Annotated in this window: 38 protein-coding genes (1 of these 38 only partly in view); 14 read left to right on the top strand and 24 right to left on the bottom strand. The window is 61.9% G+C overall.

The window, feature by feature from the left end; translation table 11 throughout:
* Positions 1–343 (top strand): metallophosphoesterase family protein (locus tag BLP99_RS24305; RefSeq protein ID WP_092181982.1); only part of this gene is annotated, 343 nt, incomplete at its 5' end.
* Positions 344–413: 70 nt separating this feature from the next.
* Here the strand turns inward: BLP99_RS24305 and BLP99_RS24300 are convergent.
* The 6 genes from BLP99_RS24300 to BLP99_RS26470 all read right to left on the bottom strand — a co-directional run bounded on the left by BLP99_RS24300 (position 414) and on the right by BLP99_RS26470 (position 7829).
* On the bottom strand, positions 414–1358 hold the full coding sequence (locus BLP99_RS24300; protein ID WP_092181979.1) for a GNAT family N-acetyltransferase: 945 nt from the start codon (positions 1356–1358) through the stop codon (positions 414–416).
* Entirely contained in the window at positions 1355–2623 is a 1269-nt protein-coding gene (locus tag BLP99_RS24295) for a phenylacetate--CoA ligase family protein (protein ID WP_092181976.1), read from the bottom strand. The genes BLP99_RS24300 and BLP99_RS24295 overlap by 4 nt, the downstream gene beginning before the upstream one ends.
* 48 nt (positions 2624–2671) lie before the next feature.
* Positions 2672–5083 carry an acyl-CoA reductase gene (locus BLP99_RS24290; RefSeq protein WP_092181973.1) on the bottom strand — a complete coding sequence of 804 codons (2412 nt, stop codon included), beginning with the start codon at positions 5081–5083 and terminating at the stop codon, positions 2672–2674.
* Between the two features lies 1 nt (position 5084).
* A complete protein-coding gene (locus tag BLP99_RS24285) occupies positions 5085–6212 on the bottom strand; it encodes a LuxE/PaaK family acyltransferase (protein ID WP_072431130.1) in 1128 nt (375 codons plus the stop codon).
* A 22-nt stretch (positions 6213–6234) separates the two neighbouring features.
* Positions 6235–7461: an MdfA family multidrug efflux MFS transporter gene (locus tag BLP99_RS24280; protein ID WP_072390991.1), complete on the bottom strand. Its 1227-nt coding sequence runs from the start codon at positions 7459–7461 to the stop codon at positions 6235–6237.
* 230 nt (positions 7462–7691) lie between these two features.
* Entirely contained in the window at positions 7692–7829 is a 138-nt protein-coding gene (locus tag BLP99_RS26470) for a hypothetical protein (RefSeq protein WP_176776526.1), read from the bottom strand.
* A gap of 150 nt (positions 7830–7979) precedes the next feature.
* Here BLP99_RS26470 and BLP99_RS24275 point away from each other — a divergent pair, with 150 nt between their 5' ends.
* On the top strand, positions 7980–8168 hold the full coding sequence (locus BLP99_RS24275) for a hypothetical protein (protein WP_092181970.1): 189 nt from the start codon (positions 7980–7982) through the stop codon (positions 8166–8168).
* A 23-nt stretch (positions 8169–8191) separates the two neighbouring features.
* Here the strand turns inward: BLP99_RS24275 and BLP99_RS24270 are convergent, their stop codons facing one another.
* A complete protein-coding gene (locus BLP99_RS24270; RefSeq protein WP_072459230.1) occupies positions 8192–8572 on the bottom strand; it encodes a fe2+ zn2+ uptake regulation protein in 381 nt (126 codons plus the stop codon).
* Between the two features lie 297 nt (positions 8573–8869).
* Here BLP99_RS24270 and pvdQ point away from each other — a divergent pair, with 297 nt between their 5' ends.
* Positions 8870–11224 (top strand): bifunctional acylase PvdQ, encoded by a 2355-nt coding sequence (gene pvdQ / locus BLP99_RS24265; RefSeq protein WP_334223617.1) that lies wholly within the window; start codon positions 8870–8872, stop codon positions 11222–11224.
* Between the two features lie 66 nt (positions 11225–11290).
* On the opposite strand, the gene BLP99_RS24260 is transcribed toward pvdQ, so the two are convergent.
* Both BLP99_RS24260 and BLP99_RS24255 read right to left on the bottom strand, forming a co-directional pair.
* Positions 11291–12319 (bottom strand): FecR family protein, encoded by a 1029-nt coding sequence (locus BLP99_RS24260; RefSeq protein ID WP_072459229.1) that lies wholly within the window; start codon positions 12317–12319, stop codon positions 11291–11293.
* Between the two features lie 191 nt (positions 12320–12510).
* Positions 12511–17340, bottom strand: a complete 4830-nt coding sequence (locus BLP99_RS24255; RefSeq protein WP_092181967.1) for a dermonecrotic toxin domain-containing protein — start codon at positions 17338–17340, stop codon at positions 12511–12513.
* A 229-nt stretch (positions 17341–17569) separates the two neighbouring features.
* On the opposite strand from BLP99_RS24255, the gene BLP99_RS24250 reads away from it, so the two are divergent.
* A complete protein-coding gene (locus BLP99_RS24250) occupies positions 17570–18601 on the top strand; it encodes an Ldh family oxidoreductase (protein ID WP_072391003.1) in 1032 nt (343 codons plus the stop codon).
* A 63-nt stretch (positions 18602–18664) separates the two neighbouring features.
* Here the strand turns inward: BLP99_RS24250 and BLP99_RS24245 are convergent, their stop codons facing one another.
* Positions 18665–18982 (bottom strand): ElaB/YgaM/YqjD family protein, encoded by a 318-nt coding sequence (locus BLP99_RS24245; protein ID WP_072391006.1) that lies wholly within the window; start codon positions 18980–18982, stop codon positions 18665–18667.
* A gap of 145 nt (positions 18983–19127) precedes the next feature.
* Here BLP99_RS24245 and BLP99_RS24240 point away from each other — a divergent pair, with 145 nt between their 5' ends.
* A complete protein-coding gene (locus tag BLP99_RS24240; protein WP_072391008.1) occupies positions 19128–19382 on the top strand; it encodes a hypothetical protein in 255 nt (84 codons plus the stop codon).
* A 3-nt stretch (positions 19383–19385) separates the two neighbouring features.
* On the opposite strand, the gene BLP99_RS24235 is transcribed toward BLP99_RS24240, so the two are convergent.
* Positions 19386–20294, bottom strand: a complete 909-nt coding sequence (locus BLP99_RS24235) for a LysR family transcriptional regulator (protein ID WP_072391011.1) — start codon at positions 20292–20294, stop codon at positions 19386–19388.
* Between the two features lie 87 nt (positions 20295–20381).
* Here BLP99_RS24235 and BLP99_RS24230 point away from each other — a divergent pair, with 87 nt between their 5' ends.
* Positions 20382–21305 carry a carbon-nitrogen hydrolase family protein gene (locus BLP99_RS24230; RefSeq protein ID WP_072391016.1) on the top strand — a complete coding sequence of 308 codons (924 nt, stop codon included), beginning with the start codon at positions 20382–20384 and terminating at the stop codon, positions 21303–21305.
* Position 21306: 1 nt separating this feature from the next.
* Here the strand turns inward: BLP99_RS24230 and BLP99_RS24225 are convergent, their stop codons facing one another.
* The gene (locus BLP99_RS24225) at positions 21307–21777 is read right to left on the bottom strand and encodes an LEA/WHy family protein (RefSeq protein WP_072391019.1); all 471 of its coding nucleotides are present in this window, start codon (positions 21775–21777) and stop codon (positions 21307–21309) included.
* A gap of 146 nt (positions 21778–21923) precedes the next feature.
* Here BLP99_RS24225 and BLP99_RS24220 point away from each other — a divergent pair, with 146 nt between their 5' ends.
* The 4 genes from BLP99_RS24220 (at position 21924) to BLP99_RS24205 (ending at position 24814) form a co-directional block, all read left to right on the top strand.
* Positions 21924–22640, top strand: a complete 717-nt coding sequence (locus BLP99_RS24220) for a helix-turn-helix transcriptional regulator (RefSeq protein WP_072391974.1) — start codon at positions 21924–21926, stop codon at positions 22638–22640.
* Between the two features lie 51 nt (positions 22641–22691).
* On the top strand, positions 22692–23033 hold the full coding sequence (locus BLP99_RS24215) for a nuclear transport factor 2 family protein (protein WP_072391022.1): 342 nt from the start codon (positions 22692–22694) through the stop codon (positions 23031–23033).
* Between the two features lie 111 nt (positions 23034–23144).
* On the top strand, positions 23145–24266 hold the full coding sequence (gene zapE / locus BLP99_RS24210; RefSeq protein WP_072459225.1) for a cell division protein ZapE: 1122 nt from the start codon (positions 23145–23147) through the stop codon (positions 24264–24266).
* Between the two features lie 53 nt (positions 24267–24319).
* Complete coding sequence (locus BLP99_RS24205) at positions 24320–24814, top strand: GNAT family N-acetyltransferase (protein ID WP_076407107.1); 495 nt, start codon at positions 24320–24322, stop codon at positions 24812–24814.
* 26 nt (positions 24815–24840) lie between these two features.
* Here the strand turns inward: BLP99_RS24205 and BLP99_RS24200 are convergent, their stop codons facing one another.
* Both BLP99_RS24200 and BLP99_RS26465 read right to left on the bottom strand, forming a co-directional pair.
* A complete protein-coding gene (locus BLP99_RS24200; protein ID WP_076407106.1) occupies positions 24841–26580 on the bottom strand; it encodes a phosphoethanolamine transferase CptA in 1740 nt (579 codons plus the stop codon).
* Between the two features lie 277 nt (positions 26581–26857).
* Positions 26858–27031 (bottom strand): DUF6026 family protein, encoded by a 174-nt coding sequence (locus BLP99_RS26465; protein ID WP_165887561.1) that lies wholly within the window; start codon positions 27029–27031, stop codon positions 26858–26860.
* Positions 27032–27280: 249 nt separating this feature from the next.
* On the opposite strand from BLP99_RS26465, the gene gnd reads away from it, so the two are divergent.
* Genes gnd through BLP99_RS24185 form a run of 3 tightly spaced genes read left to right on the top strand, consistent with a single transcriptional unit; the run spans position 27281 to position 30620 of the window.
* Positions 27281–28285: a phosphogluconate dehydrogenase (NAD(+)-dependent, decarboxylating) gene (gene gnd, locus BLP99_RS24195; RefSeq protein WP_256327894.1), complete on the top strand. Its 1005-nt coding sequence runs from the start codon at positions 27281–27283 to the stop codon at positions 28283–28285.
* The gene (gene zwf / locus BLP99_RS24190; protein WP_092181964.1) at positions 28282–29802 is read left to right on the top strand and encodes a glucose-6-phosphate dehydrogenase; all 1521 of its coding nucleotides are present in this window, start codon (positions 28282–28284) and stop codon (positions 29800–29802) included. The genes gnd and zwf overlap by 4 nt, the downstream gene beginning before the upstream one ends.
* Positions 29799–30620, top strand: coding sequence for a Cof-type HAD-IIB family hydrolase (locus tag BLP99_RS24185; RefSeq protein ID WP_072391042.1), 822 nt, complete (start codon positions 29799–29801; stop codon positions 30618–30620). Before zwf ends, BLP99_RS24185 begins: the two co-directional genes overlap by 4 nt.
* A 178-nt stretch (positions 30621–30798) precedes the next feature.
* Here the strand turns inward: BLP99_RS24185 and nhaB are convergent, their stop codons facing one another.
* The 3 genes from nhaB to BLP99_RS24170 form a co-directional block, all read right to left on the bottom strand.
* Entirely contained in the window at positions 30799–32301 is a 1503-nt protein-coding gene (nhaB, locus tag BLP99_RS24180; RefSeq protein WP_072391045.1) for a sodium/proton antiporter NhaB, read from the bottom strand.
* 82 nt (positions 32302–32383) lie between these two features.
* Positions 32384–33673 carry a delta-60 repeat domain-containing protein gene (locus BLP99_RS24175; protein ID WP_092181961.1) on the bottom strand — a complete coding sequence of 430 codons (1290 nt, stop codon included), beginning with the start codon at positions 33671–33673 and terminating at the stop codon, positions 32384–32386.
* Positions 33674–33949: 276 nt separating this feature from the next.
* Entirely contained in the window at positions 33950–34216 is a 267-nt protein-coding gene (locus BLP99_RS24170; protein ID WP_072391050.1) for a hypothetical protein, read from the bottom strand.
* 341 nt (positions 34217–34557) lie between these two features.
* On the opposite strand from BLP99_RS24170, the gene BLP99_RS24165 reads away from it, so the two are divergent.
* The gene (locus BLP99_RS24165) at positions 34558–35883 is read left to right on the top strand and encodes a sigma-54 dependent transcriptional regulator (protein ID WP_072391053.1); all 1326 of its coding nucleotides are present in this window, start codon (positions 34558–34560) and stop codon (positions 35881–35883) included.
* Positions 35884–36004: 121 nt separating this feature from the next.
* On the opposite strand, the gene BLP99_RS24160 is transcribed toward BLP99_RS24165, so the two are convergent.
* The 7 genes from BLP99_RS24160 to BLP99_RS24130 form a co-directional block, all read right to left on the bottom strand.
* On the bottom strand, positions 36005–37288 hold the full coding sequence (locus BLP99_RS24160; protein WP_072391056.1) for a hypothetical protein: 1284 nt from the start codon (positions 37286–37288) through the stop codon (positions 36005–36007).
* Between the two features lie 45 nt (positions 37289–37333).
* The gene (locus tag BLP99_RS24155; RefSeq protein WP_072391976.1) at positions 37334–38080 is read right to left on the bottom strand and encodes a hypothetical protein; all 747 of its coding nucleotides are present in this window, start codon (positions 38078–38080) and stop codon (positions 37334–37336) included.
* 59 nt (positions 38081–38139) lie between these two features.
* Positions 38140–38820: a C39 family peptidase gene (locus BLP99_RS24150; protein ID WP_072431120.1), complete on the bottom strand. Its 681-nt coding sequence runs from the start codon at positions 38818–38820 to the stop codon at positions 38140–38142.
* Between the two features lie 66 nt (positions 38821–38886).
* Entirely contained in the window at positions 38887–39873 is a 987-nt protein-coding gene (locus tag BLP99_RS24145) for a heme utilization protein (RefSeq protein ID WP_092181958.1), read from the bottom strand.
* A gap of 63 nt (positions 39874–39936) precedes the next feature.
* Entirely contained in the window at positions 39937–40515 is a 579-nt protein-coding gene (locus BLP99_RS24140) for an adhesin (protein WP_072431118.1), read from the bottom strand.
* Between the two features lies 1 nt (position 40516).
* On the bottom strand, positions 40517–40963 hold the full coding sequence (locus BLP99_RS24135) for a hypothetical protein (protein WP_072391069.1): 447 nt from the start codon (positions 40961–40963) through the stop codon (positions 40517–40519).
* Positions 40964–41329: 366 nt separating this feature from the next.
* Positions 41330–41828 carry the 3' portion of an AAA family ATPase gene (locus BLP99_RS24130; protein ID WP_072391072.1) on the bottom strand. Its footprint extends 26 nt past the window's final position, so 499 of the gene's 525 nt are visible here — the last part of the coding sequence; the start codon falls outside the window, past its right edge; its stop codon occupies positions 41330–41332.

Here is a 41828-nt window from a genome sequence, read left to right as displayed (position 1 = left end):
CCCTTTGCAGGTAGTGCGCGGTAACAACGATCTGGGGGCCGACTGGGCTGGCCGGCTGGCCGATCGCCTGCAGTTCGACCTCTGCGGGTGGCAGGTCTTGTTGGTGCACGACATCGCCGATGTCCCGGCCTCACTCGACCCGCGCGTGAAACTGGTGATCACCGGCCATTCCCATAAGCCCGGCATCGACTGGCGCGGCGAGCGCCTGTACCTCAATCCGGGCAGTGCAGGGCGTCGGCGTTTCAAGTTGCCGGTGACCCTGGCCTTGCTGGAGGTGGATGCAAACGCCATTGAACCCAGCATCGTCACTTTGCTGGAGGACCCGCCGCCTCCCGGCCCATGACCGGGAGGCGGCGGCGATCAAGGCTTCTTCGATCCTTGCCCCTGGTACGGGTGCGCGCTGGTCGCTGGTATCATGCCGCCGAGCTTGTTATCGATCCTCTCCAGTTCTCGGTATGGGCCTGTAGTTGCTCATGCAAACGTTGCATCGGTGCTGAGATCAGGTCGAGCCGGCGGGCCAGCGCCCCTCGGTGGAACAGCGCCTGCCAGCTGATATCTGCCTCGCCGGGCATCAGCCCGGTGAAGATGAATCCGGCCGCCATCAGTCGCCGGTAATCGTCGTTGAACTGCCGGCGAAGGCTGAGCCTCACCGAGATGGACCAGTGGGCAGGCAATTGTTGCAGTTGCCTGGCCAGGTGACGGCCGATGTGTCCAGCCACGACGTCGACCCGCCCCGGCAACTGCCTGAGTTGCAGAGGTTGCACCGAGCACGGGGCGTCATCGAGCGTGACACCAAACCGCGATGCCATTGGGGCCATGAACCATTGGCATGTCGCAGGCCATCGGATCGAGGGCAATGGCCGGCGATGGCCCTGGATCATCTGGCAGCCGACCACCACGGTTTCGGCCAGGGCAACGTCGAACGGCGAAGGCACATGGTCGGGCATCAGCCCGGTGTCATGGAAACCCAGTCGTTGTGCCAGCCGTTGGCTGTAGGGATGGCTGGTGACTTGCTTGATCGACAGCCTGGCGAGTCCGAGGTCCTGGCACCGCTCCAGTAACTGCCGACCCAGGCGGGTTGCAATCTGACTGCCTTGAAGGGTGGGATCCACCGCCATCAGCGCCAGTTCCGCATCTTCATGACGGGGGACAGCCTGGCACAGCGCAGCGTGGCCGACGACACGTTCATCCAGCACCGCCACCATGGAATGCCACCGTTGGTGCAGGTTATGTTGGCAGATCATGTGGGGCAGGTAGACGTCCGGCGAAACGTAGTGGTACCCGTACACCCGGCGGAACAGTTCGCTTGTGCCGACGGCATCCGCAGGCCTGAACGGCCTGATGACCAGGGCGCTCATTGGGGGCGGCCCGTCGGGCCGTAGGATCGCCGATCGATGACCGGCAGGTGCTTGCCGGAGCGGGGATGGCGCTCAAGGTCCCGTGCATGGCAGGCCCGGACCTCCAGGCCAACCCGCTCGATGCCCGGATACAGCCTGGTGAGAGCGGCCTCCAGCGCCAGTGACAATGATTCATATGCTTGAAGGGGAACGCCGGGGGTCCATTTGAGCACCACGCGATCGTTGCCTGCCACCTGCTCGATGATCAGTTGCCATTGAGCGTCACCGGCCATGCCCTGGATGATTTCATTGATCTGCGGCGCAGACAGCGAAAGCACGCCTACCCGTACCCGTTGACTGTGGCTGCTGCGTCCCTGAAGCGCGAACTTGCGGCGCGGCGTACCGACCGGTTCACGCCAGCAGGCACGGTCGCCTACCGGGTAGCGTAGGATCGGCATCAAGGTACGGGTGAAGTTGGTCACCACCAGGTTACCGGGTCGGTCGCACGCCTCGATGACATCCCCGCTCAGTTCATCGATGATTTCCACCTGAGTCTGTTCGTCGAAGACCCGGTGTTCCCCTGGATTGCAGTCCGGGGTACTGGCCCCCACCAGCCCGGCGTCCACGCTGGCATAACCGATCGATGTGAAGCGTGCCTTCGGAAGGGCGCTTCTCAACGATGGCAGCTGACCTTCGAACAGGTGCTCTCCACCGAACAGCACCGTGGTGACCTGGGGCAACGTCCGTCCCTGCTGATTCAGGTGGCTGGCGAATGCCAGCAAGTGCGCCGGAACCCCGGCCAGCACATTGATATGGTGCGCGGTAATGGCGTCCGCCAGGATGTCGGGTTCGACCGAGCCGGTGAAGGGGAACTCGGTGATGGCTGCTTCAACGCGAGACAGGGCGCCGTGAATGAACAGGAAGCTGGCATACAGGTCCCCGGAAAAGAACAGATTGGCGACTCGATCCCCTGCCTTGAGTTGCGTGGACAGGCTGCGACCGAAACAGTCGAGCATCCATTGCCACTCTTGATGGGTATAGACCGACAGTTTCCCCTGGCCGGTGGTGCCCCCGGTCTTGAAGACCAGTGCGTCCTGTACCCGATCGGTCAGTACCTCCCAGGTGTCCAGGTCCTGGCTGTCGGACCAGTAATCGTTGACGTCCGCAACAGGTATGTCCTGCAAGGCGCAGCCCTGGGACGGTAGATGTCCCAGGTGTCTCTGGTAATACCTTGAATGCTGGCGGACATGGGCCAGCCAGGGTTCAAACGTGAAGGAAATGCTCATCGGGATTCTCTGGAAAAATTCACGGGGTGACGGACAGGCAAAAGGCAATCAGCCGTGTTTTCTGACGTCGATCACCAGCGGGACCTTGCCGCTGTGCCTGTTATGTTCGAAGCACTCGACCGGACAGGATTGGACTTCCAGTACCAGCAGGGCGGCATTGACCGAGGTGGACAATGGCCGCAGGCCCAGGACCCTGTGGCGGACCGCCCGGGCATCACCGTCGGCGCGAATCAGCAAGCGTTCACAGCCACTTGCGTCGTGATCGAGAACCACCTGGATGGCCACTTGCGCCCGTTCGGTGAGTTCCTGGGTATTGATGAACTCCGTGGCGATGCGAACCAGGCGGCCGTGACGCTGGCGCAATTCGAACCGGGGCGATTCCAGGCCACACGGGCAAGGGGTGGTCAACCAGCGTCCACAATCGCCGACTTCATAGCGGCGAAGGGGTTGTGCCTGGCGCAGGCGGGAAGTGAACAGCAGCCGTCCGGTGTCCCCACGCCTTAGCGGGATGTCCTGGTCCAGGGCGACGATTTCCAGGTGCTGGATGTCGGCCATCAGATGGAAGACACCCTCGTCGCTGGCGAGGCAGGCATGGCCCAGTGGGCCGGCATCCACGGTGCCATAGATGGCTGAGCGGATGCTCGTGACGCCGCAGTCCTGAAGCAGTTGCCGACTGCCTTGGCCCAGGTGCTCGCCACCGAGCAGTACCTTGCGTACGCCACCGTAACCCTGGAGCGCGGGCCGCTGGCTGGAGAACAAGCGGTGCAGGGTGCTCGGCATGCCCACCACGGTGTTGACGTCATGGGCGACGATCAACCGGGCGATTTCATCGAAATCGTTGTCCGAGGGAGCGCCCATGGGGTAGTGCACGACGTTCATCTGTTCAAGAATTTTCGAAAAGCTGAAAAAACCGCCATAGAGGCCGCCCCCGTAGAACAGGTTCATGACACGGTCCCGTGCGGGATCGAGTCCGGCGGCGCGCAACCCGTCGGCTGCCGCGCGCATGTGGCGATCGAAATCGCGATGACTGTAGGACGCCAGCACAGGCGCACCGCTGCTGCCGCCGGAGCGGAAGAACAGCTGTGCCTGGGCACTGACGGGTAATGCGGCGAAAGCCGCCTTGTCCATGATGGGGGTCGAGGCGTCGACCGACAGAGCGGGGGGCGGCCGGTCCAGGGTGACCCGATGAGATGCGATATCCGCCTCGAGACTGACCGACACCCGACGGCTCAACCGTTGCAGCGCATAGACGCCGTCATGGGGCTCGCCGTCATAGCCTTGCTGGACGGCCGCGGTCGCTGAAACACGGGTTACGCCAGCGGCTAGCAGGCCGCGGGTCAGTTCCGCGGCCTGGTCCGCTTCACACATGAGCGCGCAGCTTTGCAGTACATTGCGCCAGGGCAGCAGGGTTTCGATCAATGCCGCCCGAGGCACGGGGCGCAGCAATAGCGTGCGGAACAGCGGCGATGGCGACAACTGGCGATGATGTTCCCACAGAATGCGCCAGCCGCTGCCGTCCCAGACCTGGCCGGTGACTTGCGCGAAGCTCTGGTCCAGTCGGGCAAGAGCCGTCCGGGTAGTGATCTCGCAGGCCTCCGCGGTGCTGACCGCCAGCGCCGGCCAGCGCCCGGACCGTCGTTCGAACGCAGCGGCGAGCGCATTGCCCAATGCCTGCAACGCAGCAGGTTCATCGCTGTCCACCAGCAGCCATTGCGGGCTGGAGCAGGCTTGCTGATCCAGGCGGCAGATTTCGTCCACCAGGCAGTCCAGTGCCTGTGGGCTGGCGGCGCGGAGCGTGACATAGGCGAAGCTGATGCGATGGCCCCAGTCGATCCAGCGGCACCCGCCGGGGATCTGCTCGCGCATGGCCCTGAGGGCCGTTTCTCCACCCCACGCGCTGACGCCTTGCGCCAGGGCGAAGAGACGTTTGTTCTCGTGGTACGGCAGCGGCAATACCGCCAGGTATTCGCGCAGGCGGCCGCTTGGATCGCAATCGAGGAAGGCCTTGAGCGCCCGCGCCGTCAGGCCCTCGTCACGGGTGCTTGGACGTATCCAGTTGATGTTGCCCGCCAGCAGGCTTTCCAGGGCGGCGCAGAACGCCAGCAGCGGTGCGTTGCCCGGCGTGACGTGTACCACCAGGCCCAGGGGCTGCCAGCTTTCGAAGGGGCCATCGCTGTAGTCGATGCGCCTGATCGAGCGAGGGGACGGTCCCAGTTCACGCGTCAGCTTCACGCCCAGGTGATCGCGACTGCAGAAGGCGATCAGCGCCTGGCACTGATCCTCGGTCAGGAATGGGGCTCGACCGGCAGAGCTCAGCTTTTCTACGAACGTCTCGGCGCATTCGAGCACGCTGTCGCTCGAGGGTGGCGAGGCCAGGAGGTCGGGCAGCCGTGCCTGCAACCGCTGCAGCGTCTCGTCCAGGGGCAGCTCCCCATGCAGTTGGCCGTTGATGAGGTACATGTCAGTTCTCCTTGATCATTTCGGCGGCCGCCATGGCACAGCTTCGGCTGGCGCTGGTGCCGGCACGGCCATGCAGCTCGAACCACTGGGTAGCCGAGCCGCATTCGCAATCGGCGGGGTGCAGGGTCGCGAGGTCGCTCATCACCACGGCATGGGCCGGGCTGGAAGAGATGTAGGGCGATACGAAAGACAGCAGACCCGGTGCGCCGAATGGCTGGACGCTGAAATCCGAGGGGTGGCGGACGAAGACTCTGGAGTACACCGGTACATGGAAGCGGTGGTGCGCACATTCGATGTACGGCACGGCATGTTCGACCGCGCCATAGCCGTCCCGGCAACGCTGGGTGTCGATACCCAACTGCCGGCGGATGTGCTCATAGACCTGCTGGCGGGGAATCTCCTGGGCGGCCTGTTTTTTCCAGCCGCCTCCCAGGAACACCAGGGAATCGGGCGCAAGCTTCAGGTCCGGGACGGCGGTTTCGCGCATGCGCTCAAGTACATGGCAAAGCAGCGCCGGGAAGCCGAATATCCTGACCGGCAGGCCCTGCTCGGCGAATTCCTGCAATGCGCGGATGACGCCAAAGACATCGAACTCATGGCCTTTTCCGGTGCGCCGCAACGCATACGCAACGCGATTGACCGGGGCAAAGCGACACAGGAACTGATCGGTATAGGCAGTGCCCAGGCGATTGTCAGGTTCGGGTTCGTGGCCGAGCAACAGATAATTGCAAGGCGAATCCGGCGTGAACCAGCCGTAGTGCTCGAAGATCCGCGCCACCATCCCCTGGGCGGCCGCCATGCTGCGTTCGTCGTAGCGCATGCGGCTTTTCTGCCCACTGGTGCCGGAGGAGGTCAGTTCCAGGGCATCCCCGGCGGTGGGGCTGAGCAGCAGTCGCTGCTTGAAGTAATTGGCGTAGATGGGCGGCAGGCGCGACCAGTCGGTCAAATGTTCCAGGTCTGCGGCGCCAAGGCCGTTGGCGTTGAGCCAGTCTTCATAACCCGGCGTGTGGTGGCTATGGAACAGGCTGATCTCTGCCATGGCACGATCGAACAGTCCGGTGGGCATCGATTCGGGGCTATAGGGATGGCGCGATGCGCATAGCGCATCGGCATGGGGGAAATGGATCATTGGATTTCCTCAGGACGGCAAATCAGGCTTGAGTGACCGGACGGGTCATGAACAGGCGCAACACCACAAGACAGCTGAGCCCGGCGACGCCGGTCTTCAGCGCAAAGGATTCCAGGCTTGATCCGGCGCCCAACAGTGCCAGCAGCGAACCGGCCGAGCTCATCACCGCGATGGAAATCATCCCGACCATGGCCGAGACCAGGCCTTTGCTATCGTCGCTGGCGTAAAGGGCCAGTCGATACAGTGCTGCGTTGCCCATGCCCAGCCCGAGGGCATAGAGCGACAGGGCGCCGACCAGAACCGGCAGGGAAAGCGGCAAGCGGCTGGCGAGCACCAATGCGATCAGGCCTGCACACAGGGGCCAGAGGCTGTAGCGCAGCACACCGCGCACGCCAGCCCGCTCCACCAGGCCATTGAGCAGGAGATTGCCGAGGATCACCGCGGTGAAGACCGGAACCTGCCACAGCCCGTACAGCAGCGGAGAAAGGCCCTGGCCCTCGATCAACAGCAACGGCGACAGGCCTATCCAGGCAATCAGGGGCAGGCTCATCAGGCCCAGCGCCACGCTGGCAGAGAGGAAACCGACATGGCCCAGCAAGGCGCCATAACGCTTGAGCAGCCTGGGTAGCTCGAAGGGCTCGGACGCCGACTGGCGATAAGCCGGTCCGGGTTTGTGCGGCATGAACCCCCACAAGGCCAGCCAGCTCATCGCCCCCAGGCCGGCCAGCAGCAGGAACAGCTCGCGCCAGGACAGCCATTGCAGCATCAGCCCCCCCAGCAAAGGGCCCAGCAAGGGAGAGAGAAGGGCGAGGTTGCCCAGTAGCGCCATGACCTTCACGGCGTCCGATTCGCTGAACATTTCCTGTATGGCGGGATAGCTGACGGCAATCACGAAGCCCAGGCCCATGCCCTGGATCAGGCGAAGGCCATTGAACCCCGGCATGTGGGTGACCTGGGTAATTGCCGCGCACGCCAGCACGAAGCCGGCACAGCCGGCGAGCATGAAGGGGCGCCGCCCATGGCGATCCGACAGGGGGCCGATCAGCCAGGGCAGCATGACGCCGCCCAGCAGGTAGAGGTTGAAGGCATAGGGTATCTGGTCCGCAGTTGCACCGAGCTCTTCGGTGACTGCAGGCATGGCGGGCATGACCAGGTCACTGGCCATGTAGGTGAGGAGTTCGAAAAGCGCGATAGCCAGGCAAAAACCTGTCAATCGATTGGGTGAGGAAGTTGTCAGCAAGTTTTGCATGGTTTCCAACGTTATTTTCAATAAGGAGGTAAGTGCCTCTTATTCGAGAATACGTGGGCGGGTTTCAGGGCCGAAATAAGCGTTGCCCTTAGTTTGCGGAGGAAACCTGACTTAAAGTTGTACGAACAAATGCCCTGCCGTGTGGGCATTTGTTCCTGCTTTGGGTAATCAGTCTGATGCCGCTGGCCTGGCAGGCGGCCCGTCGGTTTCTGACGATTCAGCCACGTCAGTCAACGGTGTGGGTCGAAGCCTGGACCGCCGTGGCGCCCTGGCCCATCGCCATGACCCCGGTCGTGAGGAAAGAACAGGCAGCCGCCCAGCATCAGGGTGGACGACGGTGCGAGCAGCAGGGTTATACGACGAAACATAAATAAATCCTCATGATGAACAGCACCGGGTTGCGTGCAAACGCGCCTTCGGCTGTACCATGGGACCCCGTGTGCTGCCCCTTGTCCCTGGAATCGGGTAGGCACCTGGCAAGCAGACGGATACAGAACGGATACATTCAGGAACTGGCAATGACTCATTCGCAACGCTTGAAATACTCGATCCTGATCGTCCTCGCGGTCCTGGCAATCATGCTCGGGCTGTCCTGGATGCAGAACAAAGGCATGATCAGCGAACAGCTGTTCCAATACATCGCCATTGCCGTGGCGGTCATCGTCGTCGTGATCAACGGGGTGATGCGACGCAAGGTCAAGCCCTAGCGCCTCGCAGGGAGCGCCTGGCGTCAGTCGCCAGCCTCGAGCGCAGCCATTGCCCTGTGGTGCAGGCTATAGCTCTTGTCGGGGTTGAGTGTCAGTACCCCCTCGCTGCACAAGCGCTTCAAGACCTCGCGTACGCTGAGGAAGGACAACGGAATGTCCAGCCCCACCAACTGGCTGTGTACCCCTCGTACACCCAGGCTGCGGTTTTCCTCTGCCGCCGTCAGCAGCGCATCGATGACCTTGAGGCGAATCAGGCTGGTTCTGAGCCCGAAGCTCTTGAGCAGGCGCCTGATGTGCTCATTGCTGCCGCGTTCCGTTGGCCTGGCGAACACGTTGTCGGGGGTCTTTATCGCGATGCCGGTTGACCCCGGCTTACCCTCCCTGGGCAGTTGCGCGTTATGCATGCAGAAACTCCTTACCAGCCTGAACAGAAGAAAAGATTGCAAATACTCTCCTGATAGGACGAACGAGAGCGGCCAATCATGAAGGCGCGGTTGTAAAAAAATGCGGCAATGTCGTGCAAGCCCCGTGATCAGGCCTCTGGCTGGTCATTAATTTTTTTTTATCCGGTTCGTTTCCAAGGAAGGCGCGTTCCCGGCTTCATGCCCGAGGGATGTGATTTCCAGGCCGGATATGACGTTTTTCCTGCTGTCCTTTCAGTAGCCGTCCCGGTTTTTCAAGGTTTTCGATCAGGAGTGAACGTGAAGATATCCGGGCAGTTATCGAGGTTTTGCCTCACAGGCGCGGTTCTGGGCATGGGGCTGGGGCTTGCCGCCGTTGCCAGCGCCCAGGGCGATGCGCAACAGGCCAGCGCCGAGATCCGTCGTACCCAGTTTGGCGTGCCGCATATCCGTGCCGAGAATGAGCGTGGCCTGGGTTATGGCATTGGTTATGCCTACGCCCAGGACAATCTCTGCCTGCTCGCCAATGAAATCGTCACGGTCAATGGCCAGCGCTCGCGGTATTTCGGGCCCGACCAGGTCACGGTCGAACAGCGGAAAAACACCGCCAGCGACCTGTTTTTCAGCTGGCTCAACACCCCCCAGGCGGTCTCCGGTTTCTGGCAGGCACAGACGCCCGAGGTGAAACAGCTGGTCGAGGGGTATGCGGTGGGCTACAACCGTGCCTTGTCCGAGCGCCGGGCCAAAGGGCTGCCTGAGCAATGCGCGAGCGAATGGGTACGACCGATCACCGCGCTGGACCTGGTCAAGTTGACCCGTCGTCTGCTGGTGGAAGGCGGCGTTGGCCAGTTCGCCGAAGCCCTGGCCGGTGCGCAGCCGCCCAGGGCTTCGGCGGACGCCGGCGTGCCGGTGGCGGATTTCGTGGTCGCCGCCGACCGACAGCAGCGCTTCGCCCTGGAGCGCGGCAGCAACGGGCTGGCCATCGGCAGTGAACGTTCCTTCAACGGACGCGGCATGCTGCTGGCCAATCCGCATTTTCCCTGGCTGGGGGGCATGCGCTTCTATCAGATGCACCTGACCATCCCGGGCAAGCTGGATGTCATGGGCGCCGCGTTGCCGGGGCTGCCGGTGATCAACATCGGTTTCAGCCAGCATCTGGCCTGGACCCACACTGTCGACACTTCCAAGCATTTCACCCTGTACCGCCTGCAGCTCGATCCCAAGGACCCGACCCGTTACCTGATCGATGGTGAGTCCGTACCGATGAGCCAGCAGACGGTCACGGTGGAAATCAGGCAGCCCGACGGCCAGGTGAAGTCGATTTCGCGGGTGGTCTACGGCTCCCGGTTCGGGCCGGTGGTGCAGTGGCCCGGACGGTTGGACTGGGACGGCCAGTTTGCCTACAGCCTGCGGGATGCCAACCTGGAAAACGATCGGGTGCTGGCCCAGTGGTACGCCATGAACCGGGCTGTCACCCTCGAGGATTTCCAGAATACCGTGCATGAGATCCAGGGCATTCCGTGGGTCAACACCCTGGCGGTGGATGACCAGGGGCAGAGCCTGTACATGAACCTGTCGGTGGTGCCGAACGTGGGGGCCGATAAACTGGCCCGCTGCAGCGACCCGCGGGCCGGGCAGAAGTTGATCGTCCTGGACGGCTCGCGTAGCGAATGCGCCTGGGATGTGGACCCGAAAGCTGCGCAGAAAGGCATCTACGCCGCCGAAAAACTTCCGCAACTGTTGCGCCGCGACTTTGTGCAGAATTCCAACGATTCGGCCTGGATGGTCAACCCGTCACAACCATTGTCCGGCTATTCGCCCTTGATCAGCCAGCAAGGCCAGCCCTTGGGCCAGCGGTCGCGTTTTGCCCTGGACCGGCTCGGCAGGCTGGCCCAGCAAGGACCGGTGAAGGTGGAGGACTTGCAGCGCATGGTAATGGACGACCAGGTCTACCTGGCCGACCAGGTGATGCCAGACCTGCTGGCGTTCTGTTCGGCCGAATCGGGCGCCGCTGCAGCGGTACTGGCTCAGGCGTGTGCCAGCCTGAAGGCGTGGGACCGTACTGCTGGCCTGGACAGCGGATTGGGGTTCGTTCATTTCCAGCGCATCATGGAGCGGCTGCAGGCCGTGCCTGATGCCTGGCGCGTGGCCTTCGACCCAAAGGACCCACAACATACGCCACGAGGCCTGGCTGTCGAGAAGCCGGCAGTCAGCGAGGCAGTGCGCCAGGCCATGGTCGCCTCGGTGGAGGCGGTGAAGGCCGCCGGGCTGCCATCCTCCAGCCGCTGGCAGGATCTTCAGGTCGCCAGCAGCGGTGGCCGGCAGACACCGATCCACGGCGGGCCTGGGGAGCTGGGGATCTACAATGCGATTCAGAGTGTGCCGGGGGCAAACGGCAAGCGCGAAGTGGTCAGCGGCACCAGTTACCTGCAAGTGGTGACATTCGACAGCAAGGGGCCCCAGGCACAAGGGCTGTTGGCATTCTCCATTTCCAGCGACCCGGCATCCCCTCATTCGGCGGACCAGACCGAGGCGTTCTCGAAGAAACGCTGGAGCGTGCTGCCATTCACCGAACAGCAGATCAAGGCCGATCCCCACTACCAGGCGCTGATCATTCGTGAGCGCGATGAGGCCGGCAGGGTGGCCACGCAATAAGCCTGGAGCCGCAAGACAGCCTGCGATAGCGTCAACGCCGACGCCGACGCCATCGCAGGCCCTTTGTCATTGACGGGGAGCAGTTTTCTGAGTGCTGGTCGGCCTCTGGCCGACGGCATTGAGCACCGGGTTGCCGTCCTTGTTCTGCGTCAGGTAGACCGGCAGTACTTTTGGCAACGACGGCACCAGGTTCTTCACTTCACTGACGTTGTAGATACCGCCGATGCGCAGGGCGCCGGTGTTGTTGTCGGCCAGCATGACGGGACGGTCGAGGTAGCGGTTGATCAGCGGCAGCGCATCGGTGAGGGTCAGGTTATCCAGCACCAGCTTGCCGCTGCGCCATGCCAGTGAGCTGTCATCGGCAGGCGTTTCGCGGACCTGCGGCTGGAAATCGCCGGCCTTGTAGCTCGCCTGCATGCCGGGTGTCAGGCGCGAGCCGTTTTGCGTCAGTGCATGGTTGCTGGCGACCAGTACCGAGCCTTCCACCAGCGTGACGCGCACCTGGTCCTGATACATCCAGACGTTGAAGCGGGTCCCGGTCACCCGTACCTGGCCCTGGCCGGCCCGAACGATGAACGGGTGCCGGGTATCGTGGCTGACTTCGAAAAACGCCTCGCCCTTTTTCAGGGTCGCGCGACGCTCATTCTTGTAATTGGCGAATACCAGCTCGCTGCCCAGGTTGAGTTCTACCTGGCTGCCATCGCCCAGGATGATGCGCCGTACGCTTGCGTCGGCTTCGAAGCGCTCGTAGGAATTGGCCAGCCAGCCCAGGTTCCAGCCCGTATAGGCCGCCAGTGGCAGCCCCAGCACCAGCACCGCGGCGGCAGCGGCCAGGGGACGCCAGCGCGCCCGCGGCCGGGGACGAGACACCGGGACCGGCGGCGCGGGTTCGACGCGCGGCAAGTGATCGGCGACGTCCCAGATCTCCAGCATGGCGGCGTATTCGAACGCATGCAGGGGATCGGCATCGTGCCACTGCTTGAAGGCCAGCCGTTCGGCATCGCTACAGTCGGCAGCATGCATACGCATGCACCAGTGCGCGGCCGCATCGGTAATGGCGTCGTATTCGGCTTCCGAGAGTGTATGTTCGGTCATTGACTCTTCCTGGTTTGCCGCATTCTAACCTTCGGCATGAGCTGTCGAGAACTGCCGTCATGGCGATAACATGTCAAATAGGCCGGTTTTTTTCCGCCAAAGGTGCTTGCACCCGTATGGCTGCGCCCTAGCATCCCATGGGCCGGGTGAAAAAAAGATCAACGGGTCGCGCATGGCAGAAGAATAGCCACTCAAGAGCCAGCGGCGGGCAGCACGGCGTCGAGCTGGCGTCCCAGCATGCAAATCAGCAAGGTCATGGAGTCGGCGTTTCGAAGGATCAGGTCGATGCGTTTATCGGCCGAAGCGGGGTCGAGGAAAATATCCCGTGCTTCGCTGATGCTGGTAGCCCCCGTGATTTTCAGTATTTCCCTGGTCATGTCCTTGAATTGACGTATCTGTTCCAGGCTCTTGAGCATCCTGGCCCGATGGTCCCAGGCCATGAACAGTTTCGATCGCGGCGTACCCAGCGAAAACCCTTTGAGTTGTTGCTCTTTCAACTCCCCCGACTTGCGTCGTCCGAATTCGGTGTCTTGGGAAATGAGGTCGAAGAAGGGCAATGAAGCATCCAGGTAAACGATGTCGTACGTGTCGAACAACTGGTGGGTCAATTCATGGATAAGTGTCGCCCCCTGGGCATGGGCGTCGACATTGAATGATTGCGGCACAAGCTCCTGGTATCGGTCCAGGCCTATTTCAAAGAACAGCTGCGTGAGGTAAATCCGTCCCTTGGCGTTGGGTTCCACGACAAATGCTGTGGCGATATCGTTTATATCCTTGAGATTGCCGATGACGATGCGCTTGGCGTTCTGCGCTTCCCATGAAGGATCGGCCAGTGCCCGGCAGATCGGCGCAATCGCCGTGTGGACCTTCTCGATCAGGCCGGCATCGACGTGTTCCACGCCCAGGAACGTCTGGAGAAACGTTTCCAGTCGAGAGGCCGGCGCACGTTGCTGCCTGGCGTGCTCCAGGTTATGGAGGGCGTTGATCGAGTAGAACCTGGCTGTCTCCAGGGCCTGGACGATGGCATTGGCATGGTGGGGGTATTTCCTGCGTATTTCAGCCATGCCCCGGGCTTCGATGTTCAACGAGGCGCCGGCCTGGTAGTCACTGTAGGAATTGGCGAGCGTGGACATGACCTTGCCGTAGCGAATGGTGTGTCGCTGCGGATCGATCGCCCACTGCTGGTCGTCGGACGATCGAGCCAGTATCGGTCCTTCGCCATGGGCATGGACGACACGCCATACCTGGTTCGCTTTGGCGACCTGGAAGACCCTGCCGGCCACGCTCGCATAGAGCTTGCCGGATCCCGCTGCGCCGTAGGTGCCGTCGGCCAGGTTTGCGTGCAGGTCGAAAAGGCTGGCATCCGTGGCTTCGAAGGCGTGCAGGTTGGTACGGGTCGGTGCCGTGGACGCGATATCTTTCCAGCTCATTTCGGTCGTCGTCCGGGACACCTGCGTTGCTGGGCTGGCGGGGGCGAGCAGGCCGAACGTATCGTCGCGATTGAGCATGCCCAGCGAGACCATTTCCGCGGCGCCGGCGATGAAGTCATGCAAGCCGGTTTTCCAGTCATGCTGTCGCAGCGCTTCGGCAGAGGCCTTGAAGTCCTGGTAGCTTTCCCAAAGGGTCTCGAAAAACGTCAATTTGCCCGGTAGCTGGCGTCCCGCAAACCTGACCCCGGTGCTGAACAGATGCAGGACCGTTTGCCAGTCGAACTGGCGTTTGCGGTCGGTCTGGGTGCTCAACAGGTCCGATAGCAGGTCCAGGTTATCGTTGAACAGCGTGTCGAGCAGGTTCGTCTGAATCGGGTTCGAGGCCAGGGTGATGTCCGACAGTTTTCCAAGGGTGGACACGAACAGGTTCCGGAACAGCCCCTGATGGGTCGTGGGGAGCCGGCTGATCAGCAGATCCTGAAGCGCCCCGGGCAGGTTGAGCGCAGCGATGAGGCTGGCCTCGTCCTTGAATTCGATGAGGTTCGGCCCCGCGCGGTAGGGCGCATACAGCACATGAGGAGCCGTCGCGTCGGTGCTCGATCCGATCAGGTAGAGTCCCAGTGTCTTGACCGCCGCGGCGCCGCCGGTCGTTATCAGTTCCAGTGGACGGATCAGGGCGCTGGCACCTTTCACTGCCTGGCGCGCGATGCCGTCCGGCATATCCAGGACCTGGCGAATCAAGTCGAATGCCGTGGCCGACAGGTACTGTTGCAGGTGCCGTGCGTGGGCATGCTGCAACAGTTGCCAGGGCAACTGGCGGCGAAAACGCTGCTTTCTCGCTTCTGCGTCCGCTCCCGTGCCGGAGAGCTTGTCCCTGACGTGTTTTTTATACGAAGTGGAGATATCCAGGGACAGCAGCATCTGCTTCACAGTGGCTTCGTTCAGACTGTCCGGCAGTTTTTTTCCGGACGTGGAGGAGACATGCAAGCCGGTCTTCTGGGTGAACTCGACATGGTTCAAGGCGAAATCGATCAAGGAAGCGGGAGGACCGGCCAATGCGAGGTTCGGCGTGATCAGGATGCTGGCCGGGTCGAGATCCTTTTCGCCAAGGCGTGCATCCAGTAATGCCTTGAGCTTTTTACCGACATAGGTGCGAAGCGGCTCGATACCGTCCAGGTAGTCCTTGCCGTCGGCCACGCTGCTCTTGTATTGGTCGAGCAGATCGATATGCAAGCGTTGATCTTCCAGGGCGGCCGTGCCGAGCCAGGCGGGCAGTTTCTGCCGCCACCGGTTCGCCTGGGCGATGCGCATCGCACGCGGCAGATTGGTCGGGGCGCCTTTGTTCTGCAGCGCCTCGAGGCTTTTCGCCAAGGCCATCCCGCTCAGTTTCCATGGGCCGATTTTCAGACTGCTCAGGTACCGGTGTTCGGCTTCGAAAAGATCGATGAAGGAACTCATCCGGTTCGACAGGACGTTGTCTTCGATCAGCTCGAATGCCTCGAGCCGGTAATGCCCGTGGGGCTTGCGTTGGGCAGCGGGCAGGTTTTCCAGCAGGCTGAAACGTCTTCGAGGGTCGAGCAGGTAGCGGTTCAATTGCCCGGCGGCCATCTCCACGGAAGAAAAGACCTGCAGGCCGTCCGAAGGCGTCCACAGAATACCCAGGCCTGAATAGGGCGTATCCAGCCCGCCGCGCTCGGTGAGGAAAAAACAGTTGGCGAGGCAAAGGTGGACCGTTCGGGTTTCGTCGGTACAGGTGAGCCTCAGCGAATAGACGTCCGGCCGGAAGCCCTTGACCCCCATGCGTTGGGTGCGGTCGGGAAAATCGGGGTCGTAGGCGAACACGGTCCTGATGAGGTCGTGGGCGGCTGGCGGCAGGGTTCCGTCCAGCTCCCTGAGTTCGGCTTCGGCACGTATTCCCAGGGAAAAAACGTTGGTGAGCTTTGGCAGCAGCGCTCTCAGGTCCTTGGAAAACTCGTGGGGACTGGACATCGGCACTCGGGCGAACAGCGTGGTGAACGCCTCTTCGACGCTGGCATAGCTCTTGATCTTCCTTTCCAGTTGGTCGGCCATGAAGTTGGAAGGGCGCAAGTCTCCGTAAAACACCGGTTGGGCACCCCAATGGCCCTGGATCCCCTGCTTCAACAGGCTTTTGTCGATCAAGGTGCGTATGTCCAGCGCCTTGTCGACGAGGGCGTGAAGGTCGACCTTGCCCTGGCGAGACATCTCCAAGGCGTAATGAAGGTTGCTGGTCTGCTTGCCGATGATGGTGTTGGCCAGGGACTCGAACACCGGCAAGGCCACGGGGTGCCCCGACACCTTTGGCTCGTCGAGGCGTAGGAAGCGGTTGCGCTCTTCCAGGCTCAGAAGGCCGTAGAGGGCTTCTTTTCGCGTGGCCCGGGTCGGAGTGCCGAGCAATGTCTGCTTGAAGCTCAGATAGTCGTCGACTTTCTGGAGGCCGTGGCTGGGCGTGTAGAGGTAGTGCCCCTTGCCGCTGATCATCAACGAGCCGGCGAGCTCCACGTAGAGCGGTTCGTATTCCCAGAGTCGCACCGTTTCGATGAACAGAAGCGTTTCATCCCGACCGGACGGCCCGAGGACTCGGAACAGCTCCCGGCTCTGTGCATGCGTCAGTTGCCTCTGTTCCCGCTGGATCAGGATGTTCGCCCGCAACGTGTCGCTGAGCACCTGCGAGAGAAGCTTGCGGCGTGAAATATGAAAGGGGCCGGTGGCGTCCCAGTAACCCTCGATGCACTGGATGAGCCGTGGGATCAGGTGTCCAGCGGCGACCTTCAGCAGGTTTTCCCACTGCCGGGCGTTCCCGGATGATGGGGTGATCCCCGGATGGATGAATTCCACGTCATGTCCGCTGGGTCGTCCCTGGTGGTGGAAATAGACCAGGACCGCGTCAGCCAGGGACATGGTGTTGATGACCCGGCCGGCTGTCGGGCTCCCGGCGCCGGCATAGGTGCTGATCGCCACGCGTCCCTGCCTGTGGTCGAAGTTCGACGCCGCTTCGTTCAATACCTGGTCGAGCATCGCCTGCAACGAAGGCAGTTTCATCAGTTCGTCCACCATTGTCCGGGCATTGAGGCTCTGTGCATGCTCGATGCTTGCGACCAGGGCTTCGAAGACATCGCCCTCGATGAGCGAGCGGGTCTGTCGGATGCCGGGGGAGCCGTTCAGTTCGGCCCGTTGTGAAATCGAGAGCAGTTGAAACAGATCGTCACGTTCGACGGGGCTCGCCAGCATGTGCTCGATCTTTGTTTCGAGGGCTCGGCGGCTGGCGAACTTTCTGATGCCACCTTGTGGTGTATAGAGAAACGCAGGCCAAGCCTGCGAAGCGCCGGTTGCTGGCGAGGCCGTCAGGCTAAGGCAGCCGGCCAGGGGAATCGGGGTTCGGCCGGTCGCTTCGAACAGGATGGTTTCGACAGACATCGGCGGTGTCTGCGCTGCACGTAGCGAGTGGTTGGGCAGTGCAGCGTGATGCAACCAGTCGAGGTCCGCTTGCGTCAATCCGTGGGGTGCGCTCAGTTCGTCCAGGCGCCTGGCATCCAGCACGTGGGAAAACAGCAGTGGGGTGGTCTCGGTCATCGTCGCTTCTCGATCAAGGCGCCGCGAGGCAGCCGTGGATGAAGCGCTCAGGCTAGGACGCCATGGAAGGGCGAAGGTGGTAGATAGTTACCGCACGCCAGGCCCCCGGTGCCTGTCAGGCTCAGGCGCCGGCGCAAAGGTTGACAGCGCGCTCATGAAGCGGTGTTTAATCGGCGCGCTGGTTTGTCTTACGCTGTTGCTACCTCCAACAATCATTCTGGAGCTTCAGATGTCTGCGCTATCCGAACACGCCGGTTCCGGCGCCTTGTCCTTCGATGCCCTGGCGGGTTTGCTGGAGAAGATTTTCCTGCGACACGGCACCTCGGCCGACGTTGCCCGGATCCTGGCTGAAAACTGCGCCGGCGCCGAGCGCGACGGAGCTCACAGCCATGGGGTGTTTCGCATCCCCGGTTACGTCTCGACCCTCGATAGCGGTTGGGTCGACGGCCAGGCCGTGCCGGTGGTCGAAGATGTTGCCTCGGGGTTCGTGCGGGTGGACGCCGGCAACGGATTCGCCCAGCCGGCCCTGGCTGCCGCGCGTGCGCTACTGGTGCAGAAGGCCCGCAGCGCCGGCATTGCGGTGCTGGCTATCCGTAACTCTCACCACTTCGCCGCCCTCTGGCCGGATGTCGAGCCGTTCGCCTATGAAGGGCTGGTGGCCTTGAGTGTGGTCAACAGCATGACGTGTGTCGTGCCCCATGGCGCACAGCGCCCGCTGTTCGGCACCAACCCCATCGCTTTTGCCGCGCCACGGGCTGACGGGGAGCCGATTGTCTTCGACCTGGCGACCAGCGCCATCGCCCATGGCGATGTGCAGATTGCCGCGCGCAAGGGCGAACTGTTGCCCCCGGGCATGGGGGTGGACAGTCTGGGTCAGCCGACCTGCGATCCCAAGGCAATCCTGGATGGCGGGGCACTCCTGCCGTTTGGCGGGCACAAGGGGTCGGCCTTGTCGATGATGGTGGAGTTGCTGGCGGCGGCCCTGACGGGGGGGCATTTTTCCTTCGAGTTCGACTGGAGCAATCATCCCGGTGCCAAGACGCCATGGACCGGCCAGTTGCTGATCGTGATCGACCCGAGCAAGGCCGCCGGGCAGGATTTCGCCGAGCGCAGCCAGGAACTGGTCAGGCAAATGCAGGGGGTGGGGTTGCAACGGTTGCCGGGGGATCGCCGGCATCGCGAGCGCCGTCAATCCAGCGAGCGAGGGATTGTGCTGGAGGAACAGACACTGGCGCAGTTGCGGGAATTGGCCGGCGTGTAAGGCCCGTCTGGGCGGGTGTCGGACTCAGCGCGGCAAGGGGGAAGCCCCTTGCCACGGGCAGGCTTAGCGTCGTCCCAGCAGCAAGCCCACCACCAGCCCGAAACCGGCGGAAATCGCCACGGTTTGCCAGGGGTGGCCACCAATGTAGGTCTCGGTGGCGTCCACCATGGGGCGGGTGCGATCCCGTGCGCTGGCGAGGGAGTCCAGGGCCTGTTGCAGTTTATGGGCGATCTGCCCCCGCAGGTTTTCGGCATCTTCGCCCACCAGTGAAGCGCTGCTCTTGAGCAGTTTTTCCGATTCTTCAATCAAGGCCTTCAATTCGCTGAAGGCCTGGTCCTTGATTTGCTCTCCGTTCGCTTGCTCTGGGCTTTTACGGGGCATTGAATGACTCCTTGCAGATGATGGCAGTGAACAGTGGAGTGCCGCGCCTGGGGGAAAGTTGCAAGCGCCGCACAGCCAAAATGGGTGTTAAGACGTTTCCTTGCAAGGTGTAAGATGTCGCCTATTTACGCAACAGGTAATTTCCATGAGCTTCAATCTCGCTGACAAGCCCCTGGCCGAGCGCGCTGCGCTGGAAGACGAAAAATCCCGACTGTTCGAACTGTGGCAGAACAACCTGGGCAAGGCCAAGGGCGAAGCGGCCCGCCTGTTCGGCGAGCGCTCCAAGCGCAAGGGCAAGTGGGCCGAGTGGGTGCGGGCGGAGCTGGATGGCATGTCGCCCCCTGAGTACGCCAACATGGTGCGCAGTGAAGTCAATCGCCTGATGGCGGCCAATAAATGAACCTCATTTGAAGGTCGCCAGGATGGCCTCGCGAACCTTGATCACGGCCGGATCCATCTGCGCGTGGGTTCGCCAGCCCAGTTCGATAGGGTAGCGCGGCAAGGCAAGGGGGCAGGGTAACAGCGCCAGGCCGCTGAGGGACGCAATGGCCCGGGCCGCATGTGTCGGAATGGTCGCCACGGCCTGGCTGCCCCTGAGCAGGAATGGCAGGGCGGCAAAATGCGTGGTGGAGGCGCAGACCCTCCGGCTCAGGCCGAGCCCGGCCAGCCCCTCGTCGGTGATGCCGATGAACCCACCGGAAGATACCAGCAGATGTTCCCGCGCCACGAAGCTTTCCAGCGCAAGGTGCGCCTGGCCTTCCTTCAGGCTGGCCTGATCGACGAGGCACGCGTAGTCCCCTTCACCCAGGACCCGTCGACTGAGCAGCCGCTGCGCGAAACCTCCGGCGGTGATCGCCAGGTCAAAATGGCGCTCCATCAGATCACGGCCGACGATCTGGCTATGGGTCTGGCGGAAGATCAACCTCAACCCTGGTGCACGTTGCGCCACTTCCTCGATCAAGCGCCGTCCATAGGCGATCTCGAAGTCGTCGGACAGGCCGACGATGACCGAGCGCCCCTGGTAATGGCTGGCATCCGGATCGATCATCGCCAGGCTCTGGCGGCATTTGTTCAATGCGTCGCTGATCACCGGCTTCAATTGATCGGCCCGCAGTGTCGGTGCCAGGCCGCGACCGGTGCGCACGAATAACTGATCGTCATACAGGCTGCGCAGCCTGCGCAGGGCGGCGCTGATGGCCGACTGGGTCACGCCCAGGCGCAGCGCGGCGCGGCTGGCGCTGGATTCGTCGTGCAGGGCTTCGAAGGTCTTGAGCAGGTTGAGGTCGATATCGGCGATATTCATTTGGCTCATATCATTTAGCAGTGATCAGGGCTTTATTCATGATCGGTCGACGCTTGAGAATCGGCAACACCTGATGAACCAAGGAGTTGCAACCCCATGCCAAAATCCATCGTGGCCGCCCTGCAGATCGGTTCCTTGCCCGGCGGCAAGGGCGAGACCCTGGCGCAGATCCTTTCCTATGAAGAGGCCATACGCCAGGCCGGCGCCCGGCTGGTGGTAATGCCCGAGGCCCTGTTGGGCGGGTATCCAAAGGGCGAAGGATTCGGTACCCAGCTGGGCTATCGGTTGCCGGAAGGGCGAGAAGCCTTCGCTCGCTATTTCGCCAATGCCATCGACGTGCCCGGCGCCGAGACCGAGGCACTGGCTGGGCTTTCGACGCGCACCGGCGCCAGCCTGGTGCTGGGCGTCATCGAGCGCGCCGGGAGCACCTTGTACTGCACGGCCCTGTATTTCGAGCCCGAGGCAGGCCTGGTGGCCAAGCATCGAAAGCTCATGCCCACCGGTACGGAGCGGCTGATCTGGGGCAAGGGCGATGGCTCGACACTGCCGGTGGTCGACAGCCAGGTAGGGCGTGTGGGCGCGGCGGTGTGCTGGGAAAACATGATGCCCCTGTTACGTACGGCCATGTACGCCAAGGGCGTCGAGGTGTGGTGCGCGCCGACGGTGGATGAGCGGGACATGTGGCAAGTGACCATGCGCCACGTCGCTCACGAGGGCCGCTGCTTCGTGGTCAGTGCCTGCCAGGTCCAGGCCTCGCCCCAGGCGCTGGGGATCGAAGTCGCGAACTGGCCGGCCGAGCGGCCGCTGATCGCCGGCGGCAGCGTGATTGTAGGGCCCATGGGCGACGTGCTCGCCGGTCCGTTGAAGGACAAGGCCGGCCTGTTGACCGCTGAAATCGACACCGACGACCTGGTGGGGGCGCGCTACGACTATGACGTGGTCGGGCATTACGCCCGTCCGGATGTGTTCGAGCTGGTGGTGGACGAGCGGGCCAGGCCCGGCGTGCGTTTTATCCCATGAATCACCAGTTGGCCGTGGAGCTCGGCAAGTCCAGGGTGCCGCGGTCGACGAAGCGCACGGTACCGAACAATCCACCCGCCAGCTTGCCCTTGAGCACGTAGGGCAGGTTGTCCAGGCGCTGGGTCTGGCTCAGGCCCAGCGTCTGGCGCAGCACCGAAAAAGCCGAGATGCTCACCGGCACGCTCAGCACCGTTTCGGAGAACCTCGCGATGGTGCCTGCCTGGTCACTGACCCCCGACGCCAGGGTGCGTCCATTGACCTCCAGGTCCAGGGCCACGCCGTTGTAATCGATGGCGATGTCGTTGGGGTTCTGCAAGCGCAGTTTCACCGCGAAGCGCATCTCCAGTTCCTGGCTGGCCAAGGGTTCGATGCCCACCACATTGATGTTCAGCGGGTCGTGACGCTGCAGCAGCGTGCAGGCGTTCAGGCTCAAGAGCATCAGAAAGAAAGATAAACCGATGATTCTGCGCATGGCACGCTCTCAAGATAAAGATGCAGTCGGGAAACGCGGAAACCGAGGACACCATAACCCACAACACGCTCCATAAAGGGCTCCTGACAGTTTCTGACATCAGGCTCTGCTAATCTGCGTCAACTTTTTTCTTGCGGATCGCCATCGTGTCGCGTACCACCCGGCTGCTCACTTTGCTGCAAGTCTTGCGGGGCAAGCGTTGCCCGGTCACTGCCGCGACGCTGGCGGCCGAGCTGAACGTGTCTGAACGCACGCTCTACCGGGACATAGCCGAGTTGACGGCCCTTGGCGCTCCGATCCAGGGCGAGGCGGGCATCGGCTATGTACTGCGCAGCGGGCTGTTCCTGCCGCCGCTGATGTTCACTGCCGATGAAATCGAGGCCATCGTGCTGGGGCTGCGCTACGTCGACCAGCGTGGCGACGATGTGCTGGGCAAGGCCGCCGCCGATGCCTTGGCGAAGGTCGCCGCGGTGCTGGCTCCCGACGTCCGGGACGCCCTGCGCAACCCGACGGTGCTGCCCGGTCCGCCGGGCTATGGCTACCCGCAGAACAGGGTGGAACTGAATGTCTACCGCCAGGCCATTCGCAGCCAGGCGAAGCTGCGCATCGACTACGCCGACGTGAACAATACGCCGAGCCAGCGACTGGTCTGGCCCCTGGCCCTGGGGTTTTTCAACGAGGCGCGGGTCGTGGTGGCATGGTGTGAATTACGCGACGCCTATCGGACCTTTCGCACCGATCGGATCGCGTGTGCCATCGAGGAGGGGGGGCGCTACCCTGGCAGGCGCAGCGATCTGTTGCGGGCCTGGATGAAGTCGATGCAGCTGGATGAAACCGGACGTTTCACTCCTGACAAAAACTGACATGGCGCTGTTTTAGCATGATGCCAGATCGCTAGAACAAGGAGCCGTACCATGTCCAATCCCGTCTCTTCCCTGGCCCCGGCCATAGCCGGTTACATTGCGGCCGCCAATGCCCGTGACAGTTCGGCGGTGCCGCGTTTTTTCGCCGAGGATGCCAACGTATTCGATGAAGGCCAGCACCGGGCCGGTACCCAGGCCATTGCCCAATGGATGGAGGACACCGCCCGGCGCTACCAGCCGCGGGTGCAGGTGCTGAACGTGCAGCAGCGCACCGGCAAGGTGCTGGTCCACAACCTGATCTCCGGGACCTTTCCCGGCAGCCCGCTGGAGCTGCGATACACCTTCCGCCTCAACGAACAGGGGAAAATCAGCCGGTTGGATATTTCAGTCTAGAAACCCGGCAACCTGACGCGAGCCCAGTGACGGCGAGGGAGACCTTCCGTCACACGGCGAAGTGCCGGTTCATGGCATACTCGGCGACTTCGCTTTCCGGACCCGGGCCGTATGATTTTCGACTCACCCTTGATCGCCTGGCAGCACGCCATCGAACACCATGGCTTCGTCCAGGACGAGGCCCAGGAGCTCGCCATCATGGCCCTGGAGCAATGCCACCGGGCATTGCAGGAGGGGCGCAAGCCCGTGAAGGGGGTTTATCTCTGGGGACCGGTGGGGCGCGGCAAGACCTGGTTGATGGATCGTTTCTACGAAAGTCTCAAGGTCCCCGCGCGCCGCCAGCACTTTCATCATTTCATGGCCTGGGTACACCAGCGTTCATTCCAGCTCACCGGCACGCCGGATCCCTTGCAGGCCCTGGCCCGGGAGCTGAGCGCCGAAGTGCGGGTGCTGTGTTTCGACGAACTGTTCGTCACCGATATCGGCGATGCCATTATCCTCGGCCGGCTCTTCCAGGTGATGTTCGAGCGGGGCATGGTGATCGTGAGCACGTCCAACCTGCCTCCCGAAGAGCTTTACGCCAACGGCCACAACCGCGAGCGTTTCCTGCCCACCATCAGCGCGATCAAGGAACATATGCAGATCGTGCCGGTGAATGGATGGCAAGACCACCGCCAGCATCCGGGTGCGCTGCAACAGCGCTACTGGCTGCGGGAACGCGCTCGGCCTGACCCGTTGGCCGCAGTCTTCGCTCAATTGACTGCGGGGCAAGCGCTGCGTGACGGACCGATAGAAGTGGGCCATCGCCTGCATGAGCCGGTCCAGGCCAGCGAGACAGTGCTCTGGACCCGCTACGCGGACCTGTGCGAGCAGCCTTTTTCAGCCTTGGATTTCATGGCGCTTTGCGACCGCTTCAGCGTCATTCTGCTCAGCGATGTGCCCAGCCTGAGCGCCGAGCAGCGCGAGGGCCGCATTGCCCGTGGTACGGAAGACGGCGTCGAGCGGGTCGAGGCGGGGGACAGAGAACTGCCGCAGTTGTCGATTCACGACGATGGTGTGCGCCGCTTCATCGCCCTGATCGACGAATGCTACGACCGCAAGGTACCGCTGTATCTTTCGGCCTGGGTGCCGATGGAGCGGTTGTACACCGAGGGCTATCTGCAATTTCCATTTCGCCGTACCCTCAGTCGCCTCCAGGAAATGCAGTTGCAACGTTTCGGTCAGCCAGCCTGACCTGTATCCGCCGAAGCCAAGGGCGATCGGCATTCAGAGAGAGATGGAAGGTCATGGAAGAAGCCAGGGACATCCTTGTATTGCAAGCCAGCTACACCAACCCGGTTCACGCCGAGGCGATCTGTCATGTGCTCAACGGCTATGCGCAAGACCCGATGGGGGGCGGTCGGCCCCTGCCGGCCGAAGTGCTGTTGCACCTGCCGGAAGAACTGGCCAAGCGCCCCCATGCGTTCAGCGTGCTGGCATTCGTCAATGGCGAGCCGGCGGGGCTGGTCAACTGCTTCGAAGGTTTTTCCACCTTTGCCTGCCGTCCCCTGGTGAATATCCATGATGTGGCGGTGATGCAGGCCTTTCGCGGATTGGGCCTGAGCCAGAAGATGCTGCAGAAGGTCGAAGATATCGCCCGCCAGCGCGGCTGCTGCAAGATGACCCTGGAGGTGCTTGAAGGCAACGCCGTGGCCCAGGCCAGCTATGGCAAATTCGGTTTCGTCGCCGGCATGTTCGACCCGGCCCATGGCCGGATGCTGTTCTGGACCAAGTCTTTGTAGAACCCTGGCCCGCGCCCGGGCCTGGGTTATTTCTGCACGAGCCGGGGCTCCGGTTTCCTGGGTTGCATCAGGCTGAAGTCGATCAGCGCCTTGTGTTGGCGTTGATAGGGATTGCCGATCAACAGGGGCCGGGCCTTGAAGTCATCGCTGACCAGGCTCCTGCTGCGATCCAGCTCGTCGAAACTCAGGCCTGCCAGGTCTGCCCAGGTATGGATCAGCTGAGAACTGCTGTAGGGCCGTGACAGGTCGCCGGCAAAGTTCCAGTCATGGCTTTCGCGCCATTTTGGCGAGGCCCAGGCCATGAACGGAATGGTGTACATCGGCGCGGTGGGCTTGCCTTCGTTGCGTCCCAGGGTGTCGTGCCCCGCCGAGTCGAATACATCCTCACCGTGGTCCGACAGGTACAGCAAAAAGCCGTTGGGGTCGGTCCTGGCGTAATCCCTGATCAGGCTGGAGACCACGAAGTCGTTGTACAACACCGCGTTATCGTAGCTGTTATAGGTGGGGACCTGATCGTCGCGCACCCCTGCCGGTACGCCCTGGCGGTCGGTGAACTTGTTGAAGGTCGGCGGGTACCGGTACTGATAGCTCATGTGGGTGCCAAGCAGATGCACCACGATCAGCTTGCGCGGCGCGGCATCGGCCAGGGCCTTGTTGAACGGCGCGATCACGTCGCCATCGTATTGCGCGGCGTTCTGGTTGCGATTGTTGTTCAGGTAGACCTGCTCGTCGGCCTGCTGGGAAAAGGTCGTGAGCATGGTGTTGCGCTTGGTCATGGTCTGCTGGTTGGTGATCCAGAACGTCTTGTAGCCCGCCTGTTTCATCATGCTGACCAGCGAGGGTGTGCTCAGGTAAAGGTCCGGATGCTGCTCATCGGCAAAGGTCAGGACCTGTTGCAGCGCTTCGATGGTGTACGGACGTGGAGTGATCACGTTGTCGAACACCGCCAGCTGGTCCTTGAGCTTGTCCAGTTCCGGCGTGGTTTCCCGCTGGTAGCCGTAGAGGCTCATGCGCTGACGGTTGGTGGATTCGCCGATCACCAATACCAGGGTCGCCGGCTGGTTCGCCATGGCGTCCTTGAGGTTGCGCAGTGGCTCGATCTTGCTGGCGCTGTGCAGCATGCCCTGCATATTGGTCAGTTGTTCACCGTAACGACGGTATGCCACCAGCATCTGCCAGGGGACGGCGGGCTCGATGCGGTCTTCGAATTTCTCCAGGCCCCCGGCCAGGGTGCCGGTACGCAAGGTTTGCTTGACCAATGGGTAACCCACCACGGCCACCATGATCGCGGCGGCGGCCATCATGGCCCGGCCCCGCGGCAGGTACACCGGGCGCAGGCGCGTCCATAGCCAATAGCTGACCGCTGTATGGGCCAGGAAGGTCGGCACCATCCACCAGGCAAAATATTGGGTCAGGTATTCACCGGCTTCAGACACGTTCGATTCGAACATGATGAAAATGACGCTCTGGGAGAATTCCTGCTGGTAGATGAAGAAATAGCCCAGGCTTGCCATGGAACACGCCCACAGCACCACGCCGATCAAGGCGGCGAGCAGGCGGGTCCGGGCCGGGAACAGCAGCATGGGCGCCAGCCACACGGCGCTCATGATCAGCGCCTGGCGAAACCCGGTGAAGCCGGAGGTGTCGGTCACCAGGATAAGCAGTTGGGTAATGCCCGAAAAATACCAGAAGAACAGGAACAGCCAGCCAAGTCCGGCCCAATCGAAACCTTTCGCAGTCGTTTTGCTGCGTTTGAACACACTCATCAAGCTCTCCAGCCTTTTGTCGGCGCTGCCGCAGGGGCCGATCCGGCATCCGCGGGCGTGCACCGACCCTCTTCAAAGGCGCGGAGTATTGCGATGAGGGTGTGAAAACTTCGTGAGTTTTTTGTCTACGGGACGCAGGGGCGTGGTGTCGCGAAGGGAGACCGCGAGGGGACAGGGGGGCGCGAATGCTTCGAACCGAGCCGATTTTTCTCTGGGATGCCCAGGGTTCATGGAAGTGACACTGGTATGTTCAGCGTCACTTCCGACTGGAGCAGGTCTAGCGAGCCAGCGCCTGACCCTGGTGGGCCAGTTGTGCGTGTTGCAGCTGCAGGCGCAACTGGGTCACTTCATCGAGCAGCAGATCACGCTCTTCTTTGAGCAGGCGTAATTCATCGCGACGAATGGTCACATAAAGGGTCTGTGGGGGACGTGCGGTAACGACTGGGTCCATTGCTCACCTCGCAAATGGCGTACATCAACTATAGAGATGTCGCCAGTTTTTGGTCGACACCTCTACTATCGGCGCCGATTCTGATTTCTTTTGCTCGTGAATGGAACTTTTTTATTTTTCATGGTCGCCGTGTCTTCGACCGGATTTGGAGCGTTATCCCTTGTGATTGCACGAATTAACCGGAAACTATGCAGCAATGCTCTGGACTAACCTCCTCATAGTCGTGAGCTAAACCTTTGACATACCTTTATTTGTAGTAGGGAGCATCAGCACATGCAACTCGGGATCATTGGACTGGGCCGCATGGGCGGCAATATTGCGCGGCGCCTGATGCTCAACGGGCATACCACCGTTGTCTATGATCGCAACAGCGCTTTTGTCGAAAACCTGGTCCAGGAAGGCGCCACAGGCGTCGCGGACCTGGCGGCCCTGGTGGCCGGCCTGCAGGCGCCACGGGCGGTCTGGGTCATGCTGCCGGCCGGCGCACCCACCGAAGACACCATCAACGCGTTGAGCGAGCTGCTCGAGCCAGGCGACGTGGTCATTGACGGCGGCAATACGTATTACAAGGACGACATCCGTCGCGCCCAGGCCTTGTCGGAAAAGGGCTTGAGCTACATCGACGTCGGCACCTCCGGGGGCGTATGGGGGCTGGAGCGTGGCTATTGCATGATGATCGGCGGCGACGCCGAAGTGGTGGCGCGCCTGGACCCGCTGTTCGACAGCCTGGCGCCTGGCATGGGCGATATTCCGCGCACCCGTGACCGCAAGTCCGACGATGACCGCGCCGAGCGTGGCTACATCCATGCGGGCCCGGCCGGTTCCGGGCATTTCGTGAAGATGATCCATAACGGCATCGAATACGGGATGATGCAGGCGTTCGCCGAAGGCTTCGATATCCTCAAGACCAAATCCAGCGAAAGCCTGCCGCCGGAGCAGCGTTTCGATCTGAACCTGGCCGATATCGCCGAAGTCTGGCGGCGTGGCAGCGTGGTTTCGTCCTGGTTGCTGGACCTGACGGCCGATGCCCTGGCCAGCGATCCGAAGCTGGACGGTTTTTCCGGTGAAGTGGCCGACAGCGGGGAAGGCCGCTGGACCATCGAGGCCGCGATCGAGCAGGCAGTGCCGGTTCCGGTGTTGTCCAGCTCGCTGTTCGCCCGTTTCCGTTCCCGCCAGCAGAGCACCTATGGCGACAAGATGCTGTCGGCCATGCGCTTCGGCTTCGGCGGCCATGTGGAGACACCAAAAAAATGACCTCGATCGGCGGGAAATCCAAGGCGGAGCCCGCACCACCGACCACGTTGTTCCTGTTCGGTGCCCATGGTGATCTGGTCAAGCGCCTGCTGATGCCAGCGCTTTACCATCTCTGTCGGGATGGGCTGCTGGGGGATGGACTGCGGATTGTCGGTGTTGACCACAACGCTATCAGTGATGTGGACTTCGCCAGGAAACTCGAGGACTTCATCCGCAACGAAGCGGCAAGCAAGGGCGGCGATGCCGCCCGGGCACTTGATCCGCAGCTGTGGGCCAGGCTGGCCAGGAACATCAGCTACGTGCAGGGTGACTTCCTCGATGACAGTACCTATGTGGCGCTGGAAGCGAAAATCGCTGCCAGCGGTACTGGCAATGCGGTCTTCTACCTGGCGACCGCGCCGCGTTTCTTCAGTGAAGTGGTCCGTCGCCTCGGTGCGGCCGGACTGCTGCAGGAGCAGGAGGATGGCTTCCGGCGCGTGGTGATCGAAAAGCCGTTCGGTTCCGATCTGCAGACCGCCGAAGCCCTCAATGCCTGCCTGCTCAAGGTGATGAGCGAGAAACAGATTTATCGGATCGATCATTACCTGGGCAAGGAGACGGTGCAGAACATCCTGGTCAGCCGTTTCTCCAACAGCCTGTTCGAAGCGTTCTGGAACAACCATTACATCGACCACGTGCAGATCACCGCCGCTGAAACCGTCGGTGTGCAAACCCGTGGCAGTTTCTATGAGCGCACCGGTGCCCTGCGGGACATGGTGCCCAACCACCTTTTCCAACTGCTGGCGATGGTGGCCATGGAGCCGCCGGCCGCCTTCGGTGCCGATGCGGTACGTGGCGAAAAGGCCAAGGTGGTGGGGGCGATCCGGCCCTGGTCGGTGGAACAGGCCCGCGCCAACTCGGTACGAGGCCAGTACACCGCCGGCGAAATCGCCGGCAATCCGGTGAGCGGCTATCGCCAGGAAGCCAACGTCGCCGCCGACAGCAGCACCGAGACCTATGTGGCCCTCAAGGTCATGATCGACAACTGGCGTTGGGTCGGGGTGCCTTTTTACCTGCGCACCGGCAAGCGCATGAGCGTGCGGGATACGGAAATCGTCATCTGCTTCAAGCCGGCGCCCTATGCACAGTTTCGCGACACCGAAGTCGATGAATTGCAACCCACTTACCTGAGAATCCAGATCCAGCCCAACGAAGGCATGTGGTTCGACCTGCTGGCCAAGCGGCCGGGGCCGGCCCTCGACATGGCCAACATAGAATTGGGCTTTGCCTACAAGGATTTTTTCGAAATGCAGCCATCAACGGGTTATGAAACCCTGATCTACGATTGCCTGACGGGGGATCAGACCTTGTTCCAGCGGGCCGACAATATCGAGAACGGCTGGCGCGCGGTGCAGCCGTTCCTGGATGCCTGGCAGCAGGACGCGACGGTGCAGCCCTACCAGGCCGGGGAAGACGGCCCGGCCGCTGCCAACGACCTGCTGACACGCGACGGTCGTGTCTGGCATGGCCTCGGATGAGCGAGTCGTTGAAACAGCCCATCCGGTTTTTGCTCAGCGACATGGATGGCACGCTGCTGCTGCCCGATCACAGCCTCAATCAACGCACCATCCAGGCGGTGCGCGCGCTACGTGAAGCAGGTGTGTTGTTCAGCCTCGCCACGGGGCGACCGCCGCGGGCCATGCTGCAACAGATCGAGGCCTTGGGTGTCGACCTGCCCACCGCTGCGTTCAACGGCGGCACCCTGGTTCATCCCGACGGCAGTTTCCTTGCCGTGCATTACCTGCCCCCCGAGGCGGCGCTGACCACCCTGGCGCTGTATGCCGACCAACCCGGCATCGAAGTCTGGGTGTTTGCCGACGGTGACTGGCTGGTGCGTGACGCCAACGGTCCGATGGTGCCGATAGAGACCCGTGGCCTGGGTTATCCACCCGTGGAAGTGGAGAGTTTCGAGCCCTACCTGGAGCGCATCGACAAGATCGTCGCCACCAGCGCCAACACCGATCTACTGATTGAGCTGGAAGCCCGTTTGCATCCGCTGCTCAAGGGCCAGGCCCAGGTGTCGCGTTCGCAACCCATCTATCTGGACGTCACGGCGATGAAGGCGAACAAGGGGGAGGCGTTGTCCACGCTGGCGACGTTCCTGGGCGTGCCGCTGGAGCAGACGGCGGCCATGGGGGACGGCGGTAACGACCCGGCGATGTTTCATCGCGCGGGCCTGTCCATTGCCATGGGCCAGGCGGACGAGACGATCAAGCGCCAAGCGGACGTGATTACCGCCGCCGTGACCGAGGATGGCGCGGCATTGGCGATCGAGCGATTCATCCTGCCCCGGTGAAGCCACGAGGGGGAGGCTTGCCTTGATATCGGCCCGGTCGCCGTCTTCGTGGGCAATGCCGCTCCCGCACGAACCCGATGAGTCGGCAATCCGGATCAACGGATTCTCCCGTGGGAGCAGGCTTGCCCGCGAAAGTGACTGCCAACGTGCAGACCGTTGGCAGGGCCATCGCCAGGCCTCACAGCCAGTAGGTCACCGCAAACCAGCCCAGGCCGCCCATCACCACGGTATAAGGCACCGCCATCCAGACCATCCGGCCATAGGACAGGCGAATCAGCGGTGCAATCGATGAAGTCAGCAGGAACAGGAACGCGGCCTGGCCGTTGGGAGTCGCGACGCTGGGCAGGTTGGTGCCAGTATTGATGGCCACGGCCAGGGTCTCGAACTGCTCGCGGCTCATGTGACCGGAAACGAAGGCCTGTTTCACCTCGGTGATATAGATGGTCGCCACGAACACGTTGTCACTGATGGCGGACAGCAGGCCGTTGGCGATGAACAGCATCCCTGGCTGCTGGTCGGCGGGCAGGGCCAGTACCCACTGGATCAGCGGCGTGAACAATTGCTGGTCATGAATCACCGCCACCACCGCGAAGAACACCACCAACAAGGAGGTGAACGGCATGGCATCCTTGAATGCGTTGCCGAGTCGATGCTCGTCGGTGATCCCCGTGAACGCGGTGATCAGTACGATGACCATCAGGCCGATCAGGCCGACTTCGGCAATGTGCAGGGCCAGGGCCACGATCAGGATCAACGCGGCGATACCCTGCACGACCAGGGCTGCGCGTTGGCGTGAGGTGCGCTCGTGGTTGTCCTGGGCGGCGTAATCGGCCAGCACGGCTCGTACATTGTCTGGCAGCAGCGTGCCGTAGCCGAACCAGCGCAGTTTCTCCAATGCCACGCAAGTGACCAGTCCGGCTGCCAGCACTGGCAGCGATACAGGGGCGACCTTCAGGAAGAACTCCGCGAAGTGCCAACCCATTTCATGGCCGATCAGCAGGTTCTGCGGCTCGCCCACCAGCGTGCATACGCCCCCCAGGGCGGTGCCCACGGCGCCATGCATCAGCAAACTGCGCAGGAACGCCCGGAATTGCTCCAGGTCTCCATGGTGCAGCGAAGGCAGGTCATGGTCTTCATCGATGCTGCTGTCCTGGCGCGGGTCGTTGCCCGATGCCACGCGGTGGTACACCGAATAGAAGCCCACCGCGGCGCTGATGATCACCGCGGTGACGGTCAGTGCGTCGAGAAATGCCGACAGGAACGCCGAGAGAAAGCAGAACATCAAGGCCAGCAGTGCCTTCGAGCGCACGCCAAGGAGCAGGCGAGAGAACAGGAACAGCAGCAGGTCCTTCATGAAATAGATCCCGGCCACCATGAACATCAGCAGCAGGATCACCGGAAAGTTATGGGTCAACTCGTCGTACAGGGCCTTGGGCGTAGTCATGCCCAGGACCAGGGCCTCGATCAACAGCAGGCCGCCAGGCATCAAGGGATAGCATTTGAGCGCCATGGCCAGGGTGAAGATGAACTCCAGCACCAGCATCCAGCCGGCAACGACCGGCCCGAGGGTCCACAGCGCCAGGGCATTGAGGATCAGGAAGGCGACGATGCACGCTTTGTACCAGCGAGGCGAATGCCCAAGAAAGTTATGCGCGAAAGCTTCAGCCATTGAACCGGACATCGGCTGCTCCTTTTATTTAGAAGCGCGCAAGTTGCCGTAAGCAATGCGGAATATCAAGCGTAGGAAAAGATACTGTTGCGACTCAGGCCCAATACCGCGCCACGACTGCCCTGTAGTTGCCATGAAGGGAATAGCCGCCCACCAGGATTTTGTCATCTGCCTGCAATGCCAGGGAGGTGGCGGTATCCAGGCTGTAGCCGAGTCGGGTGCGAGTCCAGCCTCTGCCTTGGCCGAAAAACGGGTCGAGGCAGCCGTCCGGCAGATGCCGGGCCAGGACGAAGTCAGCCTCGATACCGCCGATGGTGGCGCCGGCGGTCACCAGCTTCCCGTCCGATTGAAGCTGCGCGGCGGTCCATTGGCTCGCGCTGCGCCCGATCTGTAGAAGCCGGCATTGTCCCTGGTTGAACTGGAGGTCCGCTTGGCCGTCCGGGCGTACCTTGAGTGTCAGGCACTGCATCGGGTCACGGCTGCTGCCGAACGCCTGCAGGTCGCCGTTTTCATGCTGGACGATCTGGCTGATCATCACGCTGCGCTCCTGGGTCGTGATGGACAGGAAACCGTTGTCGCCGAAGCTGTCATCGAGTCTGCCGCTGGGGTCATAGCGGGCCATCAGGCCTTGTTGGGGCAGGTCGATCGCACCGCCTGCGAGGATATTGCCGTCGGCCTGGAGTGCGAGGCAGCTCAGCCAGGTGTTTTTCAACAGGCGCCGGACCATCACGAAGCCGCCGCTGTTGAATGTGCTGTCCAGGCTGCCATCCGGCAGCAGGCGGATCAGGATGCCAACATGATCGGACAACTGAAAATGATGGTTGGCCAACAACAGGATCCGGCCATCGGCCTGCACGCGCATGTCGCAGGCTTCAAGGCCTGGTACGCCGGGAGGCAGCCAGGGATCACGCAGACCCTGGGAAAGATTGCCGCAAAGCCGGATGATTGTTCGCCCGGCGTGGCCGAAGCCTGGCACCGCGCGGCCTTGCTGATCGAACAACGCCAGGGCGGGCAGGGTGCGGTCGGCGCTTTCGTAGTGAAGACCCGATAACAGGATGCTTGCGTCGGGCAACACGATGACTTTGCCCGCCGTGGCTTCAAAGCCCTGCTCGAAAGCGCCGATGACGCAGCCCAGGGTACCGAACCCCTTGTCCGGCGAACCGTCATGGTTGAGGCGGGCAAGCCCGAAACGGCTGCCTTGGGCGGTCTCGACCTTGGCTGCCACCAGGATGCGTCCGTGGCGGTCGACGGCCATCCCCGTGGTCAGGCTCGACGTGCTGCCACGGAACTGAACCGACACCTTGCCGCCATTGGCAAAGCCTGAGTCCAACTGTCCGGCGTGGGCTACCGTCTTCGGCAGTCCAGGGGCGAAGTGATTGAGCATGCATGCCTCTCCTTGCGCGTCGACCGGCCCGGAGGGGCGATGACTGCATGAGGGCAACATTCAATCCCTGAAAGTGATGGCGTACAACTGTCAACTTCTACAGATATAGAAGCGTCTTGTGCCAGAACAATGGCTTTTTGACCCAGTGCAAAGCCTGCTTTCAATAAACAGCCTTCAGGCTCTGTATAAAACGCCTTGATACTCGTTCATGCTGCGTTGAAAACAGCCTCGCCTGGCATTCGTCTCAAGACTTTTCGTACAGAGCCTGACAGCCAGTTATTCAGGCATGGACCAGGATTGCAGTTTGTAACCTTCCTGGCTCAGTTCGGCGCGTGCCTGTTTCAACAGGTCGGCCAGTTGGGCTGGATCGGTATAGGCACTGCTGGGGATCTGGGTGCGTCCAATATGGGTATTGGTGCGGTCGACGACGGTCAGGCTCAGTTCGCCGTTACCGTCTTGTGGGGCCCAGGCCACGCATTGGAAAGGCTTAAATGCGCGGTCGGCAATCAAAAGAGCTTCGTTGATACGGAGCGGGGCGTTCATGGCGTTTTCTCTTAAAAGTGCCCAATCAAATGATGTGCCGTCGGTTGGGCGTACCGTGCGGCGGGTTACTTGTACTGATGTCCCGAACCCGGGATCAGGTCACACATTCCTTGAATAAATTTCGATTTTCTTTCAGACAGGGCAAAAAGGCTTTTGTTTGAAAGCCTCGTGAAAGATTCCGGCAAGTGGCAACTAACGAAATGCTCGCTTATAACCGCTTTAATGCCCAATCAATAATTAATTGATACAAGGGGGTGTCAACTTCTTGCTACTGTTACATGCAGGTTCGCCAAACGACTGTTTCTACTCATTTTTCTTATTTTTGGCGCCAAGGATCAGTCATGATCGAAGCCAGTACGTTGCGTCGTCTGCTCGTGGTTGATCCCTGCGATGATTGTCATCGCCTGCTGCCGGGGTTACGCGGCATTGGTTGGGAAGTGGACAGTTGCTCCCTCGAGCATGCAGGCGATCGCTCCTGCGATGTCGGCCTCTTGCGGCTGCAGCCCTTTCACCTGGAGCGCCCGGAGGCGGTCAAGGAGCTGATCAGCCGCAGCGGCGCCGAATGGATCGCGGTACTCAACCAGGAAGTGCTGCACCTCAAGAACGTGGGGGATTTCGTCTGCGAATGGTTCTTCGATTTCCATACCTTGCCTTTCGACGTATCCCGGGTCCAGGTGACGCTGGGTCGAGCGTTTGGCATGGCGCGGCTGCGGGGGCAGGGTTCTGTCCACGTTGACCAGCCCGAACATGAGCTGCTGGGCGACAGCAAACCCATTCGCGAGCTGCGCAAGTTGTTGCACAAACTGGCGCCCACCGAATCGCCTGTATTGATTCGCGGTGAGAGCGGCACCGGCAAGGAGCTGGTGGCGCGCACCCTGCATTCCCAGTCCCAGCGGCGCAACAAGCCGTTCATTGCCATCAATTGCGGGGCCATTCCCGAGCATCTGATCCAGTCGGAACTGTTCGGCCATGAGAAAGGGGCCTTCACCGGCGCTCATCAGCGCAAGATCGGGCGCATCGAAGCCGCCCACGGCGGGACATTGTTCCTGGATGAAATTGGTGACCTGCCCCTGGAACTGCAGGCCAACCTGCTGCGTTTCCTGCAGGAGAAACACATCGAACGGGTCGGCGGCAGCCAGCCCATCCCCGTGGACGTGCGGGTATTGGCCGCCACCCATGTGGATCTTGAGGCGGCCATCGAGCACAAGCGGTTTCGCGAAGACCTGTACTACCGCCTGAACGTGCTGCAAGTGGTGATGGCGCCCTTGCGTGAGCGCCACGGCGACTTATCGATGCTGGCCAGTCACTTCTCCCATCTCTACAGCCAGGAAACCGGCCGCCGGCCGCGCAGCTTCAGCGAGGACGCGCTGGTGGCGATGGGCATGCATGACTGGCCGGGCAACATCCGGGAACTGGCCAATCGTGTTCGTCGCGGGCTGGTATTGGCCGAGGGGCGGCAGATCGAAGCCCGGGACCTGGGCCTGGCCAGCCACCAGGGCGTCGTGGCACCGATGGGCACCCTCGAAGACTACAAGACCCGCGCCGAGCGCCAGGCACTGAGCGACGTCCTCAACCGGCACAGCGATAACCTGAGCGTGGCGGCCCGGGTGTTGGGCGTGTCTCGCCCGACGTTCTACCGCCTGCTGCACAAGCATCAGATCCGCTAGGCCCTGAAAGTAATTGTGGCAGCGGGGGCGGCCGCGGATGATGCAGCCGCCTCGCTCCCACAAGGGCATTGCTCGTCTATCTTGTATTGCCTGAGCGTCGCTCGGCGACTTTTCGTACGCCTTAGAAGTAATACGGGAATTTCAGACTGAAGGAGAAATCCGGTGCGTCGTCGGTCAGCCCGATGGACAGGTTGGGCACGATGGTCAGGTTATCGGAGGCGGCCACGGTCATGCCGATATTGAAATAGCCTGCGTTGGCGTCGCTGGAGACCACCGACTCCCAATCCCCGCCGTCCTGCTTGAGCTTGCTGTTCTTCTGGATCAGGTCGGACACCGAGAACGACATGCTCATCTTCTCGTTCAAGGCGAAGGCGATGCCCGCGCCGATCTGGAAGCTGTCACCGATGCGCACTTTGCCAGGTACTTCCTGGTTGACGGTGGAGCTGATGTCGTCGAACGACTCCTCGAAGTTATGGGTATAGGACAGGCTGCCGAAGAGCACGGCCGGATCGAAGGTCTTGACCAGGGAGATCCCGGGGGTGATCGACCAGACGCCATTGCCGGTGGGCAGGTCCTCGGGCACGAACAGATTGGTGTTGGCCTGGGATTGGCGCAGCTTGATGCCGAACGGATCCTTGCCGGTGGGCGCCTTGACGCGCAGGGTCACCACCGCATCGGGGGTATCGATGGACTCGTCCATGAACTTGTAGGCAATGCCGAAATTGACGTCGCCGATGGTCGGGTCGCGGGTGACGGTTTCTTCGCTGGTCACCCCGGCCGCGCCCTGGTTGGCGCCGCCGGACTGGTAGGTGGATTCGCGATAGATCACCGGTACGTTCAGGTCGAACTGCCAGCGGTTGTCGAAGTTGTAGCGACCGGTCAGGTCCAGTGTCCAGGTGTCGGCCTTGATCCGGTCCAGGTTGATGTTGCCCAGGAAAATCGAATCCAGGGCCAGGAAACCGTTGAGGATCAGTTGCCGTGTGTCATAGCGCGAATAGGTCACGCCGGTCTCGAAGCTGAACTTGCCACCGCCAAAGAAGCCGCTGGCTTCGTCGTAGAGGTTGGAGACGCTCTGGGCGGGCTGGGAGTCTGCGGCGAGGGATTGTCCGTAGCCACTGCCACCGCTGGCAGTCGTGCCGCTTCCGGCAACAGTCTGATTGCCTTTCATGTCGGCCGGTGACTTGACCAGGCGCTTGGGCGGCGGGGCGGCGGGTTGGTCTTCCACCTGGCGAACCCGCTGTTCGAGGACCGCCAGGGCCTTCTGCTGGACCTCATAGCGTTGCCTGAGCTCCAGCAGTTCCTGTTTCAGGGCTTCGATTTCCGCATCCTGTGCCGCTTGCAGCAGAGGGGCAGGCAACAGCGTGCTCAAACACATCACAGCGCGCAACGATACGGATCGATACATGAGGTATGCCATCCCTATAAGCCCAGTGGTCGCAAGCAGCGCCGTTCAATAGCCAAGGTTGCGAAGGCCGCGCAACTGGGTCAGGTTGCAGTCCAGTGTCCCGGCGCTCGGGCCGTTGTTGTTCAGCACCACGTTGAGCTGCGTCATGTTGTTGACCAGGTTGCTGTTGCCCAGCAGGCGGGTGTTCTGCAGCAAGCCGCCCTGGGCTACCTGTTGCAGGGTGCTGCCCTGGTTGTGGCTCGCCTGGATCGCCATCTGCACGCCGCTGCCGGTGGCCTTGACCGCGACACTGCCGGCGGCGTTGCTGCCGGTGATGGTCTGGCCGCTGCTCAGCAGTTGGCCCTGGGATGGCGTCAAGGCAGGAGCCTGGCTGCTTTCCTTCACGTTGATGCTGACAGTGTTGTAGGCCGTGTTGCCGTCGCCCGCGGCGCGTACGCTCTGAGTCACGCCCTGGCCCGTGCCCAGGCCCGCACCGCCGGAGATAGTGCCGTTGCCTTGTTCGGCAGTGTGGCCGTTGCCGGCCTGCTTGATGGTGGAGACGTAGAACTCGGGTTTGACGGTGGCGGCCTGGATCTGCATGGAGCTGGTTGCGCCGATCAGATCACCGCTGGCGTTGCGCCAGGTACTGCTCATGACGATGCCGAAGCTGATGACTCGCCCGGGCATGACATAACGACCACGCAGCTCGGAAAGCTCCTGGTCCTTGACTTCGATGGGTTTGAATCCGCCATGGGCGTAGCCCGAGACCGTCGCGACCAGGCAGGCAAGCGACAGCCAGTATGAAGTTTTCATGTACTGCTCCCGGAGCATCCTGCTCCTTTTTTACTTATTTGTTGGCAAGTGGTCGGCGATTAAAAGAAGTCGCTCTGTATGAAGCCGAAATCCATCAGTTCCGCATCCTTGACCGGGTTGAACCCGTCCAGCTTGTTGCGTGCCGTCAAAGGTTGCGGAGGGCTGCGCAGCGCATTGGCCTTGTCATAGCCGGGACCGACGATGGCAAAGACGATGCCGTTCCAGCCTTTGACGAAATCGTCATGGGCGTAGCGCTTGTGCCCCAGCACCGGATCGCCGATGTAGACCCATTGCTTGTCGGCACGCTGCAGCACCACGAAGTGCTTGTAGCCACGTATCTCCATCAGGACCACCACGGGGATCGTCACGGCTTCGAGCTTTTGCGCGGGTATCCGGTAACCCCGGGCGCGCATGCCGATGCTTTCCACGTAACGCTTCATGTCGAGCATGGAAAAGCCCTGGGTGCGAACCAGGTCCTGGTCGGCATTGACCAGCATGCCCTTGATGACGTGCTCCTCATCGACATCGAGCCAATAGGCCTGGCGCAGCACCGTGGCGAGGGCGGCGGCACCGCAACTGAAGTCGGTCTTCTGCTCGACGATGTCGCGGAACTTGCGCTCGCGCAGGCTTTGCACCGGCTTGTAGACCAGCATGCCGCCCGGCAAGGCGGCCACGGGGATCTGCGCAGCCTCGGCCATGAAGGCCATGCACAGCAGCAGGGAAAGGGCAATCGCGCGCATGATGGATACGCCTTATGGAAATCCTGGAACAGAAGCCCCGTTGCCGGGGCTTCGTTTCATGCGCGACTACATGCAGGCCTTGCAGCCGGCAGCGATGGACAGCGAGTTGCTTTGCTGGTTACCCACGCCTGCCGACACGTTGGCCCCGCCGTTGCCGGAGAAGCCGTTCATGGAATTGCTCATGGTGGCGTTATTGATCACTGGGGTTTTCCAGCCATCGCGGGTCAGCACTTGCTGAGTGTTGCTGCCGGCCAGTTCGAAAGTACCCACGGCGGAGAACTTGAACTTGTCGTCATCGTGGCCGCCGCCGTAGCCGCCCCTGTTGTCCCAGCCACCATGATCGTCTTCGGCGGTACCGGTGCCCTTGGCCTTGAAGGTGCCGGAAGCGGAGTAGGTGCTGGTGAGGGTGTCGGTCTTGTAGGTGCGCACACCTTTGTTGTCGACCTGCAGGCCGGTGGAGGACTGATCGGCCGAGGCGGACGCTTCTGCGATGCGACCTCCTGATACAGCGATGGCCAGGTTGTTTTTCTGTTGGTTGAAGTTGCCGGCAGTCACGTTGATGCCGATGTTGCCGGAGCCATTGTTGCCTGCATTGGTGAGCGAGGCGGTGTTATGGGTCGAGTTGTTCTTGACGTAGTTGTTGTTATTGGTTTGGGTGGCGCTGGAGGCGGCCACCGCCGAACCGAAGATGAAGCTTTCGTCGGCGGTGGCCAGGGCGGCGGCATTGTCCTGCTGGTTGCCGTCGCCAGCGGCGATGTTGGCGCCCATGTTGCCGTTGCTGCCATTGAGTGAGTCAGTGGCTTGCGCGGTGTTTCGGGTGGCCTGGTTGGTCACCACGTTGCCGTCGCTGTTCTGCTCGTCCATCACCGTAGCCCCAGCTCCGGCGTTGATGGACAGCAGTTGATCCAGCGTCGGCCCTTGAGGGCCATGGTGACCATGGCCGTTGCCGTTGCCGTTGCCGTTGCCATTACCGTTTCCGCCGGCCTGTGCGGCCATTGCCATGACAGCGGCGAGAGCGAAAACCAATGGTTTGAGTGCCATTGCAGGTTTCATGGTGTTTCTCCTTGCTTGTCGTCGGTGAAGTGTCAGTTTTTTGTTTCTTGTTTTTATTCCGGGTCAGTCAGCGACCCGTATGCTCAGGGTGTTAGCCATGCGGTTTCCCACCCCGGCGCTCTGGTTCACCTGGATGACCCCACGGCTGCCGGTGAATGCCTGGTCGCTGGTGACGACCTGGCGGCTTCCGGTTGGGGCGCCAGTTGCTCCTGAGTTCGATGACAACGCCACGTTCTGCTGAGAAAGCGCGCTGTCGTCCATGCCCTGCGGTTGGGCACTGATGCCCACCCGCATGACATTGGCCATCTGGTTGTTGGCACCGGCGGACTGGTTGACGCCCAGTACTCCGTTGCCGTTGGTGAATGAATGACCGCCGATGCGGGCGGTGGCGCTCATGGAAGCATTGGCCGGTGTATCCAGCCGCTGGTGAACGCGGGTGGTCGCCTGTGCCCCGGTGCCGATGGCGATGGCCCGGGTGTTGGTCTGCTGGGTCTGGTCGCCGGCCGCCTGGTTGACGTTGAGGTTGCCGGTGTAGCGGCCGCCGGAGTCCTGCAGGTTGGCATGGCTGACCAGCGCTGCACCCGGATCGGCGAACGCGGCGCAAGGGCCGAGCAGGGCGAGCAGCAACAGGGCCGGCTTCATGTCACTGTCCTCCCGCCAATCGACCCAGCGGGGCCAGGCCGGAACTCAGCGAGCGGTTGATGGTGCCGGAAATCGCACCACCGCTACCGCCCCCGTGGCCGGCACTCATGCCGGGCATGCCATTGGGGTTGGTCACGACGTTCAGGCCCTGCACGCCGGTATTGGTATTGACCGTGTTGCGGATCGACGAGCCGCTGGCGACGCTGGCGAAGTCGCCGTCGCTCAATTCGGTACTGGTCGTAGCCTGATGGATTCGATCGGAGGGGTTGGCGTTGACGGTGGTCGGGTAGGGGTCTTTGCCGCCGTTGCGACCTATGTGGATGGGCTGCACGTCACGGTCTAGCACAATGACGCCATTTCCTTCGGCTTGTACCGGCAGGCTGAGGGTTGCGCTGGTGGCGCAGCCGATCAGCAACAGGCAGGTCAAGCGTCTCTTGAAAGTCCCCACGGCATCGATTCCTTCTTCGGTGGGCTGGCCTTGGTCCAGCGCTGCGAAGGGGGCGGAGCAGTAGTTGTGCCGGTTTCTGAAAAACCTTTGTATTCAATGGCTTGTTGGCGAGCCGAGAGGGCCGCCTACGCAACCTGTTTCATTGCTGAGACAAGGCCGGCAGAGCCCGACGGGCGGCAGGCGGTCCGCTGGCTCTGGATCCAGTGTCTGGCGGCAGTGTCCGAAAAATTGACAGTCGCGATGGCAAAATGATGAAACAGCCTTGGATCCGTGTTTGGCGCCAGGCAGGTGTTGCATCGATGAAACACAACGATGGGAATAGGCCCGGTTGTAAAGGGTGGCGCGGGTTCAGGGACAATCCGGCGTTCAGGTACGCAGTAGTCGAGCCACGGCAGCGAAGACCTGGTCCCGACGTTGCGTCCAGTCACCTTCGATCACCTGGTAAGGACGGTGGTGACGGACCAGCCACTGCTCGATGGCTTCGAAGAACGCCATGCGTTCCTTCAGGTCGGGTTGGCAGCGCAGGCCGTCACCGGTCCAGTCGACCTGCTCGGGGCTCAGCAGCAAGTGCAGGTCGTAGTGGCGCGCCAGCAGGGCGGGTTCGAGCCAGTGCGGACAATCGCCGAACAGCGTCTGGCTCCAGAGGATGTTGCTCAACAGATGGGTGTCGAGGATCAGCAGGGTCGGTTGCCGGACGCGTGCCGCGTCTTCCCAGGCCAGTTGTCCGGCGGCGATATCAGGGATGTCCGCCAGGCAGGTATCGCGCCGGTGTCGTTCCATGAAGTGGCGAACGTATTCATCCACCCGCAAGCCGCCGAACTGTTCCTGCAGTTGCTTGGCCAACCAGCTTTTGCCGGCGGACTCC

The organism is Pseudomonas sp. NFACC32-1, assembly GCF_900101215.1.
Classification (GTDB): domain Bacteria; phylum Pseudomonadota; class Gammaproteobacteria; order Pseudomonadales; family Pseudomonadaceae; genus Aquipseudomonas.
Note: the sequence above shows the minus strand (reverse complement) of the source record. Positions and strands in the feature narration are given on the sequence as shown.

Excerpts from the sequence above, each read along its gene's own strand:
- BLP99_RS24215 (WP_072391022.1), top strand. The coding sequence starts at position 22,692 with ATGTCCAATCCCGTCTCTTCCCTGGCCCCGGCCATAGCCGGTTACATT.
- BLP99_RS24170 (WP_072391050.1), bottom strand. The coding sequence starts at position 34,216 with ATGAACGCCCCGCTCCGTATCAACGAAGCTCTTTTGATTGCCGACCGC.
- BLP99_RS26470 (WP_176776526.1), bottom strand. The coding sequence starts at position 7,829 with ATGTTTCGTCGTATAACCCTGCTGCTCGCACCGTCGTCCACCCTGATG.
- BLP99_RS26465 (WP_165887561.1), bottom strand. The coding sequence starts at position 27,031 with ATGGACCCAGTCGTTACCGCACGTCCCCCACAGACCCTTTATGTGACC.
- BLP99_RS24230 (WP_072391016.1), top strand. The coding sequence starts at position 20,382 with ATGCCAAAATCCATCGTGGCCGCCCTGCAGATCGGTTCCTTGCCCGGC.
- BLP99_RS24260 (WP_072459229.1), bottom strand. The coding sequence starts at position 12,319 with ATGACCGAACATACACTCTCGGAAGCCGAATACGACGCCATTACCGAT.
- BLP99_RS24285 (WP_072431130.1), bottom strand. The coding sequence starts at position 6,212 with ATGATCCATTTCCCCCATGCCGATGCGCTATGCGCATCGCGCCATCCC.
- BLP99_RS24140 (WP_072431118.1), bottom strand. The coding sequence starts at position 40,515 with ATGAAGCCGGCCCTGTTGCTGCTCGCCCTGCTCGGCCCTTGCGCCGCG.
- BLP99_RS24145 (WP_092181958.1), bottom strand. The coding sequence starts at position 39,873 with ATGAAACCTGCAATGGCACTCAAACCATTGGTTTTCGCTCTCGCCGCT.
- BLP99_RS24275 (WP_092181970.1), top strand. The coding sequence starts at position 7,980 with ATGACTCATTCGCAACGCTTGAAATACTCGATCCTGATCGTCCTCGCG.
- BLP99_RS24300 (WP_092181979.1), bottom strand. The coding sequence starts at position 1,358 with ATGAGCGCCCTGGTCATCAGGCCGTTCAGGCCTGCGGATGCCGTCGGC.
- BLP99_RS24280 (WP_072390991.1), bottom strand. The coding sequence starts at position 7,461 with ATGCAAAACTTGCTGACAACTTCCTCACCCAATCGATTGACAGGTTTT.
- BLP99_RS24155 (WP_072391976.1), bottom strand. The coding sequence starts at position 38,080 with ATGAAAACTTCATACTGGCTGTCGCTTGCCTGCCTGGTCGCGACGGTC.
- BLP99_RS24270 (WP_072459230.1), bottom strand. The coding sequence starts at position 8,572 with ATGCATAACGCGCAACTGCCCAGGGAGGGTAAGCCGGGGTCAACCGGC.
- BLP99_RS24205 (WP_076407107.1), top strand. The coding sequence starts at position 24,320 with ATGGAAGAAGCCAGGGACATCCTTGTATTGCAAGCCAGCTACACCAAC.
- zapE (WP_072459225.1), top strand. The coding sequence starts at position 23,145 with ATGATTTTCGACTCACCCTTGATCGCCTGGCAGCACGCCATCGAACAC.
- nhaB (WP_072391045.1), bottom strand. The coding sequence starts at position 32,301 with ATGTCCGGTTCAATGGCTGAAGCTTTCGCGCATAACTTTCTTGGGCAT.
- BLP99_RS24225 (WP_072391019.1), bottom strand. The coding sequence starts at position 21,777 with ATGCGCAGAATCATCGGTTTATCTTTCTTTCTGATGCTCTTGAGCCTG.
- BLP99_RS24165 (WP_072391053.1), top strand. The coding sequence starts at position 34,558 with ATGATCGAAGCCAGTACGTTGCGTCGTCTGCTCGTGGTTGATCCCTGC.
- BLP99_RS24200 (WP_076407106.1), bottom strand. The coding sequence starts at position 26,580 with ATGAGTGTGTTCAAACGCAGCAAAACGACTGCGAAAGGTTTCGATTGG.
- BLP99_RS24255 (WP_092181967.1), bottom strand. The coding sequence starts at position 17,340 with ATGACCGAGACCACCCCACTGCTGTTTTCCCACGTGCTGGATGCCAGG.
- BLP99_RS24250 (WP_072391003.1), top strand. The coding sequence starts at position 17,570 with ATGTCTGCGCTATCCGAACACGCCGGTTCCGGCGCCTTGTCCTTCGAT.
- BLP99_RS24290 (WP_092181973.1), bottom strand. The coding sequence starts at position 5,083 with ATGTACCTCATCAACGGCCAACTGCATGGGGAGCTGCCCCTGGACGAG.
- zwf (WP_092181964.1), top strand. The coding sequence starts at position 28,282 with ATGACCTCGATCGGCGGGAAATCCAAGGCGGAGCCCGCACCACCGACC.
- BLP99_RS24245 (WP_072391006.1), bottom strand. The coding sequence starts at position 18,982 with ATGCCCCGTAAAAGCCCAGAGCAAGCGAACGGAGAGCAAATCAAGGAC.
- BLP99_RS24295 (WP_092181976.1), bottom strand. The coding sequence starts at position 2,623 with ATGAGCATTTCCTTCACGTTTGAACCCTGGCTGGCCCATGTCCGCCAG.
- BLP99_RS24240 (WP_072391008.1), top strand. The coding sequence starts at position 19,128 with ATGAGCTTCAATCTCGCTGACAAGCCCCTGGCCGAGCGCGCTGCGCTG.
- BLP99_RS24235 (WP_072391011.1), bottom strand. The coding sequence starts at position 20,294 with ATGAGCCAAATGAATATCGCCGATATCGACCTCAACCTGCTCAAGACC.
- BLP99_RS24150 (WP_072431120.1), bottom strand. The coding sequence starts at position 38,820 with ATGCGCGCGATTGCCCTTTCCCTGCTGCTGTGCATGGCCTTCATGGCC.
- BLP99_RS24175 (WP_092181961.1), bottom strand. The coding sequence starts at position 33,673 with ATGCTCAATCACTTCGCCCCTGGACTGCCGAAGACGGTAGCCCACGCC.
- BLP99_RS24160 (WP_072391056.1), bottom strand. The coding sequence starts at position 37,288 with ATGTATCGATCCGTATCGTTGCGCGCTGTGATGTGTTTGAGCACGCTG.
- BLP99_RS24185 (WP_072391042.1), top strand. The coding sequence starts at position 29,799 with ATGAGCGAGTCGTTGAAACAGCCCATCCGGTTTTTGCTCAGCGACATG.